General features: G+C 60.9%; 51 protein-coding genes and 1 tRNA gene (2 of these 52 running past the window's edge). 26 read left to right on the top strand and 26 right to left on the bottom strand.

The window, feature by feature from the left end; translation table 11 throughout:
- From ACYVHK_RS04155 to ACYVHK_RS04130, 6 genes are all read right to left on the bottom strand, one after another.
- Positions 1-571, bottom strand: the 5' portion of a protein-coding gene (locus tag ACYVHK_RS04155) for a transcriptional regulator (protein ID WP_460527901.1). It extends 80 nt beyond the left edge of the window; only the first 571 of its 651 coding nucleotides appear in the window; it begins with the start codon at positions 569-571; its stop codon lies off the left edge, out of view.
- A 10-nt stretch (positions 572-581) separates the two neighbouring features.
- On the bottom strand, positions 582-1943 hold the full coding sequence (locus ACYVHK_RS04150; RefSeq protein ID WP_460527899.1) for a cache domain-containing protein: 1362 nt from the start codon (positions 1941-1943) through the stop codon (positions 582-584).
- Between the two features lie 74 nt (positions 1944-2017).
- Positions 2018-2746, bottom strand: coding sequence for an ABC transporter ATP-binding protein (locus tag ACYVHK_RS04145; protein WP_460527897.1), 729 nt, complete (start codon positions 2744-2746; stop codon positions 2018-2020).
- Positions 2743-4698, bottom strand: a complete 1956-nt coding sequence (locus ACYVHK_RS04140; protein WP_460527895.1) for a branched-chain amino acid ABC transporter ATP-binding protein/permease — start codon at positions 4696-4698, stop codon at positions 2743-2745. Before ACYVHK_RS04140 ends, ACYVHK_RS04145 begins: the two co-directional genes overlap by 4 nt.
- A 2-nt stretch (positions 4699-4700) precedes the next feature.
- On the bottom strand, positions 4701-5570 hold the full coding sequence (locus ACYVHK_RS04135) for a branched-chain amino acid ABC transporter permease (RefSeq protein ID WP_460528351.1): 870 nt from the start codon (positions 5568-5570) through the stop codon (positions 4701-4703).
- A 117-nt stretch (positions 5571-5687) separates the two neighbouring features.
- Positions 5688-6920, bottom strand: coding sequence for an ABC transporter substrate-binding protein (locus ACYVHK_RS04130; RefSeq protein ID WP_460527893.1), 1233 nt, complete (start codon positions 6918-6920; stop codon positions 5688-5690).
- 713 nt (positions 6921-7633) lie between these two features.
- On the opposite strand from ACYVHK_RS04130, the gene ACYVHK_RS04125 reads away from it, so the two are divergent.
- Together ACYVHK_RS04125 and ribA are read left to right on the top strand one after the other, a co-directional pair.
- Positions 7634-8929: a metal-dependent hydrolase family protein gene (locus tag ACYVHK_RS04125; RefSeq protein WP_460527891.1), complete on the top strand. Its 1296-nt coding sequence runs from the start codon at positions 7634-7636 to the stop codon at positions 8927-8929.
- A gap of 164 nt (positions 8930-9093) precedes the next feature.
- On the top strand, positions 9094-9723 hold the full coding sequence (ribA, locus tag ACYVHK_RS04120; RefSeq protein ID WP_460527889.1) for a GTP cyclohydrolase II: 630 nt from the start codon (positions 9094-9096) through the stop codon (positions 9721-9723).
- Positions 9724-9837: 114 nt separating this feature from the next.
- On the opposite strand, the gene ACYVHK_RS04115 is transcribed toward ribA, so the two are convergent.
- Together ACYVHK_RS04115 and ACYVHK_RS04110 are read right to left on the bottom strand one after the other, a co-directional pair.
- Complete coding sequence (locus ACYVHK_RS04115; RefSeq protein WP_460527887.1) at positions 9838-10869, bottom strand: aldose epimerase family protein; 1032 nt, start codon at positions 10867-10869, stop codon at positions 9838-9840.
- 14 nt (positions 10870-10883) lie between these two features.
- A complete protein-coding gene (locus ACYVHK_RS04110) occupies positions 10884-12110 on the bottom strand; it encodes a XylR family transcriptional regulator (RefSeq protein WP_460527885.1) in 1227 nt (408 codons plus the stop codon).
- Positions 12111-12293: 183 nt separating this feature from the next.
- On the opposite strand from ACYVHK_RS04110, the gene xylA reads away from it, so the two are divergent.
- The 5 genes from xylA to ACYVHK_RS04085 all read left to right on the top strand — a co-directional run bounded on the left by xylA (position 12294) and on the right by ACYVHK_RS04085 (position 19652).
- A complete protein-coding gene (xylA, locus tag ACYVHK_RS04105; protein WP_460527883.1) occupies positions 12294-13610 on the top strand; it encodes a xylose isomerase in 1317 nt (438 codons plus the stop codon).
- Positions 13611-13886: 276 nt separating this feature from the next.
- On the top strand, positions 13887-15368 hold the full coding sequence (gene xylB, locus ACYVHK_RS04100; RefSeq protein ID WP_460527881.1) for a xylulokinase: 1482 nt from the start codon (positions 13887-13889) through the stop codon (positions 15366-15368).
- Between the two features lie 244 nt (positions 15369-15612).
- Entirely contained in the window at positions 15613-16626 is a 1014-nt protein-coding gene (gene xylF, locus ACYVHK_RS04095; protein WP_460527879.1) for a D-xylose ABC transporter substrate-binding protein, read from the top strand.
- Positions 16627-16915: 289 nt separating this feature from the next.
- Positions 16916-18466 carry a xylose ABC transporter ATP-binding protein gene (xylG, locus tag ACYVHK_RS04090; protein ID WP_460527877.1) on the top strand — a complete coding sequence of 517 codons (1551 nt, stop codon included), beginning with the start codon at positions 16916-16918 and terminating at the stop codon, positions 18464-18466.
- A gap of 43 nt (positions 18467-18509) precedes the next feature.
- Positions 18510-19652 carry a sugar ABC transporter permease gene (locus ACYVHK_RS04085; RefSeq protein WP_460527875.1) on the top strand — a complete coding sequence of 381 codons (1143 nt, stop codon included), beginning with the start codon at positions 18510-18512 and terminating at the stop codon, positions 19650-19652.
- Between the two features lie 309 nt (positions 19653-19961).
- On the opposite strand, the gene ACYVHK_RS04080 is transcribed toward ACYVHK_RS04085, so the two are convergent.
- A complete protein-coding gene (locus tag ACYVHK_RS04080; protein ID WP_460527873.1) occupies positions 19962-20828 on the bottom strand; it encodes a LysR family transcriptional regulator in 867 nt (288 codons plus the stop codon).
- A gap of 104 nt (positions 20829-20932) precedes the next feature.
- Between ACYVHK_RS04080 and ACYVHK_RS04075 the strand changes: the two genes are divergently transcribed.
- The 4 genes from ACYVHK_RS04075 to ACYVHK_RS04060 all read left to right on the top strand — a co-directional run bounded on the left by ACYVHK_RS04075 (position 20933) and on the right by ACYVHK_RS04060 (position 24152).
- Positions 20933-21664, top strand: coding sequence for a CTP synthase (locus ACYVHK_RS04075; protein ID WP_460527871.1), 732 nt, complete (start codon positions 20933-20935; stop codon positions 21662-21664).
- On the top strand, positions 21661-21999 hold the full coding sequence (locus ACYVHK_RS04070; RefSeq protein ID WP_460527869.1) for an antibiotic biosynthesis monooxygenase family protein: 339 nt from the start codon (positions 21661-21663) through the stop codon (positions 21997-21999). The genes ACYVHK_RS04075 and ACYVHK_RS04070 overlap by 4 nt, the downstream gene beginning before the upstream one ends.
- Positions 22000-22061: 62 nt before the next feature.
- Positions 22062-22844: a substrate-binding periplasmic protein gene (locus tag ACYVHK_RS04065; protein WP_460527867.1), complete on the top strand. Its 783-nt coding sequence runs from the start codon at positions 22062-22064 to the stop codon at positions 22842-22844.
- 126 nt (positions 22845-22970) lie between these two features.
- Positions 22971-24152, top strand: a complete 1182-nt coding sequence (locus tag ACYVHK_RS04060) for a patatin-like phospholipase family protein (protein WP_460527865.1) — start codon at positions 22971-22973, stop codon at positions 24150-24152.
- Between the two features lie 83 nt (positions 24153-24235).
- Here ACYVHK_RS04060 and ACYVHK_RS04055 read toward each other — a convergent pair whose 3' ends face one another.
- The gene (locus ACYVHK_RS04055) at positions 24236-24970 is read right to left on the bottom strand and encodes a substrate-binding periplasmic protein (RefSeq protein ID WP_460527863.1); all 735 of its coding nucleotides are present in this window, start codon (positions 24968-24970) and stop codon (positions 24236-24238) included.
- Between the two features lie 210 nt (positions 24971-25180).
- On the opposite strand from ACYVHK_RS04055, the gene ACYVHK_RS04050 reads away from it, so the two are divergent.
- The 6 genes from ACYVHK_RS04050 (at position 25181) to ACYVHK_RS04025 (ending at position 33043) form a co-directional block, all read left to right on the top strand.
- The gene (locus ACYVHK_RS04050) at positions 25181-26221 is read left to right on the top strand and encodes a nucleoid-associated protein (protein ID WP_460527861.1); all 1041 of its coding nucleotides are present in this window, start codon (positions 25181-25183) and stop codon (positions 26219-26221) included.
- A gap of 111 nt (positions 26222-26332) precedes the next feature.
- Positions 26333-26872, top strand: coding sequence for an HNH endonuclease (locus ACYVHK_RS04045; protein WP_460527859.1), 540 nt, complete (start codon positions 26333-26335; stop codon positions 26870-26872).
- 206 nt (positions 26873-27078) lie between these two features.
- A complete protein-coding gene (locus tag ACYVHK_RS04040; protein WP_460527857.1) occupies positions 27079-28632 on the top strand; it encodes a hypothetical protein in 1554 nt (517 codons plus the stop codon).
- Positions 28633-28894: 262 nt separating this feature from the next.
- Complete coding sequence (locus ACYVHK_RS04035; protein ID WP_460527856.1) at positions 28895-29494, top strand: hypothetical protein; 600 nt, start codon at positions 28895-28897, stop codon at positions 29492-29494.
- Between the two features lie 136 nt (positions 29495-29630).
- A complete protein-coding gene (locus ACYVHK_RS04030) occupies positions 29631-30782 on the top strand; it encodes a hypothetical protein (protein ID WP_460527854.1) in 1152 nt (383 codons plus the stop codon).
- Positions 30779-33043 (top strand): hypothetical protein, encoded by a 2265-nt coding sequence (locus ACYVHK_RS04025; protein WP_460527852.1) that lies wholly within the window; start codon positions 30779-30781, stop codon positions 33041-33043. Before ACYVHK_RS04030 ends, ACYVHK_RS04025 begins: the two co-directional genes overlap by 4 nt.
- Before the next feature lie 143 nt (positions 33044-33186).
- Here ACYVHK_RS04025 and ACYVHK_RS04020 read toward each other — a convergent pair whose 3' ends face one another.
- Positions 33187-35478 carry a diguanylate cyclase domain-containing protein gene (locus tag ACYVHK_RS04020; protein ID WP_460527849.1) on the bottom strand — a complete coding sequence of 764 codons (2292 nt, stop codon included), beginning with the start codon at positions 35476-35478 and terminating at the stop codon, positions 33187-33189.
- Positions 35479-35965: 487 nt separating this feature from the next.
- On the opposite strand from ACYVHK_RS04020, the gene ACYVHK_RS04015 reads away from it, so the two are divergent.
- Both ACYVHK_RS04015 and ACYVHK_RS04010 read left to right on the top strand, forming a co-directional pair.
- Positions 35966-37240 (top strand): hypothetical protein, encoded by a 1275-nt coding sequence (locus tag ACYVHK_RS04015; RefSeq protein WP_460527847.1) that lies wholly within the window; start codon positions 35966-35968, stop codon positions 37238-37240.
- A 161-nt stretch (positions 37241-37401) separates the two neighbouring features.
- Complete coding sequence (locus tag ACYVHK_RS04010) at positions 37402-37854, top strand: alpha-crystallin domain-containing protein (protein ID WP_460527845.1); 453 nt, start codon at positions 37402-37404, stop codon at positions 37852-37854.
- Between the two features lie 81 nt (positions 37855-37935).
- On the opposite strand, the gene ACYVHK_RS04005 is transcribed toward ACYVHK_RS04010, so the two are convergent.
- Together ACYVHK_RS04005 and ACYVHK_RS04000 are read right to left on the bottom strand one after the other, a co-directional pair.
- Entirely contained in the window at positions 37936-38259 is a 324-nt protein-coding gene (locus ACYVHK_RS04005; RefSeq protein WP_460527843.1) for a cupin domain-containing protein, read from the bottom strand.
- A gap of 3 nt (positions 38260-38262) precedes the next feature.
- Positions 38263-39288, bottom strand: a complete 1026-nt coding sequence (locus tag ACYVHK_RS04000) for an NADP-dependent oxidoreductase (protein ID WP_460527841.1) — start codon at positions 39286-39288, stop codon at positions 38263-38265.
- A 108-nt stretch (positions 39289-39396) separates the two neighbouring features.
- Between ACYVHK_RS04000 and ACYVHK_RS03995 the strand changes: the two genes are divergently transcribed.
- From ACYVHK_RS03995 to ACYVHK_RS03980, 4 genes are all read left to right on the top strand, one after another.
- Positions 39397-40308, top strand: a complete 912-nt coding sequence (locus ACYVHK_RS03995) for a LysR family transcriptional regulator (protein WP_460527839.1) — start codon at positions 39397-39399, stop codon at positions 40306-40308.
- Positions 40309-40390: 82 nt separating this feature from the next.
- A tRNA-Thr gene (locus tag ACYVHK_RS03990) sits at positions 40391-40466 on the top strand.
- Between the two features lie 434 nt (positions 40467-40900).
- Complete coding sequence (locus ACYVHK_RS03985; protein WP_460527837.1) at positions 40901-41206, top strand: hypothetical protein; 306 nt, start codon at positions 40901-40903, stop codon at positions 41204-41206.
- The gene (locus tag ACYVHK_RS03980; RefSeq protein WP_460527835.1) at positions 41203-41931 is read left to right on the top strand and encodes a hypothetical protein; all 729 of its coding nucleotides are present in this window, start codon (positions 41203-41205) and stop codon (positions 41929-41931) included. The genes ACYVHK_RS03985 and ACYVHK_RS03980 overlap by 4 nt, the downstream gene beginning before the upstream one ends.
- A gap of 607 nt (positions 41932-42538) precedes the next feature.
- On the opposite strand, the gene ACYVHK_RS03975 is transcribed toward ACYVHK_RS03980, so the two are convergent.
- On the bottom strand, positions 42539-43213 hold the full coding sequence (locus ACYVHK_RS03975) for an SOS response-associated peptidase (protein ID WP_460527833.1): 675 nt from the start codon (positions 43211-43213) through the stop codon (positions 42539-42541).
- A gap of 269 nt (positions 43214-43482) precedes the next feature.
- On the opposite strand from ACYVHK_RS03975, the gene ACYVHK_RS03970 reads away from it, so the two are divergent.
- The 3 genes from ACYVHK_RS03970 to ACYVHK_RS03960 all read left to right on the top strand — a co-directional run bounded on the left by ACYVHK_RS03970 (position 43483) and on the right by ACYVHK_RS03960 (position 47410).
- A complete protein-coding gene (locus ACYVHK_RS03970; RefSeq protein ID WP_460527831.1) occupies positions 43483-44544 on the top strand; it encodes an eCIS core domain-containing protein in 1062 nt (353 codons plus the stop codon).
- Between the two features lie 449 nt (positions 44545-44993).
- Positions 44994-46499 (top strand): carbohydrate-binding protein, encoded by a 1506-nt coding sequence (locus ACYVHK_RS03965; protein WP_460527829.1) that lies wholly within the window; start codon positions 44994-44996, stop codon positions 46497-46499.
- 77 nt (positions 46500-46576) lie between these two features.
- The gene (locus ACYVHK_RS03960) at positions 46577-47410 is read left to right on the top strand and encodes a prolyl 4-hydroxylase family protein (protein WP_460527827.1); all 834 of its coding nucleotides are present in this window, start codon (positions 46577-46579) and stop codon (positions 47408-47410) included.
- A 190-nt stretch (positions 47411-47600) separates the two neighbouring features.
- Here the strand turns inward: ACYVHK_RS03960 and ACYVHK_RS03955 are convergent, their stop codons facing one another.
- The 12 genes from ACYVHK_RS03955 to ACYVHK_RS03900 all read right to left on the bottom strand — a co-directional run.
- Positions 47601-48512, bottom strand: a complete 912-nt coding sequence (locus ACYVHK_RS03955) for a polysaccharide deacetylase family protein (protein ID WP_460527825.1) — start codon at positions 48510-48512, stop codon at positions 47601-47603.
- Between the two features lie 63 nt (positions 48513-48575).
- Positions 48576-49256 carry a 4'-phosphopantetheinyl transferase family protein gene (locus ACYVHK_RS03950; RefSeq protein WP_460527822.1) on the bottom strand — a complete coding sequence of 227 codons (681 nt, stop codon included), beginning with the start codon at positions 49254-49256 and terminating at the stop codon, positions 48576-48578.
- A 10-nt stretch (positions 49257-49266) separates the two neighbouring features.
- Positions 49267-49800: a hypothetical protein gene (locus ACYVHK_RS03945; protein ID WP_460527820.1), complete on the bottom strand. Its 534-nt coding sequence runs from the start codon at positions 49798-49800 to the stop codon at positions 49267-49269.
- A 57-nt stretch (positions 49801-49857) separates the two neighbouring features.
- The gene (locus ACYVHK_RS03940; RefSeq protein ID WP_460527818.1) at positions 49858-50295 is read right to left on the bottom strand and encodes a hypothetical protein; all 438 of its coding nucleotides are present in this window, start codon (positions 50293-50295) and stop codon (positions 49858-49860) included.
- Between the two features lie 36 nt (positions 50296-50331).
- Entirely contained in the window at positions 50332-51567 is a 1236-nt protein-coding gene (locus ACYVHK_RS03935) for a beta-ketoacyl-[acyl-carrier-protein] synthase (RefSeq protein ID WP_460527816.1), read from the bottom strand.
- Positions 51564-52295 (bottom strand): SDR family oxidoreductase, encoded by a 732-nt coding sequence (fabG, locus tag ACYVHK_RS03930; protein ID WP_460527814.1) that lies wholly within the window; start codon positions 52293-52295, stop codon positions 51564-51566. The genes ACYVHK_RS03935 and fabG overlap by 4 nt, the downstream gene beginning before the upstream one ends.
- Positions 52288-52752, bottom strand: a complete 465-nt coding sequence (locus ACYVHK_RS03925) for an ApeP family dehydratase (protein ID WP_460527812.1) — start codon at positions 52750-52752, stop codon at positions 52288-52290. The genes fabG and ACYVHK_RS03925 overlap by 8 nt, the downstream gene beginning before the upstream one ends.
- A complete protein-coding gene (locus tag ACYVHK_RS03920) occupies positions 52752-53936 on the bottom strand; it encodes a beta-ketoacyl-[acyl-carrier-protein] synthase family protein (protein ID WP_460527810.1) in 1185 nt (394 codons plus the stop codon). The genes ACYVHK_RS03925 and ACYVHK_RS03920 overlap by 1 nt, the downstream gene beginning before the upstream one ends.
- Before the next feature lie 5 nt (positions 53937-53941).
- On the bottom strand, positions 53942-54514 hold the full coding sequence (locus ACYVHK_RS03915) for a DUF3261 domain-containing protein (protein WP_460527808.1): 573 nt from the start codon (positions 54512-54514) through the stop codon (positions 53942-53944).
- A complete protein-coding gene (locus tag ACYVHK_RS03910) occupies positions 54502-55728 on the bottom strand; it encodes an NAD(P)/FAD-dependent oxidoreductase (protein WP_460527806.1) in 1227 nt (408 codons plus the stop codon). Before ACYVHK_RS03910 ends, ACYVHK_RS03915 begins: the two co-directional genes overlap by 13 nt.
- A 43-nt stretch (positions 55729-55771) precedes the next feature.
- Positions 55772-56044: a hypothetical protein gene (locus ACYVHK_RS03905; protein WP_460527805.1), complete on the bottom strand. Its 273-nt coding sequence runs from the start codon at positions 56042-56044 to the stop codon at positions 55772-55774.
- A gap of 5 nt (positions 56045-56049) precedes the next feature.
- On the bottom strand, positions 56050-57319 hold the 3' portion of the coding sequence (locus tag ACYVHK_RS03900; protein WP_460527802.1) for an MMPL family transporter. Its footprint extends 1088 nt past the window's final position; 1270 of the gene's 2358 nt are visible here — the last part of the coding sequence; the start codon falls outside the window, past its right edge; the stop codon is at positions 56050-56052.

Raw genomic sequence — 57319 nt, 5'->3', positions numbered from 1 at the left:
GGTGGGTCTCCACTGTACGGACGCCCACATCAAGCTCCTGCGCAATACGCTTGTTGCTATGCCCCTTGGCCAGCAGCACCAGCACCTCATGCTCACGCTGGGTCAGCGTCTGCTCCACGGCCGGTTCATGGATCAGCAAGCGGGCGATGGATGCACTGTAGAAGGCACCGCCTTTGGTCACGGCGTCCACCGCGGCGATAATTTCCGGCAGGCCGGCGTCCTTCAGCACATAGCCGTGGGCACCCGCGCGCATGGCGCTGATCACGTACTCGCTGTCGTCGTGCATGGTCAGGATCACGATCTTGGTGACCGGTGAAATCTCCCGCAGGCGCGCCGTCAGGCGGATGCCGCCGAACTCCTTGTCCTTGAGGCTGATATCGACCAGCGCGACGTCCGGCCGCAAGCGCTCGGCCAGCTCGGCCCCCTCCTCGCCACTGCCTGCCTCACCGATCACCTCGAAGCCGGGAACGGAACCTAAACCACCGCGCAGGCCATCGCGGACCAAGGGATGGTCGTCCACCAGGATGATGCGGATCTTCTTGCCTTGTGGGTCTGCCGTTTCTTGACTCATGGTTGCTACCTCAGGCGAGATCGTTCAAGGGTAAGCTGGCCAGCAGCACGGTATGGCCCGGCTGCGAGACGATATGCAGCGTGCCACCTTCAAGCTCGGCCCGCTCCCGCATATTGCGCAGGCCGATGCCGGCCGGCTGGCTATAGGTTTCCACGTCCGGCGCAAAGCCGCGACCGTCGTCGGTAATGGTCAGCGCCACGCTCTTGCGGTCGCTGCTGAGCAGAACCTCCACATGCCGCGCCGCTGCATGCTTGACGATATTGGTCAGCCCTTCCTGGGCGATGCGGAACAAGGTGATGGCCGGGGTATCCGGCACCTTGTGCTGGCAACGCGAGACATCCACCTTGACCTCGATGCCGGTGTGAGCTGCGACATCGTTGGCCAGTTGGCCCAGCGCTGCCGGCAGGCCCAGGTTGTCGAGCAGGGAAGAGCGCAGGTCGTGGGAGATGCGCCTTATCTCGGCTATCGTGTCGCCCAGGCCGTTCAGGCCTTTTTCCAGCGCTGCCTGGGCGGCCTGGTTGCCGGACTCGTCTGGCAACTGGAGCTGGGCCAGCTCGATCTGGTACTTGGTGGAGACGAGCTGCTGGCTGATGCCGTCGTGCAGCTCGCGTGCGACGCGTGTTCTTTCGTCTTCTTGTGAGGTCACGACGCGGCGGGCCATGGCGGTGAGTTTGGCGTCGGCCAGGCGTTGTTCGCTCAAATTCACCGCAACGCCGAATGCGACGACGATGAGGATCGCCAGGACGGCGGTGGCGGCGAGGCTGCGCATGACGCCGTGGATGCGTTTTTCGCTTTCCTGGCTGATTTTTGCTTTGGCTTCTGCCACGTCGTCGAGGTAAATCCCGGTACCCATCATCCAGCCCCAACGCTCCAGGACAATGGCATATGCCAGTTTGTCGGTCTCCTTGCCGCTGGTGGGCTTGATCCAGAGGTAGCGCTGGAAGCCGCCGCCGGCCTGGGCGGATTCGATCAGTTTCTGGATGACGGGGAAGCCGGTCGGGTCCCGCTTGTTCCACATCTGGCGGCCTTCGAGTTCGGTCTGGCGCGGGTGGACGAGGCAGAGGCCCTGGGTGTCGTAGACGAAGAAATAGCCGTCCTGGCCGAAGTTCATGGTGCGCAGGATGGCCTTGACCTGTTCCTTGGTGGCGTCGTCGTTGCGGCCGGAAGCGTAGAGCAGGTCGATGGAGGTGCGGGCGAGGGAGACGTAGTCCTTGATCTCGGCGCGCTTGGATTCGAGCAGGCTTTCTTCGAGCACGCGCGTCTGCAGCTTGGCGAGCTCTTTTTCCTGGCTGAAGATGATGAGGGCGATGGCACCGATCACGACCAGCATGGGTAGCAGGGTCAGGAGGGCCATCTTGTACTTGATGCGCATGCCGCGGTGCCTGGACGAGTTGATGGGTTGCGCATCGCTGGCCGGCCACGGCGGGCCGGCCAGACCCGGTTTGGTCAGGTGCCGAGATAGGCCGCGACGACGGCCTTGTTCTCGCGTACTTCGTCCGCCTTGCCTTCCAGCGCGATGCTGCCGCGTTCTACCACATAGGCGTAGTCTGCGAGCGACAATGCGGTCTGGGCGAACTGTTCCACCAGCACCATGGTGACGCCTTGCTGGCGCAGGGTGCGGATGGCATCCACCACCACGTCGACCATCACCGGTGCGAGGCCCATCGAGGGTTCGTCCAGCAACAGGACTGTCGGCTCGGACATCAGCGCGCGGCCGATGGCCAGCATCTGCTGCTCACCGCCGGACAGCGTGCCGGCGGTCTGCAGGCGTCGTTCCTTGAGGCGGGGGAACAGTTCGTAGATGCGGGACAGGGCGACCGCGGCCTTTTTCTTGTAGCCGAACAGACCCGGTAGCGTGCGGTAGGCCCCCAGCAGCAGGTTGTCCTCCACCGTCAGCGGGGCGAATACCCGCCGGCCTTCCGGGCAGTGCGCCAGGCCCAGGCGCACGATGCGCGGTGCCGTCTCGGCCTGGATCTCGCGGTTGGACAGCCTCACGCTGCCGGCCGTGGGCTTGATCATGCCGGAGATGGCACGCATCAGCGTGGTCTTGCCGGCGCCGTTGGCGCCGATCAGGGTGACCAGTTGGCCTTCGTTGACCTTGATGGAAATGCCGTGCAGGACCTCGGCGCGGCCATAGCCGGCCTTCACGCCATCGAGTTGCAATGCGATGCTCATGCTGCGGCCTCCGCCAGATGATTTGCCGATGTGCCGAGATAGGCCTCGATCACCTGCGGGTTGCGGCGGACCTCGGCCGCGCTGCCTGCTGCGATCTGCTTGCCACCGTCGAGCACGATGACCCGGTCCGCCAGTTCGGCGACCACGTCCAGATGGTGTTCGATCAGGATGATGCTGATGCCGCGCGCCTTGATGGCGGTGATCACGCCCTTCAGCCTTTCGACATCGGGCTTGGACATGCCGGCGGCGGGTTCGTCGAGGATCAGTACCTCGGGCTTGGCCGCCAGGGCACGCGCGATCTCCATGAAGCGCTGGTCGCTGTAGGTCAGGTCGCTGGCCAGCACCCCGGCCTTGTCCTGCAGGCCGACCAGTTGCAGCAGCGCCTGGGCGTCCTGCATGGCCTTGCGGTCTTCCTGGTTGGCCAGGCCCATGGCCACCAGCAACCAGGGCTTGCGGTAGGCGCCCTTCATGGCGATGGCGACGTTCTCGATGGCCGTCAGGTCGGCAAAGATCTGCAGGTTCTGGAAGGTGCGGCTGATGCCGTGCTGGCTGGCCGCCAGCAGACCCTTGCCGGAGATGCGTGCCGAGCGCAGCCAGACTTCACCGGCCGTGGGCCGGTACAGGCCGGAGATGACGTTGATCAGCGAGGACTTGCCGGAGCCGTTGGGGCCGATCAGTGCCAGTGCCTCACCCTGCTGCAGCGAGAGCGTGACGCCGTCCACGGCCTTCACACCACCAAAGTGCAGCTTGGCGTCCTTTACCTCGACCACCGCGCCGCTCTGGCTATGCCGTACCGGCAGGACGTCGTCCAGCGCGGTAGGCACCGCCTGCACGGAAGCGGAGAGACGCAGCAAGCGGGCCAACTGGTGGGCGATGAAACCCATCAGGCCATCCGGCAGGCCGACCACGACGGCGAACAGCATCAGCGCGAACAGGCCCTTGCGCCAGTCTTCCAGGTTGTGTGTGAACACGCCGATCGCCAGCAGCAAGGCCATGGCCGCCACCGGTGCGGTGTTCTGGAAGGTGATCTCGCGCTTCATGACCGACTGCATGAAGTGCACCAGGGCCAGCAAGGCGCCGAGGCCGGCGATGGTCAGGAAGATCGGCTTGTTGGACAGCAGGTTGGGCAGCAGCACGACCAGGATGGCGCCAACCAGAGCGCCCCAGACCGACTTGCGGCCGCCGAGCACGGTGCCCAGCAGCAGGGTGACGCTGAGGTCGTAGCCAAAGGCCTGCGGCTGCAGGAAACCCAGGTTGAAGGCATACAGGCCGCCGGCAAAGCCGCCCAGGGCGGAGCCGAAGGCGAAGGCCAGTACCTTGTGCTTGAGGGCGCCGATGCCGAGGGCGTCGGTCGCGATCGGGCTATTGCGCAGCGCGGCGATGGCACGACCCCAGCGGCCTTCCAGCAATTGCCGGGAGGCGAACCAGAGGATGGCCAGCAAGGCCAGCGTGATCCAGTAGAAGGTGGTAGCGGTCAGCTGGATACCACCGGGCAGCGGCGGACGGTTGACCGACAGGCCCTGGGCGCCGAGGGTGATGGATTCCATCTCGTTGAGGCAGAGTACCGCCAGGGAACCGAAGGAGAGCGTCGCCAGCGCGAACTGCGGTCCTTCCAGCCGCAAGGCGGGAAACGCCAGCAAGGCGCCCAAGAGCAGGCCCACCACACCCGACGCCAGCAGCGCGGGGATGATGCCTAGCCCGGTATGGGCGACGACGAGACCCGCGACATAGGCACCGACGCCGATCATGCCGGCGTGGGCCAGGTTGACCTGGCCGAGGTAACCGACGGTTGCGTCCAGCCCGATCAGGGCGATGGCGTAAATGGTCAGGAGCGTGATCAGGCCCATGCCGTAGCCTGAGTGGCCGATAAACAGCGGCAGTATCGCCAGCACCACCAGGGCGATGATCTCTGCGATACGCGCGGCCGATTGACTGGTCATCTTCGTGGCCATGATTAAACCTTCCGGATGGTGGCTTTGCCGAACAGGCCATTGGGCCGCAGGGCAAGCACAGCGATAAGGAGGACGATGCCTGGCGCTTCACGCCAGCCCGAACCCAGATAGATGCTGGACAGACTTTCCAGCGCACCCAGCACCACGCCGGCGACGATCACACCGAAGCCCGATTCCAGACCGGCCACCACGGCCACGCTGAAGGACTTGAGGATCAGGCCTGCCGCCATGGTGGGGCCGACGGTGGTGATGGGGGCGATCAGGATGCCGGCAAAGGCGGCGGTCGCGCCCGAGAGGGCATAGGCCAGCGCAACGGCACGCTGAGAATGGATGCCCATCAGCTCCGCCACGCCAGGATCGGCGGCGACGGCATCGACCGCCTTGCCCATCAGCGTCTTGCGGCGGAACAGCTCGATCACCGCCATCAGCAGCAGTGCACCGACGACGATGGTGACTTCGAACCAGGTGACCGAGATCGAACCGATCGCGATCGGATCGGTCGGGATGGGGGTAGGCAGCGGTTTGTCGTCGCGACCCCAGATGTTTTCTGCCACCGAGCTGCCGAACAGGCCCAGGATGATGGTCAGCAAAATCCAGCCTTCGTTCTTCTGCTGCAGGGCGAGGCGGACGCCGAAGCGTTCGACCCCCAGACCCAGCAAGGCACCAAAGGCCAGGGTGAGTACCAGTGCCAGGGCGTAGGGCATGCCGGTCCCGATCAGGGACAGCGCCACGAACGCCGAAATCATGACGGATTCCGCCTGGCCGAAATTGAGGCTGCGGGACGGGGCGTACGTCAGTTGGAAGCCATAGGCGATCAAGGCGTAAGCCATGCCCATAGCTGCGCCCGAGACCGACATCTGGGCGATGATCATGCTATCCACAATGAGTTCCTTAATGGATACGTTCAGGGGATACGTTCAGGCAGCAAGGCCTGTTGCACGCAACGCGACACACGCCCTCAGGCGTGCGCCGCGTCTTTCGTCAGGGAATCAACGATCGAGCTGTTCCAGGCGCTTCTTGTCTTCGGCATTGGCGAAGGTCACGCGACCATCCTTGACCACGCCGACCACCACGCGATCCTTGCGGAAGGCTTCGTGGCTTTCAGGGCGGGCCGGGTCCCAGGTGGTGTAGGGCTTGACCCACTTCGCGATGGCGCCTTCAACCGGCTTCTGCAGGTTTTCCAGCGCGTCCTTCACGGCCTTGCTGTCGGTGCTGCCGGCCTGTTCCAGCGCGGCTGCCAGCAGCTTGATGCTGTCGTAGCCCTGGGCAGCGGACACCGGCGAGGGGATACGGTCTACCTTGTAGGCGGCCTGGTAGTTCTTGATGAAGGTCTTGGCGCGCGGGGTGTAGTCTTCCTGGATGAAGGTCTGCGGCATCATGGCGCCGTTGGCAGCGGGGCCGGCGTTATCGAGGAAGTTGCCCATGGAGAGGGTCCAGGAACCGAGCATCGGCACCTTGAAGCCCAGTTTGTTCATGCCGGTAGCGATGGCGGCCAACTCAGGGCCGATACCCACCACGAACAAACCTTGTGCACCGGACATCTTGGCCTTGAGCAACTGGGCCGTCATGTCCTTGGAACCGATGGAGAACTTCTCGACCGTCACGACTTCCACGCCCGGCATGTTCTTGACGCGCGACAGCAGGTCATCGCGCCCGGACACACCGTAGTTGGTGTCGTCTGCCAGGATGGCGATTTTCTTCAGGCCACGGCGCTTGATGGCTTCTTCCAGGATGGTCTCGGACTGCACACCGTCATTGGCCGAGAAGCGGAACATATAGAGTTCGCCCTTGGGCACGACGTTACCTTCCTTGATCCACTGGCCCATGGCGGCCGTACCGGCGGCCACCGAGATGATGCGCAGCTTCTTGGCCTGCTGGTAGAACTTGTCGCCCGCCAGCACCACGCCGGTATTGGCGGTACCAACCACGGCCACCACGTCGTTCATGGACGAGATTTCCTGGGCGACCAGGGCACCGCGTTCGTTCTTGGCTTCGTCGTCACGCTCGACGATCTCGATCGTGAGCTTCTTGCCACCGATCGACACGCCACCGGCAGCGTTGATTTCCTGGATGGCGAGCTTGGCGCCATCGCGGGTGGAGACACCCATCGGGGCGGAGCCACCGCTGAACGGACCAGTGAGGGCGATCTTGATGCTGTCTGCGGCGAATGCGCTACCGCTCATGGCGATCATCGCGGCGAGCAACTTGACTTGGAATTTCACGGAATGCTCCTTCTTTGGTGGTGGTAGTGGCGGGCAATGACCGTTCGGGGAACGGTACGGAAGCCTGCTCCGGCATGCTGGCCAACTTGTGTCGGCCTGCCGGACCGGCATCGCCTTGCCTCGTTTTTATATGGCTAAGCCATTGTCGATGCGACCTAGGGAAACTCTGCAAAAGTATCGGGGCCGCGGCGGCGGCTTGACGGGATGGACTGCAAGGCACCGCTCCCGCAGGACGGACTGGCTGTCCGTCCAAGGGGCGCAACGCCGCAGGCCGCCCGTCCAGCCCCGCCCCTAGGGGTTTGGGCAAAATCGGGCGCCTGATCGTCCCACCAACCGGCGCCAAGGCGGCCAGCCTTGGCACCGGTTGGCGTGCCGACATTCATCCCGATTTTGTCCCAATCGCGGCTCCCGATACTTTTGCAGAGCATCCCCACGCATCTTTATGTTTCTACGCGCCCGTGGGTATCCCCAACAGTACGCGCTGTCTCCTACGCAATATTACTTAGAGTAAATACTCCGCGCCGCCTAGTTTGGCCCAGAAGCCACAATTTTTCATGCCTATCTTGGCCTCTGGCAGCCAGCCCGGCGCGCCATCACGAAAACCACCTATGATCCAGCAGCCGTCTCCGACCAGGCCCGGGGGGCCGCTGCATGGCCAGTCCCGCGATCGCGACGGCGCCAGACCAATATCCATAAAATCGAGGAGTCGAGGCATGAAAAAACTGATGGCCACCCTTTTGCTGGCGCTGTTTGCGACCCAGGCGTGGGCCGAGGCCGGTGTACCGAAAGCGGTGATGCTGCGCACCGGCAAGCTGCTGGATGTACGTACCGGCAAGGTATTGCAACAGGCAGCAGTGCTGATCGAGGATGGCAGGATCAAGGCGATAGGCAGCGACCTGATCGCGGGTGAAGGTACGCAGATCATTGACCTGGGCGGCATGACCCTGTTGCCGGGCTTTATCGACATGCATACCCACCTGACCTTCTCGCCGGAGGATATCGGCTACTCGGCCGTGGCGGTCTCCGTTCCGCGCGAGGCATTGAGAGGTGCACGCAATGCGCGGGTGACGCTGGAAGCCGGCTTTACCGCCGTACGCAATGTCGGCGCCAACGGTTACGCCGACGTGGCCCTGCGCGATGCGATCGACGCGGGTGACATCCCCGGCCCGCACGTGGTGGCATCCGGCCCGGCGCTTGGCATTACCGGCGGCCACTGTGACGACACCATGCATGCCCCTGAGTACAAGATCACCGGTGAGGGCGTGGCGGACGGCGTGGACGCGGTGCGGCGCAAGACCCGTGAGGTCATCAAGTACGGTGCCGATGTGATCAAGATCTGTTCGACTGGCGGCGTGCTGTCGTTCCGGGACGATCCCAAGGCATCGCAGTACCGGCTGGAGGAGATGAAGGCCATCGTCGAGGAAGCCCACCGGCTGGGCCGCAAGGTGGCCGCCCATGCGCATGGTGGCGACGGCATCAAGCTGGCCGTACTGGCGGGGGTCGACTCCATCGAGCATGGTTCCTATATCGACGACGAGGCGATGAAGCTCATGAAGGAGCACGGGACCTACCTGGTCCCTACCCTGTTCCTGGGCAACTGGTTCCTGGCCAATGCCGAGCGGCTGAAGTTCCCGCTGCCACTGGTGGCCAAGGCCAGGCTGGTGATGCCGGAGGCCCGCAAGAACGTGGCCAAGGCGTTCAAGGCCGGCGTGAAGGTGGCGCTGGGCACCGACTCGGCGGTCTATCCGCATGGCCTCAATGCCGGGGAGTTTGCGGTCTACACCGAGCTGGGCCTGAGCCCGCTGCAGTCCATCCAGTCCGGCACCATCGAAGCCGCCAAACTGCTGGGCAAGGAGGGCGAGATGGGGTCGATCGAGGTGGGCAAGTTTGCCGATCTGGTCGCCGTGGGCGGGGACCCCTTGCAGGACATCACCGAGCTGCAACGGGTGCGCTTTGTCATGAAGGGTGGCGTGGTGTACGTCAACAAACCGCTGGGCAGCCCGATCTGACCCCCTTGGCCAAGGCCGGCAACGCCGTTGGGCATCTGCCCGACCCAGGTGCCGGCCCTGGGCTATGCTGAAGCTTGAAATCCAGACCTGCGGCCATATCTAAGGGTTTCGTCGGGGATGTTCATACCTATGCAGCTCCCGATCTTCATCAGGGAAACGCACTCATGACTACGCCACAAGACGAATACACCAACCATATCGTTGAGAAGCTGGCCGTCACCAAACTCCCCACCCGCTATGGTGAATTCATTACCCACGCTTATCGCGACGAGCGCGGCGTGGAGCACCTGGCGCTGTGCATGGGCGAGGTGACCGACGCCCCGCTGCTGGTGCGCCTGCATTCGGAATGCCTGACTGGCGACGCGCTGGGCTCGCAGCGCTGCGACTGTGGCGAGCAGCTCGATACGGCGCTGTGCCGAATTGCCAAGGAAGGCCTGGGCGTATTGGTCTATCTGCGCGGGCATGAGGGCCGCGGCATAGGCCTTGGCCACAAGATCCAGGCCTATGCGCTGCAGGACAAGGGCCTCGATACCGTCGACGCCAACCTGCAACTGGGCCTGCCGGTGGATGACCGCGACTACAGCGCCGGCATTGCGATCCTCAAGGATCTGGGCGTACATGCTGTCCGTCTGATGAGCAACAACCCGCGCAAGATCGAGGCGATTGAATCGGCCGGCATCGTCGTCACCCAACGTGAGTCGCATCTGCCGGCGGTGCACGCCAACAACACCCGCTACCTGCAGACCAAGCGTGACCGTATGGGTCACCTGATGCCACGGAACCCTAAGGACTGAGCACGCGTTCAACGGGCATCGCAGCGCGCGGCTACTCCCCGCAAGGGGGAGGCCGAAGTGACAAGCCACCAGAAGGTAGTAACGACTTCGTTCAGGCACCCTCCCCCGATTCGGCTAGGTTCTGACGCCCAGGCGGTAGGAGGTGGTCTGGCGGTAGACCTGGCCGGGTCGCAGGATGGCGGCTTCGGCGTCCGGGGTGTTGACCTGATTCGGGTAACGTTGCGCCTCCAGGCAGAAGCCGTCGTGGGCGCGATAGTCGCGGCGGCCCTGGGTGCCGTCCAGAAAATTTCCGCTATAGAACTGCAGGCCGGGCTCGGTCGTGCTGACGGTCAGCTCGCGGCCCGAGGTAGGATCGTAGACCCTGGCCACCGGGCGTAGGGGCTGGGTACCGCCGTTCAGGCAATAGCAGTGATCGAAGCCGCCGGCGATGGCCAACTGTCCATCTGGCCAAGCCAGCCGGGCGCCGATGGGGGCTGGTTGGCGAAAATCGAAGGCGCTGCCGGCGACCGCGCTGCTGGCAACCGGGATCAGCGTGTCGTCGACCTGCAGGTAGTGGTCGGCATCGATCTGCAGCAGATGGTCGCCGATGTCTGCCTCGCCGCCGTTGAGGTTGAAATAGGGATGGGCGGTCAGGCTGACGGGCGTCGGAGCGTCGCTGACGGCCTGATAGTCCATCTGCAAGGTGCCATCGTCCTGCAGGCGATAGCGTAGCTCCACCCGCAAGGTGCCGGGAAAGCCGGCCTCGCCCTCGTGTGAAACCAGCGTGAATTTGAGCGTGTCATCCTCGACCGTAGCCTGCCACAGCTGCTGGTGAAAACCGGCATGGCCGCCGTGCAGATGGTGTTGCCCGCCCTGGTTGCGATCGACCTGGTAGGGCACGCCGTCGAGCTCGAACCGGCCGTCACGGATGCGGTTGGCCCAGCGGCCGACCTGGGAGCCGAAGTAAGGGCCGTTGGCCTCGTAGCCCGCCGGATCGGCATGGCCGAGCAAGATGTCGGTCAGCCGGCCGGAGCGGTCCGGTGCGTACCAGGACACCAGGGTGGCGCCGAGGTCGCTGACCAGCACCCGCATATCCTGTGCGTTGCGTAGCTGGTAGAGGTGACTGTCCTGGCCCCAGGCCTGGGCGGTGATGGGATAGCTGATCATAAACTCGCGGTTCCTTAGGCTGCCGGTGCAGCCGGGGTGGTGCGCAGTGCCTGCCGGCCGGACTCGGCCTGCAGGCGCTCATGGTATTCACGCGGGGTGCAGCCGAGTTCGCGCTTGAACACGGCATGCATGTACTGCGGCGAGGTAAAGCCGCAGCGGATGGCGATTTCGGCACTGCTGAGCGTATGGTCGGCCAGCAGCGCACGGGCGTTGTCGAGCTTGAAACGCAGGATTTCCTGGTGGACGGTGCAGTGCAGCTCACGGCGGAAATAGCCTTCCAGCGAGGAGCGGGAGACGCCGACGTAGTCCGCCACCTGTTCGGTCTTGATGCCCTGGCAGGCGTACTGGCGGATGTAGTGCCGCGCCCGCATGACATAGGGGCTGTTAAGCGCCTGGTGCTTGCTGGAGGCCAGCACATTGATGCCGACCGGTGGCACCAGGATGCGGGTGGCCGGCAGGCGCACGCCGCCAAGCATCTGGTGCAGCAGGTGGGCGGCGGTGCGGCCCATTTCTTCAGCCCCCTGGATCACCGAACTCAGCGGGATGCGGGTCAGGGTACGGGCCAGCGGATCGTTGTCGATGCCGATCAGGGCGACCTCCTGCGGGACCGAGATACCGGCCATCAGGCAGGCCTGCATCAATTGGCGGGCGCGGGCATCGGTCACCGCGATGATGCCGACCGGCTTGGGCAGGCTTTGCAGCCAGGCAGTGAGTTGCTCGACGGTGCTGTTCCAGCCCGGTGCACTGGTGGCGAGGCCCTGGTAGATCTCGACCGGGAAACCGTCGCGCGCCAGCAGGCGGCGGAAGGCCTTCTCACGCTCCTGCGCCCAGCGGTTGCCTTGCGATTCGGGCAGGCTGTAGAGCGCAAAGCGTTGCAGGCCGGCTTCGATCAGGTGATCGTAAGCGAGGCGGACCAGCTTGAAGTTGTCGGTCGCGACATAGGGCAGGCCCTGCGGGTAATCCCGCTCGCTCTCGTAGGAGCCGCCGACGGCCACCACCGGTAGCGGGCTGCGCCGCAGGCTTTCGCTGACGGCCGGGTCGTCGAAATCGGCAATGATGCCGTCGCCCTGCCAGTGCTCGATGCCGTCGAGCCGGCAGAGGAAGTCTTCTTCCAGGAACAGGTCCCACGCCACCCGCGTGCTGCTCAGGTAGGCGCCGATGCCGGTGATGATCTCGCGGTCGTAGATCTTGTTGGCATTGAACAGCAGGGCGATGCGGTGCGTGGTCGGTGCGCGGCTCATGAAACTTGTCTCCAACCGGTCTGCTGCCGGGATGACCGCATTCTATGCCCAGGCAGTCCATGTGCGACTGCAACAACAAGAATCAGTAGTGCGGCTGGCGGATTTCGTAATTGTTCACCGCCCTGCCCTGGCGGCACGATGCAGGTCAAGTTCACCCACTGCATACCGCCAAGGAAGCACCCCATGTCTTACTTCGATGCCATCCCCGCCATCCGCTACGAAGGACCGGAAAGCCAATCCGCCCTGGCGTTCCGCCACTACAACCCGGAGAAGGTGGTGTTGGGCAAGACCATGCAGGAACACCTGCGCTTTGCCGCCTGCTACTGGCACACCTTTGTCTGGCCGGGGTCGGACGTGTTCGGTGCCGGTACCTTCCAGCGCCCCTGGCACGCGCCGGCCGAGCCGATGGTGCAGGCCCGCGCCAAGGCCGATGCCGCCTTCGATTTCTTCAGCCGCCTCGGCGCGCCCTTCTATACCTTCCACGATACCGACGTGGCGCCCGAGGGCAGCAACCTGGCCGAGTACCGCAACAACTTCGCCGCCATGGTCGAAGTGCTGGCCCAGAAGCAGGAAGCAACCGGCATCCGCCTGCTGTGGGGCACGGCCAATTGCTTCAGCAACCCGCGCTACGCCGCCGGGGCCGCCAGCAACCCCAACCCCGAGGTTTTTGCCTACGCCGCCACCCAGGTGTTCAGCGCGCTGAATGCCACCCATCAGCTCGGTGGGGCCAACTACGTGTTGTGGGGCGGCCGGGAGGGCTACGACACCCTGCTCAATACCGACCTGAAGCGCGAGCGCGAGCAACTGGGCCGCTTCATGCAGATGGTGGTGGAGCACAAGCACAAGATCGGCTTCAAGGGCACGATCCTGATCGAACCCAAGCCGCAGGAACCGACCAAGCACCAGTACGACTACGACAGCGCCACGGTGTTTGGCTTTCTGCAGCAGTTCGGGCTGGAGAAGGAGATCAAGGTCAATATCGAGGCCAACCACGCGACGCTTGCCGGGCATAGTTTCCAGCATGAGATCGCCACGGCGGCATCGCTCGGGATACTCGGCAGCATCGATGCCAACCGGGGTGATGCGCAGAACGGCTGGGATACCGACCAGTTCCCCAACAGCGTGGAAGAGCTGACCCTGGCCTTGTATGAAATCCTCAAGGCGGGTGGCCTGGGCAACGGCGGCTTCAACTTCGACGCCAAAGTCCGCCGCCAGAGCCTGGATGCGGAGGACCTGTTCCATGGCCATGTCGGTGCCATGGATGCGCTGGCCCTGTCGCTGGAGCGCGCCGCCCGCATGGTGGAGCACGACCAGCTGGCGCAATTCAAGACACAACGCTACGCCGGTTGGGACGCCGACCTCGGCAAGCAGATCCTGGCGGGCCAGTTGTCGCTGCAGGATATCGCCCAGCTTGCCATCCAGCGCGACCTGCAGCCGCAGGCCGTCAGCGGCCGGCAGGAGCGACTCGAGAACATCGTCAACCGCGCGATCTACGGCTGATCGTCGCCCCCGGCCCCCATGGGCTGTGCCCGGGTGCCGGATTGACGCCAAAGCGCAGGTGCACTTCGTTCCGTCAGCCTCGCTGACAACTACAACGCCCGGCTTAAGGGACCTCCTTAGCGCCGGGCGCTTTTTAAGCACGAGATACGGAAGACTTTGCTGCACTGCACAGCCAAAAAACATGAGCGAGTCCGGTGGTTTACCGCCTTGCGAGCTGGACGGCCGCGCTGGAAGCTAGGCAGCAAGCCCAACTGAATACTGACAGACAGACACAGCATGTATATCGGCATCGACCTCGGTACTTCCGGCCTCAAGGCCATCCTGCTCGACCGCACTGGCCAGGTGGTGGCCAGCGCCACGGCGCCGCTTACCGTGAGCCGGCCTCACGCCTTGTGGAGCGAGCAGGACCCGGCCGACTGGTGGCAGGCTTGCGACGTGGCAATGGAGAACCTGATCCGTCAGGCGCGGACCTCGGGGCTGGACCCGGCGGCAATCGAGGCGATCGGCCTGACTGGGCAGATGCATGGCGCGACGGTGCTGGATGCCGCAGGCTTGGTACTGCGCCCGGCCATACTGTGGAACGACGGCCGCGCCCATGCGGAGTGTGCCGAGCTGGAAGCACGGGTACCGGCTGCGCGGCAAATTACCGGCAACCTGATGATGCCCGGCTTCACCGCCCCCAAGCTCCTGTGGCTGGCGCGGCATGAGCCCGATGTGTTCCGGCGCATCGCCAAGGTGCTGCTGCCCAAGGACTACCTGCGCTACCGCCTGAGTGGCGACTATGCCAGCGATATGTCCGACGCCGCAGGCACGCTGTGGCTGGATGTGGCCCGGCGCGACTGGAGCGATGCGCTGCTGGACGCGACCGGTCTATCCCGCAGCCAGATGCCACGGCTGTACGAAGGCACGGCCATCACCGGCAGCCTCCTGCCCGAACTGGCCCAACGCTGGGGACTGGGCACCATCCCGCTCGTTGCCGGTGCCAGCGACAACGCCGCCGGTGCGATCGGCGTGGGGATCGTCAACGCCGGGCAGGCCATGCTCTCGCTCGGGACATCGGGCGTGTACTTTGCCGCCGCCGATGGCTATCGCAGCAATCCGGCCGGCGCCGTGCACAGTTTCTGCCATGCCCTGCCGGAGACCTGGCACCTGATGTCGGTGATGCTGTCGGCCGCGACCTGCCTGGACTTTACCGCCGGCCTTACCGGCTACCCGGATGTCGCTGCCCTGCTGGCCGATGCCGAGCAGGCGGTCGTCTCCGACAGTACGCCTTTCTTTCTGCCCTACCTCAGTGGCGAGCGCACGCCCCATAACAACCCCAAAGCCAGCGGTGGCTTCTTTGGCCTGACCGCCACGACCGGCAGGGCGGAACTTGCCCGTGCCACGCTGGAAGGCGTGGGCCTTGGCCTGCTGGATGGGATGGACGCGCTGGAGGCCAGCGGCCTGACGCCGCAGACCATCACCGTGATCGGCGGTGGCTCGCGCAGCGCCTACTGGGTGCAGATGCTGGCCGATATCAGCGGCCGTACCCTGATACGACGCACCGGTGGCGAGGTCGGCCCCGCACTGGGTGCAGCCCGCCTGGCCCGGCTGGCCATGGGCGGCGGCACCATCACCGAGGTCTGCCCGGTGCCTGAGGCGTTGGCGGTACACACCCCGGACGCAGCGCGACACACCTACTACCAGACCCGGCGGCGCCCGGTTTTCCAGGCCTTGTACCGGCAATTGCAACCCTTGTACGAGGGGATGGCAGCTTGATATCCAAGCCCAGATGAATTCGGTGCCGCTCTAACGCGGCATGGTTAAGGGTATTTCCAGAAACCACACTTTCGTTGTGATGCTGCGTTGCTCGTGAAAAATTTCTCCTTACATATCAACTATATGCTGCGTAGAAATTTTCCACTCGCGCCTTGCCTCACTTAGAAACTGAGGCTTCTGGAAGCACCCTTCAGACGGCTACGGCCGTGTAGCAAAGCGTGGTTCCACTCATAAGGAGAGACAAATGAAAAAGCAGTTGAAGACCGTTTTGTTCAGCGCCCTTGCGGCGAGCTTTGCCCTGATCACCGCCCCGGCCATGGCCGATGCGGCCAACCCCAAGATCGGCTTCTCGATCGACGACCTGCGTGTCGAGCGCTGGGCGCGTGACCGTGACTTCTTTGTCGGTGCGGCCGAGAAACTTGGTGCCAAGGTGTTCGTGCAATCGGCCGACGCCAGCGAACAGCGCCAGATCGCCCAGATCGAGAACCTGATCTCGCGCGGCGTGGATGTGATCGTGATCGTGCCGTTCAACGCCACCGTGCTCGGCAATACCATCAAGGAAGCCAAGAAGGCCGGCATCAAGGTCGTGTCCTACGACCGGCTGATCCTGAACGCCGACGTGGACGCCTATATCTCCTTCGACAACGAGAAGGTCGGCGAGATGCAGGCCGAGGGCGTGGTCAAGGCCAGGTCCAAGGGCAATTTCTACCTGCTCGGTGGCTCGCCCACCGACAACAACGCCAAGATGCTGCGTGAAGGCCAGTTGAAGGTGCTGAAGCCCTATGTGGACCGTGGCGACATCAAGATTGTCGGCCAGCAATGGGTCAAGGACTGGAACCCGACCGAGGCGCTGAGCATTGTTGAAAACGCCCTGACGGCCAATGGCAACAAGATCGATGCCATTGTCGCCTCGAACGACGGTACGGCCGGTGGTGCGATCCAGGCGCTGGCTGCGCAGAAACTGGCCGGCAAGGTGCCGGTATCGGGCCAGGATGCCGACCTCGCCGCCGTGAAGCGGGTGATTGCCGGCACGCAGGCGATGACGGTGTACAAGCCCTTGAAGCTGATTGCCTCCGAAGCGGCCAAGCTCTCGGTACAACTGGCCCGCAGCGAGAAGCCGGGGTACAACTCGGAGTACGACAACGGCCTGAAGAAGGTGCCGACCGTGCTGCTCAAGCCGACACCGCTGACCCGTGAAAACGTGGACCTGCTGGTCAAGGATGGCTTCTATACCCAGGCTCAAATAGCCGCGAAGTAATAAGACGTTCGGTGGAGAACTGTTACGGCAGTTCTCCGACCGGCACAGCCGGTCGCTTCAGTGCAACGGAAAATCACCGTGTTATCTGCTGATTAAGTCCACTCCCCCCGAGCTCTGCACGCACAGGTTCTAGGCTCGCGGTGCTCGCCAAGAACTCTGGCAGCCTCGCCGGCGCGAGGGAGCCTCGCTGACGCGAGTGGTGGGCTTTATCGGCGGTTTCCTAGCGCGCTGATCGCGCCACGGGGCCGGCCGCTGGTCGGCCCCGTGGTTGCCAAGACAAGGTCACAGCATGTCCGAATACCTGCTTGAAATGCGCGGCATCGCCAAATCGTTTGGCGGTGTGAAGGCGCTCGACGGCATCGATCTCAAGGTCAAGCCGGGCGAGTGCGTCGGCCTCTGCGGCGAGAACGGGGCCGGCAAGTCCACCCTCATGAAGGTGTTGTCCGGGGTCTACCCGCATGGCGAATGGGAGGGGGAAATCCTGCTGGATGGCAAGCCGCTCAAGGCGCAGTCGATCCGCGATACCGAGGCCGCCGGGATCATCATCATCCACCAGGAGCTGATGCTGGTACCGCAGTTGTCGGTGGCCGAGAACATTTTCATGGGCAACGAGATCACGCTGCCCGGCGGCCGCATGAACTACGCCGCCATGTACCAGCGCGCCGAGGAACTGGTGCGCAGCCTCAAGATGCCCGACATGAATGTCGCGCTGCCGATCAGTTGCTACGGTGGCGGCCACCAGCAACTGGTGGAGATTGCCAAGGCGCTGAACAAGCGCGCCCGCTTGCTGATACTCGACGAGCCTTCGTCCTCGCTCACCAGTGCCGAGATCGCGGTGCTGCTCGACATCATCCGCGACCTGAAACGACAGGGCGTGGCCTGCGTGTATATCTCGCACAAGCTCGACGAGGTAGCGGCGGTATGCGACACCATCAGCGTAATCCGCGATGGCAAGCATGTCGCGACCGAACCCATGGCCGAGCTGGACGTGAACCGTATCGTCACCCGCATGGTGGGACGCGAGATCACCAACCTGTATCCGCGCGTACCGCACCCCATCGGCGAGGTGCTGTTCGAGGCGCGCCATATCACCTGCTACGACCCGGAGAACCCGCAGCGGCGCAAGGTGGACGATATTTCGTTTCAGCTTCGTGCCGGCGAGATACTGGGCATCGCCGGCCTGGTGGGTGCTGGCCGTACCGAGCTGGTCTCCGCCCTGTTCGGTGCTTATCCCGGCCGATGGGAAGGCGAGATCTGGCTCGATGGCAAGCGCATTGACGCCAGTACGCCGATCAAGGCGATCCGCGCCGGCATCTGCATGGTGCCGGAGGACCGCAAGCAGCATGGCATCGTGCCCGACCTGGGCGTGGGCCAGAACATCAGCCTCTCGGTGCTGGACCAGTTCACCCGGCTGGGGCGTATCGACGCCGAGGCGGAACTGCACGCCGTGCAGGGCCAGATCGGCCGGCTCAAGCTCAAGACGGCCAGCCCATTCCTACCCATTACCGGACTATCGGGCGGCAACCAGCAGAAGGCGGTGCTCGCCAAGATGCTGCAGCCCAAGCCCCGGGTGTTGATCCTCGACGAACCGACGCGGGGCGTGGACGTTGGCGCCAAGTACGAGATCTACAAGCTCATGTTCGAACTGGCGCAGGAAGGCGTGGCCATCATCATGGTGTCGTCCGAACTCGCCGAGGTGCTGGGCGTGAGCGACCGGGTACTGGTGGTGGGCGAAGGCCAGTTGCGCGGTGATTTTGTGAATGAGGGATTGAGCCAGGAGATGGTCATGACGGCGGCGATCCAGGCCAAGAAACCGATTCCGGGGGTGACCCATGCTTGAAAACACAGTGGCCCAGCCCACGCAGACAAAACAAGGATTTGCCATGGATAGCGCGCGGCTCAAGCAGTGGCTGAGCCAGTACAAGATGCTGGCACTCTTGATTGCCATCGCCCTGATCTGGGCCTTCTTTGCATGGAAGACCGAAGGGGGCTTTGTCACCCCGCGCAATCTCTCCAACCTGCTGCGGCAGATGTCGATCACCGGCATCCTCGCCTGCGGGATGGTGTTCGTGATCATCTCGGGCGAGATCGACCTCTCGGTCGGCTCCTTGCTCGGTCTGCTTGGCGGCGTCGCGGCGGTGCTGGACGTGGTCTACAAGGTGCCGCTGCCGCTGAACCTAGCGATCGTCCTGGGCCTGGGTGTGGTGATCGGCCTGTTCAACGGCTACTGGACCGCCTACCTGCGGGTACCGTCCTTTATCGTCGGCCTGGGCGGTATGCTGGCCTTCCGCGGGATACTGCTGGGGGTGACCGGTGGCCTGACCATTGCGCCGGTTTCCGAGGGATTGGTCTTTATCGGCCAGGGTTATCTGCCACTACTGTTCGGCAACCTGCTGGCCGTGGCGGTGTTCCTGATCCTGGCCTTCCTGACCGTGCGACAACGGCAGAACCGCCGCCGCTATGGCCTGCCGCTGGTTCCCGCCTGGCGGGATGTGGCGCGGGTGGCCATTGGCGGCCTCGTGCTGCTGGTCTTTATCCGTACCCTCAATGGCTACGACGGCATTCCGGTGCCGGTGCTGATCCTGCTGGTGCTGCTGGGCGTATTCAGCTACATCGCCAGCCAGACGGTGTTTGGCCGGCGCATCTATGCCGTGGGCAGCAATATGGAAGCCACGCGACTCTCCGGCGTGAACGTGCAGAAGGTGAAGCTCGCAATCTTTGCGCTGATGGGCCTGATGTGCGCGCTGGCCGGCGTAGTGAACACCGCCCGGCTGGCGGCCGGCTCGCCGTCTGCCGGCAATATGAGCGAGCTGGATGCGATTGCCGCCTGCTTTATCGGCGGGACGTCGATGCGTGGTGGCTCGGGCACGGTGTACGGCGCCTTGATCGGTGCCTTGGTCATGGCCAGCCTGGACAATGGCATGTCCATGCTGGACGTGGATACCTATTGGCAGATGATCGTGAAGGGCAGCATCCTGGTGTTGGCGGTGTGGGTCGATGTGGTGTCGCGTAGTACGCGGCGTTGAGGGTTGGGGTGGGGTTTGTGTCCGAGGACACGCCCTATCAAGCCGCGTGGCCGGCCTGTATGCAGCGAGGATGGTTGCTGTGAGCAATGCGGCGTAATGCCCTTCGGGGATTACGCCCTACGGGATGCCTCAAGTGTTGTTTTGCGGCTTGGTGGTTGAGGTGGGGTCCGCGCGGGTCTGAAGACCCGCCCTACGGGGCTGTGTGGCTTGCCGGTGTGCAGCGTGGATGGTTGCTGCGAGCAATACGGCGTAATGCCCTTCGGGGATTACGCCCTACGGGGGCGGCGGACCGAATGTCCTGGGTGCGGGTCAGGCCAGTTTGATGTGGTGGGCCAACTCGTCGAACAGGGTGGAGACGGACTTCAGGGCGCGGCAGTCGGGGCGGGTGAGGAGCCAGAGTTCGGTGGAGCAGCCGTCCAGCGGACCGGCCAGGGCTTGCAGGCCGGGCCGGTGGGGTAGCAGGAAATTGGGCAGTGCCGCGATGCCCAGGCCGGCCTCGACCAGTTCTGCCGCGGCCAGCATGGTGCTGCAGCGGTAGCGCGGCACGACCGCTGGCCAGTGACGCTCGCGCCAGAGCACGGTCACATGATCCGGCAGTGTTTCGTCGAGGCTGATCCAGGCCTTGTCCGCCTGCTCGGGCTGCGTGACACCCGCCGCGCCGGCCTGGGCGCACAGGTGGTAGGACACCGTGCCCAGGCTACGCCCGACCAGATGTTCCGGCGGGCTGTTGGTCAGCCGCAGGGCGATGTCTGCGTCGTGCCGGCTCAGGTTGGCGAAGTGGTTGGAGGTACTGAGTTCCAGCCGAAGACCCGGATAGCCGGGCATGAACTGCGACAAGGCCGGCAGCAACAGGCCATGCAGCACGCTATCGGTACAGGTCAGCCTGACCGTGCCGCTGACCACTGATCTATCCTGTTCCAATGAGAGCTGTGCCGCCAGCAGGGCCTGCTCGGCGCGTTCCGCCTGCTCGGCCAGCAGCCTGGCCGTGTCGCTGGCCTGGTAGCCGCTGCGGTTCTTCTCGAACAAGGGCGTGCCGAACGATTGCTCCAGCCGCCGCACCGAACGGAACACGGTCGAGACATCCACCTGCAGCAGTTCGGCCGCCCGGGCCAGCGTGCCGCCGCGTACCAGGGCCAGGACCAGCGAGAGATCGGCGTGGCTGAGTCGATATTGCACCGGTGCATTCATGGTTTGCAGTGATGCCAATTTTCATTGCAGGAACGCCAATATAGAGTCACGGCCTTCGTGCTGGCAACAGCGTGCTCACCCGGGAGACTTCCATGCATACCGAACGGCCATTGCGCATTGCCCTGGTTGGCGACTACAACCCCAGTGTTACCGCCCACCAAGCCATCCCCACCGCCCTGGCCGATGCCAGCCGCGCGCTGGCGGTGGATGTGCAGCCGCGCTGGTTGCCGACCGAGGCGATCCGCAGCCGGCAGTCGCTCGCCGGGTTCGACGGCATCTGGTGCGTACCGGCCAGCCCTTACCGCAATATGGACGGCGCATTGCTGGCGATCCGGCATGCGCGTGAGGCAGGCATCCCGTTCCTGGGGACCTGCGGTGGTTTTCAGCATGCGGTGATTGAGTACGCCCGGCATGTGCTCGGCTGGGCCGATGCCGACCATGCCGAGACGATGCCCGATGCAACCCGCGCGGTGATCAGCCCGCTGAGTTGCTCGCTGGTGGAAGAGAGCGAGGTGGTGCAATTGTTGCCCGGCAGCGGCATTGCACTGGCCTACGGGGCCGAGTACGCCAAGGAGACCTACCATTGCCGCTATGGCATCAACCCGCTGTTCCGGGAGCGACTGAGCCGAGGCCCGCTGCGGGTGACCGCCACGGATGCCAGCGGCGCGGTACGCGCCATGGAGCTCGACGGCCATGTGTTCTTCATGACCACCTTGTTCCAGCCGGAACGTGCCGCGCTGGTCGGCAAGATCTCGCCCGTGGTGGCGGCCTTTGTCCGCGCCGTGGCTACCCACATCCAGCTTGAGCGCGAGGCCACCGCATGATTGCCAACACGCCTACCCCACCCTACTACGCGGTGATCTTTACCTCGCTGCGGACCGATATGGACACCGGCTACGCCGAGGCGGCCGAGCGCATGCTGGCACGGGCGGCCCAGCAGCCGGGCTACCTGGGGGTGGAATCCGCCCGGGGTGCGGACGGGCTGGGGATTACCGTCTCCTACTGGGAGAGCGAGGCGGCGATCCTGGCCTGGAAGCGGAACGCCGAGCATGCGCTGGTGCGGGCCCAAGGCCGCAGTGACTGGTATGCGGCGTTTGCGACCCGGGTCTGCAAGGTTGAGCGGGCCTATGACTTTGAGCGGCCTGCCGACCACCATTGACTAGCGGTACGCCGTACGCGGTTTATAGTGCATACACCATAACGCCCCGGTGAAAGCACGTGATGGCGACTGTGAGGTGGAGGACACGATGGGCGGGCGGCTTGCTGGCGGGCCTGTTGGCGACGCTGACGCAAGCCGAGACACTGACGCTCGCCACTGGCGAGTGGCCTCCGTATACCTCCGTCAAGCTCAAGCACGATGGTTTTACCAGCCGGATCGTGCGAGAGGCGTTCGAGATCGAAGGGGTGAAGGTCAAGCTGGTCTACTACCCCTGGGCACGGGCCATTGCACTGGCAGGCCAGCGCAACAGCGGCATCGATGCCGTCTACCCCATCTCGCAATCGCCCGAGCGCAGCCAGCGCTTTTATTTCAGCCGGCCGGTGGCCGTGGGTTCCAATGTGTTCTTCCATCTGCGCAGCCAACCGTTCGAGTGGCAGACGCTGGCCGACCTGAGCAACAAGCGCATCGGCGCCAATGTGGGTTACAACTACGGCGAGGATTTCAAGACGGCGGAGGAACAAGGCCGGCTCAAGGTAGAGCGTGTGACCGATGCCGCGACCAATTTCCGCAAGCTGTTTGCCAAGCGCCTGGACGTGGTGCTGATGAACATGGATGAAGCGAAATACGCGCTCGCCATTCAGTTCCCCGCCGATGTCGACGAGATCGAATTCCATCGCCAGCCGGTGGCCGAGCAGGACGACTACCTGGCGGTGAACCGCCACCACCCACGAGCCCGCTGGATGATCGAAACCTTCAACCGCGGCCTGACCCGGTTGCAGCAGCAGGGCAAGACCGAACGCTATCTGCAGGAATCCCGCCGCGGCGACTACCTGCCTGGCCGCTGAACCAGACCGCACCTTGCGGAACTGTCATCTCCCGCCGTGGCCACATGGCCTACACTGCAGTGCAGTCGACCAGCAACCCCCAGAGATATCGACCCGGCCCAGACAGCCGTATAGCGAGGATCAGGCGTGGCGAAGAAAGCGGTAGAAGAACAACGCAAATTGCAGAGCATCGTGCTCGTGCTGCAAGGGGGCGGTGCCCTCGGGGCCTACCAGGCTGGCGTGTATGCGGAATTGTCCGGCAGCGAATACTGCCCGGACTGGATTGCCGGGGTATCGATCGGTGCGATCAACGCGGCGTTGATCGCCGGCAACCCGCCCGAGCGGCGGGTGGAGCGACTGCGGGAGTTCTGGGAGCGGGTATCGGCCGGCCTATTGCTGCCAGCGCCGAGCGAATTGCCATGGCGCACGGGCTTCAACTGGTTCAGCTCGCGCTTGTCGGTGTTCAACGGCATTGAGGGTTTCTACACCCCACGTCCCTCGATTGATTTCTTTGGTCTGCCGGGCCAGGACACCGCGCTGAGCTTTTACGACACCACGCCGCTGCGCAAGACGCTGCTGGAGCTGGTGGATTTTGACCTGATCAACCGCCGGCCGGTGCGATTGAGCGTGGGCGCGGTGGATGTGCGTACCGGGAACTCGGTGTATTTCGACAATACCCGCCAGCCTATCCGCCCCGAGCACATCATGGCCAGCGGTGCTCTACCGCCGGCGTTCCCACCGGTCGAGATCGACGGGGCTGCCTACTGGGATGGCGGCATCGTCTCCAACACACCGCTGCACTATGTGCTGGACAACCGCGAGGAAAAGGACCGCATGATCCTGCAGGTGGACCTGTTCAGTTCACGCGGCGACATGCCGACCGACCTGCTCAGTGCCATGGCCCGCCACAAGAACATCATGTATTCCAGCCGCACGCGCTACGGCAGCAGCATGCTGACGCGCCTGCAGAGCCTCAAGCGTGCCATCGACAATGTGGTGAAGCACCTGCCGCCGGACATGCATGACCACCCGGCGGTACTGGAGCTGATGAAGCATGCCTCGCCCCAGCAGATTGACCTGGTGCAGCTGATCTACCGCCCTGCCGTGCGGGCGCTGCCCTCGGCCGACTATGAGTTCTCGCGCGCGTCGGTTCTGGAGCGCTGGAGTGCGGGGGCGGCGGATATCCGCTTCTGCCTGGAGAACCCGGACTGGTTGTATAAATCCGAGAGTGATGCGGAAGCCGGGGTGAACGTCTATGACTTGCGCAACCCGGACCCGAACCGCAAGCACACGACGGTAGAGGGCTCGACCGAGGTCAAGAAAGCCTGAGACCGCCTGCCATCCCTGTACGAACCCGACAGCCCGCCCAGCCGCGGGCTGTTTACATGGTGCCACCACACCGAGCGCTTACCTCAGCGCCCGCGAGCCTCGCCGGGCGTGGCGAGGCCAGACAGTGGCCGCCAGTACTTGGCCTCCAGGCTCTTGAGCGTGCCATCGGCCTTGAGCTTGCGCAGGGCAGCCTCGATCTGCGTGGCGGTCGCCAGCGGGAACTGCGGTGAGGCGGCGATCCATTGGTCCCAGGCATCGCCGATCGGCAGCACGCGCAGATCGGCGATGTTGTAGCCGGCTTCTTCATAGGTGGCGGGGCCGGTCCAGATATTGACCGCCCAGCCGGTGATACGGCCGGCCTGCAGCTTGCGGGCATTGGATTCGCCGCTCAGGCCGGTGGCGAGGTTCTTGTAGCCGGCCGCTTGCAGCACCCCCAGCACATCCGAGCCATGCAAGTAGCCGATGGGCTGTTGTTCATCCAGCGCGGGCGCGCTGCGCAGGCTGAAGATGCCGTAACGGCCCCAGCCCATGGGGCTGACCCAGCGGAATTTGGCTTCCCGCTCCGGGTTACGGGTGAGGTTGACGATCAGGCCATTTGCATCGGTCTGGGCGGAGAGCTGGGCACGGGTCCAGGGCTGGAACACCCATTTGAAATGATGGCCGGTCTCCTGCTCCACCCGCTGCATGATCTCCACATACAGGCCCTTGGCGCCTTCACCATCCGGCACGACCAGGCGGGAGAAGCTGGCGGTGTAGAGCAGGAAATCCGACGCCGACGCGGCGACGGACGCCACGGCAAAGAGCAGCGGGAGCAGCATGGATGCGCCATGCCGGGCGGTTTGCCGGGTGATGTGGCCTTGCAACGTTGCCTCCCCATAAGCTGAATGGGCGCCGTGCCTGCCGCCCCTGGCACCGGTGTGGACCCGGCTGACCAGCGTCTTCCCCTTTATTGTAGATACTATATTGTTGCCTGCCCGGCAGGCTGGGCCGCGATGCTTTCGACCCCAAGCCCGGCCATGCATGGGACAATGGCGACCATTCCCCAGCCTTTGTCCCCCGCCATGCAAGCGTTCGAACACACCATCTCCGACCTGACCGTCCACAAGCTGATCAAGGACCAGCATGGCCCCGCGAGCATTGAGCTGCGCGCCGGCACCATGCCGATTACCCCGTCCGCCCAGCGGCTGGTGGACCATCTGTGCACCTACTACGGTGAGCGGCTGGGCAAGGGTTATGGCCGGTTCGAGGAGGACGAGGACAACTTCCCCATGCCGCGCTTTATTCGCCAGCATGTGATGGAACAGAGCATCGACTTCCCTACCCTCACGCAGTTGATGATGCAGCACCTGCAGATGCGCGCCGAACAGGAACAGCTCGCCAGCGGCGGCTACCTCCTGATCGCCCGCGTACATAACGGCGCGGCGGATAGCCTGGTGGTGGCGCTGATCACCGAGACTATCGGCTCGGCCATTACCAGCAATCTTGATATCGTCGACAACCCGCACCTGGACATGAGCAACCTGCGCGTGGCCGGCCGGATCGACCTGACGGCCTGGCAGCGCGGTGCGGAGCGCTATATCAGCTTCCTCAAGGGCCGGGGCGATGTGGCCCAGTACTTCAAGCTGTTCCTCGGCTGCAACGACGTGGTGATTGCGCTGAAGGAAACCCAGAAGCTGGTCCTGGGCCTGAACCAGTTTGCCAGTGCCCAGCAACTGGACACCGGCAAGCGCGACGAACTGATGGAACGCGCCCACGGCTACCTGAACGCGCTGGGCGAGGACAGCACCCCGCTGAACCTCGATACCGTCGCCGAACAGATCTGGCCCGACGCCCCCACCACGCTGCGCAGCGCGCTGGCCGATGAATCCCTGGAGCTATCAAGCGGCTTTGTGCCCGACCGCCGTGCGATCAAGCCCCTGGTGCGTTTCAAGGCCAATTCCCTGCAATGGAAGCTGGAGTTCGACCGCAACAGCCTGCGATCTGGCGCGGTGATCTACGACAAGCACCAGGACACACTGGTGCTCTCGAATGTGCCGGAGCATATCAAGCGGGCGTTGCTGGACGATTGAGGTGGCGCCAGGCGGTATGGCTTGTCATTGCCTACCCTAAGCTGAGCCTACTCGGCGGGCCAGTGGTGCCGTCGACCCCAACGCACCTGCATTACCAAGCAGGAGGTCCGCATGAAGACCACGCACCGAGAGATCGTCGATTACTGGGTGACCCAGGAAGACGAATGTGGACTGTCTGTAGATTGGGCCGAAGCGGGCACCCGCTGTTGGCGCTGCGCTACCGAAACAAGGCTTGATCGCTGCCATATCGTTCCCTGCTCCCAAGGAGGATCAGAGCACCCGTCTAACCTCGTACTGCTCTGCCTTAAATGCCATCGCGAAGCACCCAATGTGACCGACCCAAGGTTCATGTGGAAATGGTTGCGCGCACACGCCGTGCCTTACTACGACACCTACTGGTTCAAACGGGCGGAGGCGGAATTTACGCTGATCTACGGGCGGAAGCCGATGTCGGACGTTGGTGAGAACGCAATCAATCGTGAAATCCTTTACACCGCCATCCAGCAGAAGCTCAGTGAGACCAGCATACATTTTGGAGAGGGCCGGCTGAACCCCTCTACCTTGGCCTGGTTGCTGTTCCAGGCCGAGCAGGCGCTGCTCGTTGCCGGTGAGACCGCAGAAGCCGTTGCACCGGACGACCCCACTAAGTAACGGATACCCGCGCAGTGAGGCATCAGAACCCGGAAAACTGCCCGAAGATCAAAAATATCAATGAGAAACAGTGACTTATCCTCCAGATGGAGGATGCGCCAAGTCAATAAATATATTACTAATCACCCTATAAGCGCGCTTGATCCGGCTCCCAGTGGAATTGTCGCCGGCGTGACGCGTTAGCAACCCCGCTCCGTCAGAATGCTATGGAACAGCGAGATCCTGCCAAGCTAGCTGAAAAGTTGCTGGAAAGTGCCGCTACGCAGACCTTGAGCAGTTGGAAGGTCTTTGCCTCGGCAGTGATTGCCATTGTGCTGCTGTGGAATACCTCGATCGATCCGCTAATCCCGAAGTTGAACGGGCTGTGGACAGCCATGGTAACGACGCATGAAAAATTCAAAAAACTGCGTGCGTATGAGACCGAGACAGCCAAAGGCAATAACTCCGGAAAAAAACTAGAGCGATTTCAGGAAAGTGCCCAACAATCGGCAAAGAATCGCAAGAAAGAAGCCTCCAAAGCTGCCATTGCATTTGCTATTCCGGGTGTTCCTGCGCTTAGCATTCCTACGCGTTATGCCGCGACACTCTGGTGCTTATTGATCTCCATTCTTCTGGGATATCTTTATCTTGCCCGGCTGTCGATCCTTTCGCAGCTGGCAAAGAGTGCTCGAATCTTTCATGATCTGGAACCCAATAAATTTCCCTATCGACCAGCATCGACCTACAGTATCCGGTGGTGGCTATTTCCCCTACCAGGAAAGGCGGGCGTTGTTCTCAGCCCCGAAAAATTTCGAATTTTCTTACATGCACCAGCACAGAACTGGCGTGAGGTAATTTTTGTAGTCTTACTATTTTTCACGCTGTTTCTATTGCAAATCCGGGTTGCCATGATTGCAACTGCAAGTATTGCCAGCCTTGGGGACGGCAATCGTTTTTCCTCACATGACGTAACCTTGATGGCTGTGACTTTTCTGTCATTGGCACTGACCGCGGCACTACTGGGATTGTGGCTAAGGCAGATTCAGGTACCTGATCGCCTCCCCCCTGCCGTTACCGCTTTTCACTCAGGTCGGCGCCTTGTGATATCAACCCTGGCCATGATCGCCGCAGCCAGCCTTGCAACTGGCGTGGGGATATGGGCGGGACCCAAAGCACTGGTACAGTGGATCAGAACACCACGATTTCGCCAACGCAGTCGGCCATCCTATGTTGCCGTTGCGCTTGCTTCCAATTTGTATCTCAATATCAGATCCAACAAGCTTCATTATGTTGCGGTCTCGAAAAGAGATATCAAGCATTCTGCAGTAAAGCGAGGGGACAGCTACTTATGGGGTATACGGACAATAAAGGGACGTTCACCGAAACCCAAGAATTTTACCGCCCAAGGAAGCAGCCTGGCACATAGCTCGGCACTTGACTGGCTTATTGCGCTGCCAGAAAAACGCCGAAAAGCCTTGACAGAAAAGGTGGCTGAGGATCTGTTTGCTTCAAACAATAGCAATAAGGCATTTGAAGTACTCTTGAATACAGTAAAAGCTGATCTAAAATCATTGGAAATGCAGGAGCAACCGTTCCTAGATTTTCGTCCTTACTATCAACTTGCCAAACATGCACTGATTAAGGAGCAACCAGAACCACTTTCTGACATGATTGCTGCAATAGAAGCGTCGCCGCTGAGAAAAGAATTTTCCACCTGCATACATAGCTGGACTATTCCGACCAGCCGGTGGCGCAAGCGACTGGCCTATATCAAGCGTTGACTCAACGAGTTGATCTTCTAATGCAAGATATCCGTAATCTGTGCGGAAGATGCGCGTTCGAATCGCGCTCAACTCTCCCTACATCGCCCCGGTTTGCTGCCTTGCCTGATGGCTAACGCCACATCAGGTGTTGCAAAACGGATGCAACGCGTAAGCCCCAGACATAAAAATCCGGGGCTTTCATCCATTTGGGGGATGCGAGCAGATGGACGATTGTCCTAGATTAGGGTCTATCGATACTGCGGCCTAGCCACACAGCCCCATGCGCCGCCTCCTGTACCCGCTGGGTATCACGGCCTTCTTCGCCAGCCTGATCCTTGTCGCCCGACAAGTCGCCTCCCTCATGCACTGGGACGGCCAGCTCGTTACCCTTGGTGTCTTCCTCATCATCGCCGCCCTGATATGGGCTGCTCACGCCTGGATACGGCACAAGCTGCGGCAAAAGCTCGCCACGCTGTCTGAGGCCGAGCGGCAGGTGTTGGCCGAGCAATACGAGACGGTGAAGTACGCCTTCCCCGGCCCGAACGCGAAATCCATACGGGTGACGGTGACGACCGGCGTGCTGCTGGTCAACGTCCCCACCCTGCCCCTGATGATCGCCCCGCTCGCGATCCTGCAATACGGCTTCCACCCTACCCCGCCCTTACCCCATATCGGCGCGCTGCTTGTCGGCTTTGTACTGGCCTGGCTGTGGTGGTCCATCGCCGTATCGAAATGGCGGCGCTGGGCGGTTCGCCGGGGGATGACAGCGGATGAGGCGCAATACTATGGGGAGCAGGCTTCGATGCTTTGGCCGAGGGGGCATTTCTTGGAGCGGACGGAGTGGGATAGGTTTGTTGGGGATGCAAAATACAAGACCTGACCCTGACGCTATTATTTATTGTAGGCACAAATTATAAGACTTGAACCAAATTTGCATATATATTTCAAGTCAATAATATTGCAAATCAGTTCAATTGGGAGCGGAATTGACACCTTTAACCATCGACGAAATCGACATGAGCCTAGCGAGGGAAAATGCGATACCCCTCGAAAATGAGCCTATCTCCATCAAAGAAATATCTGCCATACCATTTACCACATCTCCATTTTTAGAGGCTTCTATTGCCCAATGGGCATTAACCAACTGGGTAATAACTAAGCATATAGAAATATTGCCCGACGATTATTTTACAGGGCCTTTTTCACTTGACACATGGAGCAAATCATTCCCCACCGCAATATTAGGGTTACTACCACATGGGAAATTTGGGCAAATTTCCAGAAAACAAACAGCCGATTTTCGATCAAGATTATTAGACAGTCAGAAATCTTGGCCCGATCTTAATTTGCATGCAATGGCGGCAATTTTCTGTGTAGATAGCGACAAAGATCGGCTACCTACCCAACTGTATGGGAGCGACCTAGACGATGGGGAGAAATTCCCTTCTTCGCGCTTCGAAGAACTAGTTATTTCCTTAGCAAAAGCAGTAGCAGACAATGAAACAATTTTGGGAAGAATAACGAATCGAAAAGTTGCTCTAGGTTATATAATATCTGAATTATTCAAAAATACTCACGAGCACGCAAGAAACAATTATAACGGTGCAAGATTAAACCATTCCATTAGATCTGTTTACTCACGATATTTTTCAGCCAAAACATTAGCCACCGCCCTATCAAATAAGTCGGGGCGCGACTTCAATGCGGTTGAAGGATTCATTGCTAGGCAGTTACGCATCAACTCCAACAATAAGTCACCTTCAGATATTATCGGCTTCTTGGAAATATCCGTTTTAGATTCTGGGCCAGGACTTGCTCAACACTGGACCAAAAAATCATCAAGTGACCTTTCTATTCAAGAAGAATTTACCGCAGCTTTGTCTTGTCTTTCCAAAGGCCGCTCCACATCTCAAGGGATTGGAAAAGGCTTTGGGCTTCATAATGTAATACGCACGATGACAGACCTAGGAGGATTTGTACGCTTACGCACAAACAGAATTCATGCTTTTAGAGCAATGGATGACACTATTGGCCTTAGAAAAGATGCAGAGGGGAGCTTACTGCAAACGCTTTATGACTGGAAACGACAGTACACCGAAAGATCATCCGAATACGCGTACACTGAAGGTTGTTTAATATCATTGCTAATACCACTGGAGAAAGAATGAGAGCATTGTCATTTGTAACTTACAATCTCTCAGGCAACGAAGATCATCGCGCTGCTCATGTACTATCTTGCTTTATTCAAACACATGGGATTTCCAGTTCAGATTTTGACAGCGAGCTTTCTAGCGCATTTACCAATGCATCAAATTTTGATTATGTTGTATTCTCAGGACTTCAAGAAGCAATTGAAAAAATAAAGTCATATATATGCGCGAATAATGGAGTCAAAGGACGGCTTGAAGATGGCTTAAAAAACATTCAAGATGATATTTATTTCATAACTTTTGACCCAAATCTACGCACCCACACAATAACAAAACTTTGCGTACATCACGGCATCCCATCCCACATCATTAAGGATGATCAGCACTTCGGGCTACAATGTCGTTTCATAAGTAAAAATGGGGTCCAAGAACTCCCTAAAGGGCTTCATTTTGGAAAGCCATCTACTAAGCACTCACAAAAATTTCTTCGTGTATCCAATCCATTAGAGGATGGATCACTAGCGCGGTATTTGTCATTCTGGTTGCTTCCGTATATAACACCGAGTACAAAACTTATCTCTATAGATACCACCGGAATCTCAGACGTCGCGACTTGCTTGGCAATGCAAGCCTATGCCTTAAAATTGACGAGCGCGCCTCCTCTGGTAGCGTCGCATCAATCGTATGGAGGGCTTGATAAATTTCGAGTAGAAAGCCCCTCCGGAACTATCATACTAGTGTCCGCTTCTACCTCCGGCGGTTTGGCGAAAAAGCTAATACAAGAAAAGAATGCTGCCCCGGAATCCGTTATAACATTATTCTTTTGTGGAGATAGGGCTGCCACGCATGGAAAAATTCTTTGTGACATTACCCAAACCGATTACAACACGGGCGGGCACCCTCCCATTGTCAGTTACTCGGAAGAAAACTGTATTCTCTGCAAAAAAAGATCTGTAGCATTGGATATTTACGGAGATCAATTTGCTCTTCAACCACCTCCAGTTGACACCGTACTGATAAACATCCACGATTTACCTGATGGGTTATTAAAGAGCATTGATCGCATTGCAGGTCTTGAGGTATTCAAGGCTCATCATCAATTGGGCGAAAAATCTGCCGAACTATTCTTTTGCGTTAAACCATTTCTTACCAACAGTTTTAATGACGAGCATCTCTCTCAAAAGCTCAAAGCCTCTGTTCGTCGCGGCCTCTCTTCAAATTTAAGACGCATTGTTTTTGACAACTATCCCGGATCGGAAAGCCTAGCAATTTTTTCCGCAGAAATATATGAGAAAGAAACAAATACCAAACTCATTCCTATTTCGCTGGATCAATTAGCAGAATTATCCCCGGAAGAAGGGACTGCCTCTCTCGTCGTATCAGCGTGCGCTATTGATCCATCGGGCCTGTACAAGGCAAATCGTCTTTTGAGGAGAGTACAGCCCAATGGCAATACGACTTTTATATCTCTCATCAGCCCTGCCGAAAACACCGAAGCAAGATCGCGTATCAAATCCAATCTCACGTTCGGATCACGCGGACCAGACACATTTAGCTTTTTTTCCGTGCACGAAATAAGTATTCCACGCAGTGGTGAAAAAAGTTCTTGGTCTGTAGAAATAGATGAATTGAATAGAATTATTCACTGGGCGGATATCAACTCACTGAATATTCCAGATAGAATACAAGAAAGACTTGATGAATTAAATAAGGGACTCGCAACGGGTTTAACAAATAACCTGTTTTGGCCATCTTGCAATAACGAACCATTAAAAATTCAACCAGACTTCACATTACTAGACACAAAAGGTGGCAGTAGAATCCCAACTCAAGCCGACATTTATGTCGCGTTTTCTAGCGTTCTGAATCACATACGCCAGGGCAAACAAAAACATGCTCGATTGGAGTTCACCCCATATTATCGCTCCGTTCTAGGCTCGGGAAATTTCACTGATAGATTTACAGACCCCATTGTTCAAGCAGCAATTCTTAGGGCATCCAAAGATCGCGAGCTTGCTTTCGGACTTTGCGACAACTCGAACGAAAGCGAAATGACTCGCAATTACATAACACAACATGTTTTAAATGAAGCACTAGCATCGCGCGCTGAAGCTTTGGCCGAATTTTTAATTGCTATTTTATGTCGTAAATTAATCTTATCGATGGACGATGAGCGAAACATTTTAGACCGTGTTGCTTCCAATCAGAAGCTCCCTGACTACATTACGCTTATGTGCAAATACTTACTGAATCGGCTAGATTTGGAAAATCCAAATTAGTTTGGGCAGGTGATCCCAGAAGCCTCAATTTCGTCGTCAGGCAAGGCGCGAAGTGAAAAATATCGACGACGCCTATACCTCATAGGCGAGGAGATATTTTTTGCGAGTAACGCAGCATCACGGCGAAAGGGAGGCTTCTGGCGTTACATGCCCTTGGCCCGCCAGCACCCCCGCCCTGCCGCCTTCGCCTCATACAGCGCTTCATCCGCCTTCTCCAGCAACGCCGCCGCACTGAACGACCCACTCGTGGCGGTATAGACCACGCCGATGCTGGTGGAGATTTTGTGGCGGGTCTTGGCGAGCTGGGCTGGTTCTGCCATGGCAGCGATGATGTGTTCCGCCACGTTCTCGGCTTGGAGCAGGGAGCGGACGGTGGGGAGCAGGACGACGAATTCATCCCCGCCCATACGGGCGACCAGATCGGTCGCGCGGACGGCGGCGCGGGTGCGGCGACCGAATTCGCGGATCAGGTCGTCGCCGGCGGCGTGGCCGTAGGTGTCGTTGACGGGCTTGAAGTGGTCGATGTCCAGGAACAGGATGGCGATACCGTCGTCCTGGATCCGGACACGCATGAGTTCTTCCCCCAGCCGTTCCAGGAAGGCGGCGCGGTTGGGCAGGCCGGTAAGGGTGTCGTGGGTGGCGCGGTTGCGCAGGGTCATCTCGCGCTGGCGCAGCTCGGACACGTCCCAGCCCATGACGTAGAAGCCATCCACCTTGCCGTCCAGATCAATCTGCGGCAGGTAGTGCATTTCAAATTGCTTGGGCTGGCCGTTACGTAGCCGCATATGGTCGAACTGGACCGGCTTGCCACTCAATGCGGTGGCGATATGGGCTTGCAGGCCGCGGTAGACATGATCACCCAGGAAGCCGGCGATGGTCTTGCCAAGGACCAGTTCGTCGGTCGCGTCGAATGACTCCAGGTAGGCGCGGTTGCAGTAGCGGTAACGTTGTTCCTGGTCAATAAAGGCGACGATGACGGGGATGGAGTCGGTCACCTGGCGCAGCAGGGCTTCCTGCAGGCGCAGGTTGTCTTCCGCCCGCTTGCGCTCGGTGATGTTGCGGGAGCTGATGCTGATGCCGTCGCCGATCTTGACGACCTCGTGGTAGATCCAGACGGCCTGGACGTAGTCGACATCGAGGCTGAATTCCTCGGCCACCGGGATGCCGGTGTTGACGATCTGGACGTATTTCTCGAAGAAGCCGCTGGTACGGTTGATGGGCAGCAGTTCGCACAACAATTGGCCAATGACCTGCTCACGCGGCAGGCCGAGCATGGTCTCGGCCACCTTGTTGATGTAGTCAAAGCGGAAGTCGGTGATCTCGCCCGCGTCGTTGCGGACGCTCTTGAGGATAAAGTAACCATCGAGATGGGATTCGGCCGCCGAGATGAAGTGCTCGGCGTTTCGTCGCGCTTCCTCATGGGCGATCTGCAGTTGGGCGACGGTGTCGTGCAGGGTACGGTTGCGCTCCTGCACGCGGGCTTCGAGATCGGCACGCAGGTTGGCGAGTTCCTGTTCGGCGCGCTTACGGGCGTCGATATCGTTGATAACGGCGATGAAATTGAGCGGTGCGCCGAGCTGGTCCCGCATTAGCGAGACGGTGAGTTTGACCCAGATGGATTCCCCGCCTGAGCGGATATAGCGTTTTTCCAGGGTATAGGTGCTGATCTCGCCAGCCAGCAGTTTCCTGACCTGGGCGAGGTCGGTCTCGAGGTCGTCCGGGTGGGTAATGTCCTGAAAGGTCTTGGTCAGTAGTTCCTGTTCGGTGTAGCCGACGATATCGCACAAGCATTTGTTGACGCGCAGCCAGTTGCCATCGAAGGAGACCAGGGCCATGCCGACGGCGACCTGGGAAAAGGTGTTGCTCAGCATGGCTTCGGAGCGATTGAGGCGGAGCTGGGTGGTGGCCGCGAGGACCGCGACTTCGAGGCCGTGAAAGTATTGTTCGGCCAACACCACGAAATCAGCCAGGGCTTCCCGGTCTGCCTTGCTGAAGATGCGCGGCTTGCGATCGATCAGGCAGAGGGTGCCGAGGGCCATGCTATGGGTGGTGCGGATGGGGTGGCCGGCATAGAAGCGGATATGGGGCTCACCGACGACCAGCGGGTTGCCGGCAAAGCGGGAGTCGAGCTGGGCGTTCTCGACCACCAGCGCGGAGGTGGAGAGGATGGCGTGGCCGCAGAAGGAGATGTCGCGGCCGGTCTGCGGGGCATCGAGCCCGACCTTGGACATGAACCATTGCCGATCACTGTCGATCAGTGAGACGAGGGCGATGGGGACGTCGAAATAGTGGGCTGCCAGGCGGGTGATGCGATCCAGCTCGGGTGTGGAGGGGGTATCGAGCACGTTGAGGGCACAGAGCACCCGCACGCGTTCGGATTCATTCTCTGGGAATTCCGGGGCGGTCCAGGGCAGGTCCTGGGTGGTTTGATCCATGGATTAGACCTCCTCAGCGTATGAGATAGAACCTTGTTATGTAGGGTCGGTTCCTGGGGCGATCACCGGGTTGCAGATCGGAGACGCTCCCCTGATTTCTACACCATAGTTGCTCGGACGAAAAAACCCAGTCGTAGCCGCAGGTGGCCTGGCCTAGCCGTTCGTCAGCTCCTTGGGCCTGGGGGTGGCAAACGGCTGACTGGGTGAGGCCTGGCCGATGATTCCGGCCTTGTTGGCGGAACTTTGCGACGAAAGGTCATTGGTATTGCCAATCAACCCTAAGTGGGCCCCAAGCCTTGCTGGCTGGGCGATGGCGGGTGATCGGGAGGTGAGAACGGGGTGAACTGGGATGGTGCGGCGGGCCGAAATGGCTGGGGCCGGGGAATTTTTTACGCAAATGGGGACCCATCAAGGTACAGGCCTGCGTACAGAGGCCGCAGCGCGTTATGGGCACGCCACATATCGCTTCCCTTTGAGGGGGACGGTCATGGATTTTCCGGTTCCGCAAATCAGTAGCACCTCGACGGTCAACCCTACCCTGCCGCTGAGTAGCAGCGCGGCGGTGACGGTGCAGACCGGCTTGGCGGGGCTCGACAGCGTCGCGAGCCCGAGCAGCATTGTGTCGCTCGGGGAGACTGACCTGGCGACCCTGGTCTATGGATCGACAGGGGTGGCGGCGCCGCTTTCCTTGCTGGGGCCGGCGGCCCTGCGCGATCAGGGTGCGAGCGAGAGTCTGGCCTTGCAAGGCGGGGCTGAGGCGCTGGCGCAGACTAGCCAAGCGACGGATACGGCCATAGAAGACGCAAGCGGGCTCAATACCTTCCTGGCGGGCTTGGCACAGGCGCGGGCCGGTTTGCCGGATGTGAGCGGTGCGCCTGACCCGGCACGTGCGGGCAGTACGTCTACCCGTACCCAGGCGGCCGTGCAGGGTGTTGGCCCCACCGCGGCCCGGACTGCGCCGATTGAGGACCTGCTCCCGACGGAGACGGACACGACGCCGGCGACGGCAGTGCCGGACACCCGGTTACTGAGCAATACGGCGACGCAAGGTACGCTGGCACCGGCCGAAGTGACGGGCAGTAGCAGCACGGCCAGCGTGCCGGCGGTTAATGCCGCTGCAACCGTGGCGATCAATAGCCCGGCTACGCCTGATCTATCGGCCACGCCGGTCGCGACAGCGGTAAGCAATACGACGGTGACGGCGCCTGCTGTGCCGATTGCGGCCCGATCTTCCACTACAGGCGAGCAGCCGGTGAGTGAGGCTGTTGCGCCAAGGGAGCCTGTGGGCACCAGCAGCAGCGCAGATAGCAACCGGGCGACCTTGGCAGCGGCCCAGACGACTACGACCAATGCAGTTCCGATACCGAGCAATACCGATGGGGTGAATGCGACGATGCCGTCGATTGCAGTACCCAGTGCGACGACCCTGGCGCTGAGAACGATCGTCAACCCCGCCACCGATGCACCTACGCTGGCAGAAAGGGTGGCAAGCCGGCTGGTGGCGACACAGGCCCAGGCGGCGGCGCAGCCTGGACCGCAGATCACGAGTGATCCGGCTTATGCGGGTGTGGCATCGGCCTTTTATGTGGGGGCCTTGATGTCGTGGTTGCAGGCCAGCCGGTTAGTGCCGCAGCCGACCGATGGCGGGATATCGGTCAAGCCGGTCGGGATGGTGCGCGAGGTGGGGCCGGTGAAAGCGATATCGTCCGGCATGGAAGCCGGCGCCGGCCGGCAGCAGACGTTTGGCGGGATGCGGCGTTGATAGAGTAGGCAGGCGGGTTTGACGGTGGTGCGGTGGGCAAGACGAGACGATTGAAAAAAAGGGCTTGAAATCTGTTTGGGGTGTTCACATCTAGGGAATGTGGGTGCTCCACGGAGGCTCACATCAACCCGATATCGCTTGTCTTTGAAAGGATATGAACCATGAACCGTTACGACTTTACCCCCCTGTACCGCTCCGCCATCGGCTACGACCATCTGGCCCAGATGTTTGATGAGGCACTGCGTGCCGATGCCCAGCCGAGCTACCCTCCTTACAATATCGAGCTGCTGGCTGAAGACCAGTACCGCATCTCGATGGCCGTTGCCGGTTTTGACCGCGCCGAGCTGGATATCGAGATTGAGCACGATACCCTCAAGATCACCGGCCGCAAGCAGCGCGGCGAGGCCAAGCCGACCTTCCTGCACCGTGGCATTGCCACCCGTGACTTCGAGCATACCTTCCGCCTGGCGGACCATGTGAAGGTGGTGAGTGCATCGCTCGACAACGGCTTGCTGAACATCGAACTCAAGCGCGAAGTGCCTGAGGCGCTGAAGCCGCGCAAGATCTCGATCGGCGACGAGAATGTGCATATGCTGGAACGCAAGCAGGCTTAATGCAGGCTTGAGCTTGTTGTCGCCAGTAGCCGAGAAACGGCCGGGATATCCCGGCCGTTTTTTATTGTGCCTGGCGCGATGCTAGCCGACGGCTTTCTGGACCAGGGTGACGATGACGGCGTCGCTCTCGCTGGCGAAGCGGTGCTTGAGGCCGGGCGGGATTTCCAGCATTTCGCCCGTGTTCATTTCACCCCGCTGACCGCCCTCGCCTTCCAGTACCAGGCGGCCTTGCACGCAGAGCAGGTATTCGGTGTTGCGGTGGACTTCGAACGGGTAGTCGCCCGGCGGGATGTGGATGAGCAGGAGTGCGCCAGCGTTGGTCTGGGCGAGCGGGTGATCCTGATCTGCCGGGAGGGTGCGACCGAGCGTGGCCAGTGGGTGGTGGATGAAGTCGAGCTGGTGCATGGCTCAGACCTTGACCAGCAGTTTGCCGCGATGCTCGCCGGTGAATAGCTGGTTGAGGGCGGCGGGCAGTTGCTCGAAGCCTTCGACCAGGGTTTCTTCGAACACGATTTCGCCGGCCTGGACCCAGGGGGCAACGATGCGGGTCATCTCGTCCATGCGGTGGACGTAGTCGCGGGCGAGCATGCCCTGGATGGTGGCGCGCTGGTAGAGCATGTGGTGCAGGAGGCGTGGGCCGAGGTCTGGGGTATCGAGCCCGCCGGAATACTGGCTGATCTGGCCACAGATGACGATGCGGGCGCGGCGGTTGATCAGCGGGATGACGGCATCGGTGACCATGCCGCCGACGTTGTCGAAGTAGACATCGACGCCGCCGGTAAGGGCCTGGATGGCGGCGGAGAGGGTATCGGCATCCTGGTGGGATTTGTAGTCGATGGCCCAATCGGCGCCGAGAACATCGCGCAGCCAGGCGCATTTGGCGGCACCGCCAGCGATGCCGAGTACCTTGCAGCCGTGGCGCTTGGCGTATTGCACGACGAGGGAGCCGACGGCACCGGCGGCGCCAGAGACGACGACGACTTCACCGGCGTGTGGCTTGCCGGATTCTGTGAGGCCGAACCAGGCGGTGCGGCCGGGCATGCCGAGTACGCCAAGGGCGGTGGTGACCGGGGCGATGGTGGGATCGAGCTTTTGCAGGGCGCTGGCGTGGGCCTTGGTGTGGGTCTGCCAGCCCAGCATGCCGAATACCCAGTCGCCTTCGACCAGGCCAGCGGCGTTGCTGGCCAGGACCTGGCCGACGACGCCGGCGGATTGCACGGCATCGAGTGGGTGTGGGTCCGGATTGTAGGTGGGCTTGGCGGACTGGTTGATGCGCATGTAGGGATCGACGCTGATATAGCGGGCGGCGATGAGGACTTCGTCCTGCGCGAGGGTGGCATCCAGCGGCTGGCTGACGAGCTGGTAGTGATCGGCACTCACGAGGCCGGTGGGGTGTTGGCGGTATAGCCATTGCCGGTTCTGAAGGGTGGACATGGTGCGGCGCTCGATGGATGGGTAGGCTGGCATCATCGCGCATGATTTGATTCCACAAAAGCAACAAATAATCAATAATTGTTGCCTGTTGAGTATCGAATTCATGCCATGGAATTATCCGATCTGCGCCTGTTTGTGATTACCACCCGGCATGCCAGCCTGCAGGCGGCTGCCGAGGAGGCGTGCGTCACGCCCTCTGCCTTATCGCGCGTGATACGGCGGCTGGAGGAGGACTTGCATACGCCGCTGTATGACCGGGTGGGAAAGTCCTTGCTGTTAAATGCCGCGGGCGAACGCTTGCGGCTGCGGGCGCTGGCCTTGCTGCAATTGGCGGATGAGACGCGATCGGAATTCGCCGGGGCGGATGCGAAGTTGCATTGCCGGGTTGCGGCGCCGCCCATGCTGCAATGGCGCTACGGGCCGGATCTGATTGCCCGGCTGGGTGCGCGACATGCGGAGAGCACGGTCTCCTTCCGGGCCTTGTACGAGGAGGAGGCCTTGCAGGCGCTGCAGCGTGGCGAGGTGGGCTTTGCGCTGGTGACCGGCTTTGTGGTGCACGGCATGACGGGGACGCCGCTGGCGCGGGATATCGAGGCGATTCCGATTGGGGAGATCACGATGCAGTTGGCGGCGGGGCCGGGGCACCCGCTGTTGCGCGAGGCGCGGGATGGCCGGGTCAGCACCGCGCAGGTGCTGGCGCAGGACTTTGCTTGCCCCAGCCATTCGCTGCTCTGTGGGATCAACCGGGGGAGTCGATCAGACGGGTGGCGGGACGACCAGTTGCCGCGCCGTATCCGCTACTGGGTGGATGACTTGCAGGTGCTGTTGACGCTGGTGCGTAATGGTACGGCACTGGCGTATCTGCCGGACTTTGCTTTGCAGGCGCCGGACCTGGTGCGGCTGCAGGTGACGGATTGCCCGTATGACTGTAGCGAGTCGACCTTTTTGCTGTGGCGGCCGAGCGTGGCGAGTGGCTGGCAGCGGCAACTGGTAGCGGGATTGGCGACGTCCGGTTGCTGATGAACCGGTGGTGGTTCACAAACCGGGAAGTCATCGCTATACTAACGGGCTGTATCTGATCGCAAGGTCAGGCACATTGTGTGCCGATGTAGCTCAGTTGGTAGAGCAGCGCATTCGTAATGCGAAGGTCGTCAGTTCGATTCCGATCATCGGCACCAATCCGTTTGTTGAGAAAGGCCCCTCCTGCGAGGGGCCTTTTTCTTTTGGTCTGACGGAAGTTTGACAAGATTCAACCGAGCCCGATCAGCATGGCTAGCGTCCATACGAATCCGGAAGTATGGCGCGCTGGGGTAGGATTGGTACTGACTTGCCTGTACCACTAAACCACGAACGCCAGTTTGGTTTGTGCCATCGCTAGAGTGTATGGGGAAGGGGGGGCCATCGTCATGTCGATTCGGCGCCACGCGGGTGCGAGTTGCTCGAAGCAGCCGTAGACATACTAGCGCGAATGACAGCGTTGATTTTCATGGCGGTATGGTGCGGTGCTCCCGGGCCTGAGGTGTTGGGTCGGCGCGACCTTGATGGGGTGTGAGTTAATCACGACATACCCCATATGGTGGATGTGCTAAGACCCTAACCTCAAGTAGGATCCTTGCCTGCTTTCAAACTCAAAAAAGCAGTGAGCCCAATGTTGAATCAATATGAAAATAAATATCAAGGCCCCATTCAGGGAGATCAACAAATCACCGCCGCCCCAGGTAGTTATAAAGGGCATCAACCCGCATCGGGTTTGATTAATTCCAGGCAAAAACAATTTGGGGAAATGCAAGCACTTGCCGATAGATACTCCAACTCAATTCACCCTATACAACTAGCTAGGAAAAAACCGAAAAATCAGCAGAAACGCCTGCTGAATTCTTTAATGAAACAGAAGCAGACCTTCTATCAAAATCCATGACGGAGGTGAATTCTTTTTTCGAACTTGACGCAAGTGATCACATTGGTAAATTAAAAGATGACGGGGATCGTAAGCAAATGGAAGAAGCATGCCTATTGATTAATTCCCTTCTCGCCAAAAAGAGTTCTGCAGCAACAATTGAAGGACTAATCCCAAATTCACGTCTAACCAGCTGTGGCGACACGGCAGATATTATCTTAGAAGTACTTTCCGGCCCAAAATCAGTGGACCGTGTGTATAAAGAAAATAACGAAGGCATACTCCATCGCTATGATGCATCAATCCCTTTGAATCGCGGGATTTACCGTTTCACTTCGATTCACAACCGAGGCAACACAGGAGATCATGCCTTTATACTAGTGGCTAGAGGTGAGGAAGACAATAAAAAATTTGACCTGTATGAATCGAACGCATACGGGCGTAAAAATGAATCCTCACAAGAAATGGAAGCGACAAGCATTTCCTTCTTGCCAATCAGTAATTTATTTAATAAGGACCCTATGAAAAAAGACGAAGCAAAAAAAAAGCAGCTCAGCCACACCAGAACAAATTTGAACGAAGAAGAAGCAAAAAATTTAATCAAGAAGATGCAAGATAAAAATACACTTATTTTAGGTTGGAACTATTTTTACGTCCCACCCAAGCCAGAAATTGTAGATCAAGAAAATGCAGATCAAGAAAATGCAGATCAAGAAAATGCAGATCAATGCTGCACTATTCAATGATGAGCTTCCTGATGAATAATCATAGCGTATTTAGTCATCTTAACAGTCACGTCGCAGCTCCCTTGATAGTAGAGTGAGCGGCTTAGGGTAGATCGGACAGCACCCTTTGGTCGCGAAACGAGGTTGTTGTCGAAATACTCCTCCTCACCTATCAAATATCTATCGCATGGAATTCCTCACTCGTGCCTTGTATGCGAAGTTGTTGGTGCCATCGGCACCTTGCAACGTCCGCGTGAGTCTTGGGGGTGTCGCTAAGACAATGACGTATCCATCAAGCGCCAGCTAGTTCTCGCCCACTCCCTTTGATCCCCCATCGGGAAACCCTGATGGGCCTCCCTGCGCTTCAAAACCCAGAAAACGCATACGACGGCCACCTAGGTGCCTAAGCTGCGGCTCGTAGAGGTCAGGCCACACCCAGGCAGCGAGGAGCCATCGATCTGAAAGGTCAGTTGGCGCGTGGTTTCGACAATGCTGAAGGTTATCGAGCCAATGAACAGCGACTTCTGCCAGCTTCGATCGGCAATCCGAGCACCATCACGGCGGAGTTAGTAGAGGGCGATTAGCATGGCAGTATGCTAGCGCAAAGGGAACGAACGTTCACCATTCGCTAATCGGCGGGGATAGTCTCGACGGGTCCGACCGCGAGCATATCCTTGGGATTGTTCACAGGAATCACCAGCAACTCATGACGTAGCACCGGCAGCAACAGGTGCGCGAAGGCTTCTATCTGTTTGAAGTTGGGATCTAACCACATGTCGAAGTCGGCAGGCTCCAGCATCAGCGGTAAGCTTTTGTCATGGATGTGGGTAACTCTGGGGTGTGGAGGTAGCGTGATGATCGAATAGGCTGGCACCAGATCCTCGCCAAACTGGTACAGCTGGTAAAGCCCGCCGAAAGCGATGGCTCGATCGCCCAATTCGAGCTGATAGCACTGCTTCTTGCCGTCCTCACCGTCCTTCCACTCATGCCAACCCGTCGCCGGGACAATGGCCCGCTTGGAACTGTAGAGCTTCCGCCAAAGCGGGCTGGCCGTCAGGCGATCGGATCTGGCGTTAAAAGTCTTAAACTTGGGGTTGGGCCGATACCCACCCGCTGCCTTGGGCTCAATCAGTGCGGACCAGTAGCCCGTTGTGAGTTTTAGCTCGCCATCGAGCTCCGCAACAAAGTCGCCCTGACCGCCAGGGGAGATATTCAGACGAGTTGTAGGGTATAGCTTGACGCCAAGTAGCTCGCAAAGCAGCTGAACTTGGGGACTATCGGAAATGTTGTATCGCCCGCACATAGGTGCAGCCTAGCAAATCGCAGGCTCGCCACAACGATAATACTTTAATCAGTAGCTGCTTATGCAGCATACCCCGCCCCACCCGCGAGCACATGGGCAAATCCCCTATCTGGAGGATGCGGCGCTTCGAGCAGGGGGCTACTATCTCTCTTCTAATGCTCCGTCCTGGTTGCTTGGCTAATGACAAGAAAACAGGCGCGATGACCACCGCCATTACATGCGTATTGTTTCAGGCCGTTACCGATTGCAGTCAACGCCGGGAGAACACAATGTATGAACGCAGCAAGAAATCGAACGCTCCGCCATCCAGTAGCCTGCAACGTCAGAACCGCAGTGCCTCCCCGCTGGCCGATCTCGCATCCGTATCGCAGTTGAGCAGTCTTGCCAGCCAGCATCCTCATAGTGCCCGGTTACAAGGCATCCAGTTGCTGGCGAATGACCGCATGGCGGCGGGGCGTTTGGGCGCCTTGCAGAGAAAGGCGGATGCTGCCGCGAAAAACAATTCTGGACTCCCTGCCCAGCTCAAGACGGGCATAGAGTCGCTTTCGGGCATGAACATGGACCATGTGAATGTCCATTACAACTCCGCTAAGCCCGCGCAACTGAATGCGCATGCCTACGCGCAAGGGAGTGATATTCACCTTGCTCCGGGGCAGGAACAGCATCTACCCCATGAGGCCTGGCACGTTGTGCAGCAAGCCCAAGGCAGGGTGAAGCCCACGGTGCAGATGAAAGGCGGGGTGCCTATCAACGACGACGCAGGTCTGGAGCATGAGGCTGACGTCATGGGTGCCAAGGCCCTGGCAAGCCAACCTGCCGCTGGCGGTGGGGTGCCGCAATTGCAAAGCCGTACCGGTACTGCAGACACCTTGCAGCTTTATAGAATAGAGGCGGCCACGGGCATCCAAGGTGGGAATTATGTGCGCGGTAGCGCTTCCATTCATTTGCACATTGATATCGGTAAGAAATCCCACCTGAAAATCGAGGGTGACAGCATCAATATTGCAACTTCGGGCGGCCTACTCTCCAAAGTTAAAATGACTGAGGCTATCGTCAAATTGCTGGAGTTCAAAGAGTCAATAAAGACGGATCTGTCTAAAGCAGGCCGTTCTGCCGTGCCCATCCAGGACTGCATAGACTGGCTGGTTGAACAGGGTGCCACGATGCCCGAGCCTACCGCGGCCTCATCCGAGGAGGAGGTTGCCGTGATCGAGGAAGCGACGGTCCTTTCGACGCCTGGCAACGCCGATGACCCTTATGGGATGGGCAGTGCTGCCAAAACGAGCAATTCGGAAAACAAGGGCAAGACAGACGAAGATTTCTGGTTATAGGCGTTTGTTGTTGTGGCGGCGCAGTGGCATTGGTCCTCATGTTTGACCTGCACTGCGCCGCCTTTCATTGCATGCTGGTATTAGCAGCACCCTCTCTTCCATACCCAGGCTCCAACCTGCTATCGGTTAACGCCAGGCTGAGTACGTCCCATATTCGAACATGCTAATGTCATTTTTGGCATGCTTTCTGCTTGGCAAAATCTCCGCAAAAACAGACCTTTTGATAATACCGGTATCTATCCTGTCATGCTTTTTTCTTCTTTAAAATTATTGCCTTATGTTTTTTAAATTACATTGGCATAAATATTTTCCGAATCACTTGAATACATATTTAATACGTATTACACATTGGTATTGTAGTCACCTTAACCTGCGAACAAGTGGCATGCATGACCGGGTGACTGCTCATCGAATGAGTGCCCCCTGTCATCAACTAGGAGATGGATAAGATGTCTGTTACCAAGTTTGCGCGTGGTCCCAGCAAGATTGCATTGGCGGTGATTCCGGCCCTGTTGGCCGCTAGCGTGTTCGCTGCCAATTACCCGGCCTGGAAGCCGGATACCTACTATGCCGCAGGTACGATTGTTTATTATCAGGGCCGGGATTACCGCGCCCTTGTGAACCAGACCGACTACAGCAGTGCAGGCTGGAACCCGACCAATGCCAGCCTGTGGACGGACCTGGGGCCGGACGGCACAGCACCGACACCGACACCGACACCGACGCCCTCCCCTACTCCCACACCGACGCCGACACCTACCCCCACGCCGACACCGAGCCCGGGTAGCGGCTGCTATCTGGCCTGGGACAGTGCCAAGGCCTATAACGGCGGCGACAAGGTGACCTACAACGGGGTCAACTACACCGCGAACTGGTGGACGCAGGGCCAAAACCCGGCGACCAGCAGCGGGCCGGCCGGCAGCGGCCAGCCCTGGACCAATAACGGCAACTGCAGCGGTACCCCAACGCCGACACCCACGCCAACCCCGACACCTACTCCCACGCCGACGCCAACCCCGACGCCCTCGCCGACGGGTCTGGTGTTTGGGCCGTACAAGGACATTACGGTCAACATGAACTGGAATACCACGGTGATCTCGACCGCGGTGACCGGTACGGCGCAGCCGGTGTTGAATGTGCTGCCGGCCAAGGCCAAGGTGATGACTTGGTCGTTTGCGACCGGCGAGTGCGGGACCGAGACCTGGGGTGGCCTGACGCCGACCGCGGTGGCGAGCGCCAATGTGCAGAATTTTGTGAATGCCGGGAAGTTCTACATCCTGTCTACCGGTGGTGCGGCAGGGTCGTTCAGTTGCGGGACAGACGCGGGCTTCAACAAGTTCATCAATACCTATAACTCGGCCAACCTGCTGGGCGTGGACTTTGATATCGAGGCCGGCCAGAGCCAGGATACGATCAACAACCTGGTCAAGCGGGTGATCACGGCGCAGCGTACCTATCCTAAACTTCGCTATAGCTTTACCCTGGCGACGCTGGGTGGGAGCTCGCCGCAGAGCCTGGGCAATGCGGGTGTGATGACCATGCAGGCGATCAAGTCCTATGGCCTGAGCAACTACATCATCAACCTGATGGTGATGGACTATGGCAGCACGACGCCGACCAACTGCGTGATTGGCAGCAATGGCAAGTGCGACATGGGCCGTTCGGCGATCCAGGCTGCGATCAACCTGCACAACTACCACGGCGTGCCGTACAGCCAGATCGAGCTGACGCCGATGATCGGCGGCAACGATACGATAGATGAGACCTTTACGCTGGCGGATGTCGCGACACTATCGACCTTTGCCAAGCAGAATGGTCTGGCTGGTGTGCATTACTGGTCGCTCGATCGGGACAATGATTGCGCGCCGGGCTATGCATCGCCGACCTGTAACAGTTATGGTCAGGCCGGACGACTGGGTTTCTTGAACAGCTTCATTTCCAACCTGGGCCTGTAAGGACGGGTAGCATCCAGTGGGGTCGGCCCATGAGGGCCGGCCCTGCCGGTGACGGTTATTCAGACAGGGAGGCAGGCATGCCCATCTTCGACGACGCCTGGCGCATCTGGCTGGCAGACAATATTGCGCGGGGATGCAGCCCGGCATCCATGCAAGCGGCCATGGAGGGCGCGGGCTTTGACCGCGCTACGGCACAGGGTGCGATACAGGCGGCGTTGAGTCCGGCCAAGGTCGTATCGGCACCCAGGGGCTACCAGTACGATGCCATGCCGATTGCTGCGGGCAACCGGATCGACGTGGGTGACCGCGAGGTCCAGGTGGTGATGCGTTGCGAGCAGCCGCAGGTGGTGGTGTTTGCGGATTTCCTGTCGCATGAGGAGTGTGATGAGGTGATCGCCCGCTCACGGCAGAAGCTGGCGCGGTCGACCACGGTCAACCCGCTGACCGGCGAGGAGGATGTGATCGAGCGGCGGACCAGCCAGGGGACGTTCTTTGGTCGTTGCGAGGATGAGTTCATCACTCGGCTGGACCGTCGGGTCAGCCGGTTGATGCAATGGCCGCTGGAGCATGGCGAGGGCTTGCAGATACTGCACTACGAGCTGGGCGGCGAGTACCGGCCGCATTTTGACTACTTCCCGCCCGAGCAGGCTGGCAGCGCCTTGCATCTGGCACAGGGCGGGCAGCGGGTGGCGACCCTGATTGTTTATCTCAATGATGTCGCCGGTGGCGGCGAGACGATCTTCCCCGAGGCGAAGCTGGCGGTATCACCACGCAAGGGGGCTGCGGTGTATTTCCGCTATTGCAACGGCCAGGGCCAGTTGGACCCGCTGACGCTGCACGGTGGTGAGCCGGTCGCGTCCGGCGAGAAGTGGATCATGACCAAGTGGATGCGGCAGCAGCGTTACGGTTAAGAAGATCTGGAGAGCATCCCAGCCTGGAAACTCATCTCACCGCCCGGCACAGCCGGGCGCTAGTCTGCATCCGGACATTGAGGATTCCTTGCTGATTTCAACCCTACACCCCCCGCCCTCGCCGCCGCGAGGGAGCCTCGCCCAGGCTCGCGACCAAATTTCTCATCGATTGCTCGGCAAAGTCTCGGGTTCAGTAGCACCCCTTGCGTAGATCGGCATCCTTGCCGAACCAGCGATCACTGATGCCGATGCTGCGGGATACTTCGTCACAGACGTAGCGATGGTCGGCGGCACGTCGTTCTGCGGCACGTTGCATGGCGTCCGTGTCCTTGTAGAAGGGTTCGGCCGCTACCGGCAGGCCGGCCGCCTTGGCTTCCTCCACCAGGATCTGCAGGTACTCGGTCATATGTGATGCGGTGTAGGGATTGGTGTCGTGGAAGGTGGCGATCACTGGTACGACGCCGTCTACCTCGGGCAGCTCACCGCGGGCGTAGACCTTGGCGGTGTTTTCCAGCTGCATGTGGAGGTGTGCCCGGCGGCGCATGCTGACTATCCAGCCGTAGATCTTGCCATCGTTGGCGCTAAGGTCGGTCAGCAGCATGCCCAGCCCCATGGACTGGTAGATGGACTGGGTGGCGTCGGTGTAGCTCCAGTCTGGCGGGCGGACCAACGTGGCGGGGCGGGCACAGGTGGCGTCAATGGCGAGACGGGCGCTGATCAGCGTTGTCGTCAAGGTCGGGGCATCGAACTGGGTATGCGGGATATGGCCGCGCGTGCTGCCGGAGTGGACTTCCAGCAGGTGCCCTGCGGCACAGGTATCGCGCATCAGTTGCTTGCCGGCCTCGCTACCGCCATGGGCATAGTGAGCGGTCTGCAGGAAGAACATTGCCTTGATGCCGGGCATGACCGGATTGCGTTCCAGCTGCGCCAGCACCTGCTGGGTTGGTTCGCTGTGCCAGACACTGGGGCCGTCGTCGAACGTCAGCAGGAAGCGGATGGGTGCGGTGGGGGCCGCCAGTGCCGATGTTGCCAGCAGGAGGCTGGCAACACAGGCCAGCGGGCGGTGTGTGTGACGCACGACGGAAAGGAACGGAGTGAACATGGGCAACATCGGCTAGGCGGCGTGTCCTGGGGCGGTGGTCTGTCCAGGGCCTACAGCGGGAATCTATCGAATATGAAAACGGTGCCAATCGGTGGCTACCGTGGGCCAGTCTCCTGGCCAGTGTGTGACGAGTTCGTCCCACCGCCGGGTGGCGAGCGAGACGGCCAGGCCTTGCCCGGCAAAGCACCAACTGGCGACATCGGCCTGCGATGCCGGCGCTGGTTCGCTGCCTATATGGCACAGGTTGGAGAGGTCGAACGGTGCGCCTTCTCGCTTGAGCCAGGCTTCCTTGCGGGTCCATAGCGCGACAAAGTGCATCGCCCGTTCGCTCTCGGGCAGGGCCTGCAGTGTCGCATACTCGCGGGCATCGCAGACCAGCTCGGCCATGGAGAGCGTGTCGCGCTGCGCTTGTACACGCTCCACATCCAGCCCCAGCGGGCTATCGCCGATGGCGCAGGCGATCCACCCGCCAGTGTGCGAGAGCGACAGGTGCAAATCAGGATAGCCGACGATATGCGGTTTTACCCCGGCATCGGCACTGATCTGCCAATCGGCCGCCTGCCCTCCCAGCGCCTGGTGAAGCAGATGCCTGGCCAGCCAGCGGCCGGCCAGGAATTGCTCGCGCCGCGCCGGGCGGGAAATCTGTGCAAGCCGCGCCGATTCGGCATCCTGCAAAGGCAAGGCGCCCACCTCAGCTTGTTCGCGGTTGAGGCCAGCAAGCGAGGCGAGCGCCAGGTGGAGCATGATCTGCGGCTTACTCGGGCTTGGCTTCGGCGATCTTCTCGGTCGGAGCGGGGATTTCCTCCAGCTTGAAGGAAGGATCGACCACCCACTTGCTCAGATCGGCACCCAATGCCTTGGAGCAACGATCAAGAATCGAGCAGGTGCCCTTGAAACCACCCCACATTCCACCGGTGGACCAGCGATTCACCCGGCCAGAGCGGGTGACCTTGCCGTTCTCGACCAATTCGGCATAAACGGTGATGGCCTTGGGGCCACTCCAGGCACCGCCACCTACACCCAGTACGTGGGAGATCTGCAAGCGCAGCACGGCGGCGTCGCCCGCTTCTGCGGCCGAGGCCACGGTGCCGTTCCCGCCCTTGTTGACCTTTACCAACGCAGCGCCGACGTCACGCGTCAGCATTTCCTCGATCTTGCATTCAGTCTTGACCGAATCCACGACGCTAGCGTTCGCGTGGTAGGTCACCGGTGCTTCCAGCAGTACTTTGTCCGCGGCCAGAGCGCTCGCAGCGTGGGCCAGTACGGCCAGCAATAGCAGTTTCTTCATGATGGTTTCCAGAATGCCCACGTACCGAATCAGGGTAGCGTGATTGTCGGTAATGACTTAGTTGTTGATCTTGGCGTAGGTGCCCTTGAGCGCAACACCGATCACGAAGGTGCCGGCGTGGCATTCGAAGGTGGTGTCGCTACGGGTTTCGTTCTTCTTGTAGTAGCTGACCATGTCGACCACCGCATTGGCGCCTTCGCGCTTGGCGGAGTTCTGGAAGTTGATCAGTGCCGACAGCGCAGCCCACTTGCAGCCGAACTCGTCATCCTTGCCCAAGCCGTTGGTCTTCGGGTTGGAGACGTCATCACCCAGGGTCTTGATGACCTTGGGGGTTTTCTGGCCAGCCAGGTAGAACTTGACCGAACCGTCGAGCTTTTCCTTGGCTTCCGGCATGGCCAGCACGTCGGCCAGGGGGATGTTCAGTACGGTGTCGCGCGCCATGGCGGGTGCGGCCAGCGCCGCTGCGGTCAGGGCAATTGCCAGGGTCTTCTTCATTACTTTCCTCCTGTTGCAGTTGAAATAAACAATGGGTCAGTCAGGCCAGCGGCGGAAGATCAACGAGGTGTTAATGCCGCCGAAGGCGAAGTTGTTGCTCATCACGATATCGGTGTCGAGCTCACGCCCTTCGCCGACGATGTAGTCGAGCGTGCCACAGCGCGGGTCGACATGGTCGAGGTTGAGCGTGGGTGCGAACCAGCCGGTGCGCATCATCTCGATCGTCATCCAGGCTTCGAGCGCGCCACAGGCGCCGAGCGTATGGCCCATGAAGCTCTTGAGCGAGGAGATGGCGACCCGCTCGCCAAAGACAGTGTGCGTGGCCTGGGTCTCGGCCACGTCGCCGTGGTCGGTCGCCGTACCGTGCGCGTTGACGTAAGTGATGTCGCTGGGTGCGAGCCGGGCGTCGTTCAGGGCCAGTTGCATGGCGATGCCCATGGTCTCGGCATTGGGCTGGGTCACGTGCCGACCATCGCTATTGGTGCCGTAGCCGAGGATCTCGGCGTAGATGGTCGCGCCACGGGCCTGGGCGTGTTCCAGTTCTTCCAGCACCAGCGTGCAGGCGCCTTCGCCCAGTACCAGGCCGTCGCGCGCGGCATCGAACGGTCGCGGGGTCAGGTGGGGGGTTTCGTTGTGCTTCACGCTGGTGGCAAACAGGGTGTCGAATACCGCCGCCTCGGTGGCGTCCAGCTCCTCTGCGCCACCCGCCAGCATGGCGATCTGCTTGCCGGACTGGATGGCCTCGAAGGCGTAGCCAATGCCCTGGCTGCCCGAGGTGCAGGCGCTGGAGGTGGTGACGATACGACCGGTGATGCCGAAGAACACGCCGATGTTGACCGCCGCCGTGTGCGACATCATCTTGATATAGGTGGTGGCGTTGATGCCTTCGGTGGTCTTGTCGCAGATCATGCGGCCGAAGTCGCCGATGGACGCCGGGGTGCCCGAGGACGAGCCGTAGGCGATGCCCATCTGGCCGCTCTTGACCAGCGGGTCGTCGAACAGGCCGGCATCCAGCAGGGCCAGCTCGCTGGCGCGCGTGGCCATGACGGCGACGCGACCCATGCTTCGCAGGCTCTTGCGGTTGTAGCGCTCGTGCGGCAGCTCAAACGGTGCGGCAGGCACGCCGACCTGGGTGTTCAGCCCTTCATAGCCGGCCCACTCGCCCATGACCTGGACGGCATTGCGGCCAGACCTCAATCTTGCTTCTACCGTTGCCCAATCATGCCCCAGCGGGCTGATGGCGCCAAAACCGGTTACGACGACGCGCTTCATCCCACCATACCTCCGTTGACCGAAATGACCTGCCGCGTGATGTACGCCGCATCTTCACTCATGAGAAAGGCCACCGTGGCGGCGACTTCCTCGGGCTTGCCCATGCGCTTGGCGGGGATGATCTTCATCGCCTCCTCCTGCACGTGCGCCTCGATCATCTCGGTATCGATCAGGCCGGGCGCTACACAGTTGACCGTGATGCCACGGCTGGCGAGTTCGACCGCCAGGGCCTTGGTCGCACCGATGATGCCGGCCTTGGCGGCGCTGTAGTTCACCTGGCCACGGTTGCCCATGATGCCGGAAACGGATGCCAGCGTAACGATACGGCCTGGCTTGCGACGACGTACCAAGGGCATGGTGAGCGGGTGCAAGACGTTGTAGAAACTGTCCAGATTGGTGTGGATGACGGCGTCCCATTCCTCCGCCGGCATGGCAGGGAAGGCATTGTCGCGGGCGATGCCGGCATTGCAGACCACGCCGTAGTAGCAGCCATGCGTTTCGACATCGGCCAGCAGGACCTCGGCGGCGCTGGCACGATCGGCTACATCGAACTGCAGCACGCGGACCTCGCGGCCCATGGCGCGGATCTCGCCAGCGACCTGCTCGGCTTCATCCAGCCGGCTGCGGCAATGCAGTACCAGATCGTAGCCCTCACGCGCGAGGCGCAAGGCAATGGCCCGGCCTATGCCACGGCTGGAGCCGGTGACCAGCACGGTTTTGTCATTCATTACTGCTTCCCTTCAAGAATTCATCGGCATTGGCCGGTTCAAACACGGTCAAGGCCGCCGTCGCTACAGCGACACCTTCTACCTCGATACGGCAACTGAACTGCCCCAGGCCGTTATAGGCCAGGAATTCACGCTGCACGTGGACATGCAATACCTCGCCGAGCTGAAACTGCGGACGGGTACTTTCATAACGGCGGCTGCCCAGCAGGAAGCCCACCTTGGGCGAACCTCCCTGCAGGCGAGCCTGCCAACCCGCCCAGGCAGCCACTGCCTGGGCCATGTATTCGATGCCAACCCAGGCACCGACGCCGGTCCCGTCGAAGAACAGGCTATCGGTACGGATGGTGACCTCGGCCAGCAGGCCGTCGCCGTCGCCTTCCACGGCGCGGTCCAGCAGGCGCATTTGACCTGCGTGCGGCACGATCTCGGCAATGGGGTGATGAATGGCTACCCGCATCATGCCCTCCCCAGTATCACGCTGGCATTGCTGCCTCCAAAAGCAAAGGAATTGCTGAGGGCGTAATCCAGCGGGCGACCCAGCGCTTCGCCGGCGCGCACCACGTGCAAGGCCGGCAAGGCCGGGTCCACGACGCCATCCCACCAATGTGGCGGCAGCAGGCCTTCGGGATTGTCGGTCAGTGTCAGCCAGCACAGGGCGGCTTCCAGCGCACCGGCACCGCCCAGGGTGTGGCCGGTCAGCGGCTTGGTGGAGCTTAGGGGCAGTTCGCTGCCGAACAGCTCGGCCACGGCCAGGCTTTCCATCGCGTCGTTCTGCGGCGTCGCCGTGCCGTGCAGGTTCAGGTAATCGATGTCCGACGCTTGCAGCCCGGCGCGGGCCAATGCCTGCCGCATGGCGGCAAGCGCACCACGGCCATCGGGGGCCGGGGCGGAAATATGGTGTGCATCGGAAGATTCTCCCCAGCCGGCCAGCCGGACCGGGCCGGGCTCGCGCGTCGCCAGGAACAGCGCGCCACCCTCACCGATATTGATGCCGTTGCGATTGAGGCTCAGCGGATTGCAACGTGCGTCGCTGACCGACTCCAGCGAGGCGAAACCTGCCACCGTGAAGCGACACAGCGCATCCATGCCGCCGGTGATCACGGCATCGGCCATGCCGGCCTGCAGCAGGCGCGCGGCACTCGCCAGCGCCTTGGCACTCGACGAACAGGCGGTGGAGATCACCAGTGCGGGACCGGTCACGCCCAGCCAGGTACTCAGCGCCATGGCCGGCGAACCCATCTCCTGCTGGCCGATATGGAAGTCCGGCGTCAGCACACCGTGGGCCATGTGGTGGGCGATTGCCGCCTCCCCTTCGCCGATACCCGAGGTACTGGTACCCAGCACCACCGCGACCCGATGCGCGCCATAGCGGGCCACGGCGGCGTCGATGGCCGGGCGTATCTGCAGGGCGGCGGTCAGCAGCAAGGCATTGTTACGGCTGCGCAGGCTGGATGGCAGCACCGAGATGTCGGCCAACGGCGTGGTGACCGCGCCGACGCAGAGGTGACGCCCGGGCAACATGGCGTCCGTCGTGGTCACCCCGGCGGGCTCGGCGGCGAACAAGCCGCGGCGCACCGCCGCCTTGTCCGCACCCAGCGCGCAGATCACACCCAGTTCATTGAGATAAACAGCTGCCGACATCTTGCTTACGATCCTGCTTGCGGCGTGGAATCTATCGTCAGCCGATAGCCTTCCAGCCTGTTGTCGATTTCCGTCTTGCCAGCCCAGCGGGGCTCGCCCTGGTAGTACACCCGGACCTGGACCTTGCCGCCGTAGCTCAGCAGGCGCTGGGGGCCACTGTCCTCCACCGTCCAGCCGGCCGGCAAGGCCGCCACGATGGCCGGCAGCGGCCAATAGACCAGTTGCACGTCACGCAGCACATGGGCGGCATCCACCTCCGGAGGCAGGAAGGGATGACGGTCTTCCTTCAGGTGGCTGCCGTCCCACACCATGGTCAGCACCCGCTGCTCGAAGGCGATGCCGGCCAGCTGCACGACGGTCGAATCAATCTCGAGCAGTGCCTGCAGGGTACGTGGCGTGTTGAACCGGTTGACCTGGGCGTTGATGTCCACCCGCTCCAGCGTCAGGCGCTGGACCAGGCTGACACTGCGGCCGAATGCTGACGGGGCGAGACGCAGCTCCGGCAGCGTCAGGCGCTCTTTCGGCGCCGTGGCACAGGCCGTCAGCAACAAGGCAAGGAGGACGATCAGCTGACGCACAGTTGCTCCAGCGTCTTCAGGCGGCGCGGCTCGGCCACATAGGGGTTCTGCTTGTCCCAGGCGTAGCCGGCGAGGATGGCGGCGATCATGCGACGGATATCCGCCGATTGATCTTCGTGGAAGATCACGTCCTGGAATCCGCCTTCATACCAACTCTCGACGAAGGCACGGAAGGCATCCACACCCCCCTTGAGCGGGTCGGCATAGTCGGCCTGCCAATCGACGGTCTCGCCGGCGAATTCGCGGGCAATCGCTTCCGTGGCAAGGCTGGCGGACTTCACCGCGATGGTGACGCCACTGGAGAACACCGGGTCGAGGAACTCGCCGGCATTGCCCAGCAGGGCGTAGCCCTTGCCCCACAGCGATTTGACGTTGGCAGCGTAGCCGGTCAGCTTGCGCGCCGGGGTATCCCAGACCGCATCCTTGAGCAGGCCGGCCAGGGTCGGCGTCTCGGCGATGATGGCGCGCAGGCGTTCGGTCTCGGTCCCGCTGTAGCGTTCGAGGAACTCGGTACGCGCCACCACGCCTTGCGAGCAGCGGCCGTTGGAGAACGGGATGGTCCAGAACCAGACGTCGACGTGCTCAGGGTGGACGCTCACCAGGATCTTGTTGCGATCGAAGCTGCCGACCGGGATATGGTCTTCGACATGGGTGAAGTAGGCGCCGCGGACCGGGAAGGCGGACGGTGTTTCGAGGTCCAGCAGGCGCGGCAGGATGCGGCCAAAGCCGCTGGCATCCAGCAGGAAGCGCGCGCTGACCTGGTAGGTCTCGCCCTCGGGCGACAGCACGTTGACCGTGGGACGCTCACCGGAAACGTCGACCGAGACCACCTGGTGCCGGTAGCGGATGGTCGCACCGGCCTTCTCGGCGCCCTTGGCCAGCACATGGTCGAAATCGGCGCGCTGGACCTGATAGGTCGTACCCCAGCCCTTGGAGAACTTGTCGCGGAAGTCGAAGGCGGTCTTCTTGTCGCCGCGCTGGAAGGCCGCGCCGTTCTTGTACTGGAAGCCGGCCTCGACCACGTCCTGCAGGAAACCCGCCGCCTCGATGTATTGCATCGATTGCGGCAACAGGCTCTCCCCGATGGAGAAGCGTGGGAACTGCTCTTTCTCGATCACCAGTACCTCACGGCCCTGGCGACGCAGCATGCCGGCGGCCACCGAACCGGCGGGGCCGGCACCAATGATCAGGATTTCGGTCTGTTCTACACGCATCTCTAACGTCCTCGTTGTCTTTATTGGTCTTGGTGCAATGGGCTTACTGAATGATATGGCCGGCACGCAGGATGCCGACAATACCCACCAGTATCCAGAAGGTATTGAGCGTGGTGTAGGCCGCGTCACGACGCAGGCGGGAACACCAGGCCAGCATGATTGCGTCGATGGTGTTGAAGACCCAGACGAACATGAACGGGCTCGCTGGCCCCAGCCAGCTCACCAGGCTAAAGCTGAAGATGCGCATCAGCACACCGATCATCTCGATCGTACGGATGTGACGCAGGACAAACTGGTTGGCAATGGCGACAGGCATGGTTTTCAGTGGTCAGTTTCAGGATGGGTGGGCATGAATAGCGGCGTGAACAGCCAGGCCAGGCCAATGCCGAACAGCATGGTCAGGCCAAACGCGCGCAAGGCAGGGGTTGCAGACAAAGCCAGCAGGCCAAAGGCCAGCAGGGTGCTGGCAGCGGCCAGCGTCACCGACAGGAAGGGGCGCAAGGCGGATCGTCCGGGCTGTTCCAGCAGGAAGATGCCGTAGTCCACGCCCATGCCGAGTATGAGCAGCAGGGCCAGCACATTGAAAAGCTGCAAGGGCTGGCCGAACAGGGCAAGCAGGGCCAGCGTCAGGCCGCTGGCCAAGGCGGTCGGCACCAGTGCACGCCAGGCGCTGCGGCCAAAGCGACGGCTCAGCGCGGCGAATACCAGCAGGTAGCTGGCCAACACGACCCAGCCCATCAGGTAACGGTAGCGTGCCATCACGCTGGAGACTTCTGCCACCTTGTCCACCCAGCGCACGCCCGGCACGGCGGAGGCCAGTGCGGCCAGGCGCGGCAGGCGCGCCGGCTTGTCGATGCCACGCAGCAGCAACACGCTGGCGTAGCCCTGCTCGAAACGCCCCAGCCATTGATGGCGCAGCGGCTCGGAAACCGGTGCGGCAAGCCAGTCGTCCACGCGCAAGGTGCGCGGGGTAATCGCCGCGGACAACGGCGTCAGGTCTTCATCCAGCTGTTTGGCAGCCAGCGCCAGGACGCCCTGCTCGCCGTATACCACGCGCTGCACCAGCGCGGCATCTGCCGCCTGACGGGCCGCCGAGGGCACCCAGTCGGAGACCGCCTGGTAGCCACTGATCCAGTGCTCGCCCACCAGCGCGTCCAGCCGGGCCTTGAGGGCTTCTTCACGCTGCAGTACGACCTCTACCGTCTCGCCCTGCACCAGATAGAACTGGGCCGGGCCGGGCAGATCAAGCAGCTTGCCGACGGCGAGCTGCTGTTCGATCAGGGTCGCGGGCGAGCTTTGCAGCAGGCGGATATCGTCATTGGCCTTCAACTGCCACCCGCCCACCAGCAGCAACATCGCCGAGACGGCGACGAAACCGGCAGTAAAACGATTGCGGCCCAGGCTGGGCCACAAGGCCCGGCGGCTGCCGAGCCAGGCCGAGAACCGCGTGTAGTCCATGCGGCCACGATCCAGGAAGGGGAACCACCACATGACGGTCACGAAGGCCGCGAGCAGGCCCACGACCGAGAACATGGCCATCTGCCGCAAGCCGGGGAATGGCGTCAGCGCCAGCAGGCCGTAGCCGATGGCG

Source organism: Chitinimonas naiadis, assembly GCF_054780835.1.
This window is presented reverse-complemented; position numbering and strand designations above follow the sequence as displayed.

Coding starts and splice junctions, on each gene's coding strand:
- ACYVHK_RS04150 (WP_460527899.1), bottom strand. CDS start 1,943: ATGCGCATCAAGTACAAGATGGCCCTCCTGACCCTGCTACCCATGCTG.
- ACYVHK_RS04145 (WP_460527897.1), bottom strand. CDS start 2,746: ATGAGCATCGCATTGCAACTCGATGGCGTGAAGGCCGGCTATGGCCGC.
- ACYVHK_RS04140 (WP_460527895.1), bottom strand. CDS start 4,698: ATGGCCACGAAGATGACCAGTCAATCGGCCGCGCGTATCGCAGAGATC.
- ACYVHK_RS04135 (WP_460528351.1), bottom strand. CDS start 5,570: ATGATCATCGCCCAGATGTCGGTCTCGGGCGCAGCTATGGGCATGGCT.
- ACYVHK_RS04125 (WP_460527891.1), top strand. CDS start 7,634: ATGAAAAAACTGATGGCCACCCTTTTGCTGGCGCTGTTTGCGACCCAG.
- ribA (WP_460527889.1), top strand. CDS start 9,094: ATGACTACGCCACAAGACGAATACACCAACCATATCGTTGAGAAGCTG.
- ACYVHK_RS04115 (WP_460527887.1), bottom strand. CDS start 10,869: ATGATCAGCTATCCCATCACCGCCCAGGCCTGGGGCCAGGACAGTCAC.
- ACYVHK_RS04110 (WP_460527885.1), bottom strand. CDS start 12,110: ATGAGCCGCGCACCGACCACGCACCGCATCGCCCTGCTGTTCAATGCC.
- xylA (WP_460527883.1), top strand. CDS start 12,294: ATGTCTTACTTCGATGCCATCCCCGCCATCCGCTACGAAGGACCGGAA.
- xylB (WP_460527881.1), top strand. CDS start 13,887: ATGTATATCGGCATCGACCTCGGTACTTCCGGCCTCAAGGCCATCCTG.
- xylF (WP_460527879.1), top strand. CDS start 15,613: ATGAAAAAGCAGTTGAAGACCGTTTTGTTCAGCGCCCTTGCGGCGAGC.
- xylG (WP_460527877.1), top strand. CDS start 16,916: ATGTCCGAATACCTGCTTGAAATGCGCGGCATCGCCAAATCGTTTGGC.
- ACYVHK_RS04085 (WP_460527875.1), top strand. CDS start 18,510: ATGGATAGCGCGCGGCTCAAGCAGTGGCTGAGCCAGTACAAGATGCTG.
- ACYVHK_RS04075 (WP_460527871.1), top strand. CDS start 20,933: ATGCATACCGAACGGCCATTGCGCATTGCCCTGGTTGGCGACTACAAC.
- ACYVHK_RS04070 (WP_460527869.1), top strand. CDS start 21,661: ATGATTGCCAACACGCCTACCCCACCCTACTACGCGGTGATCTTTACC.
- ACYVHK_RS04065 (WP_460527867.1), top strand. CDS start 22,062: ATGGCGACTGTGAGGTGGAGGACACGATGGGCGGGCGGCTTGCTGGCG.
- ACYVHK_RS04055 (WP_460527863.1), bottom strand. CDS start 24,970: ATGCTGCTCCCGCTGCTCTTTGCCGTGGCGTCCGTCGCCGCGTCGGCG.
- ACYVHK_RS04050 (WP_460527861.1), top strand. CDS start 25,181: ATGGCGACCATTCCCCAGCCTTTGTCCCCCGCCATGCAAGCGTTCGAA.
- ACYVHK_RS04045 (WP_460527859.1), top strand. CDS start 26,333: ATGAAGACCACGCACCGAGAGATCGTCGATTACTGGGTGACCCAGGAA.
- ACYVHK_RS04040 (WP_460527857.1), top strand. CDS start 27,079: ATGGAACAGCGAGATCCTGCCAAGCTAGCTGAAAAGTTGCTGGAAAGT.
- ACYVHK_RS04035 (WP_460527856.1), top strand. CDS start 28,895: ATGCGCCGCCTCCTGTACCCGCTGGGTATCACGGCCTTCTTCGCCAGC.
- ACYVHK_RS04030 (WP_460527854.1), top strand. CDS start 29,631: ATGAGCCTAGCGAGGGAAAATGCGATACCCCTCGAAAATGAGCCTATC.
- ACYVHK_RS04025 (WP_460527852.1), top strand. CDS start 30,779: ATGAGAGCATTGTCATTTGTAACTTACAATCTCTCAGGCAACGAAGAT.
- ACYVHK_RS04020 (WP_460527849.1), bottom strand. CDS start 35,478: ATGGATCAAACCACCCAGGACCTGCCCTGGACCGCCCCGGAATTCCCA.
- ACYVHK_RS04015 (WP_460527847.1), top strand. CDS start 35,966: ATGGATTTTCCGGTTCCGCAAATCAGTAGCACCTCGACGGTCAACCCT.
- ACYVHK_RS04010 (WP_460527845.1), top strand. CDS start 37,402: ATGAACCGTTACGACTTTACCCCCCTGTACCGCTCCGCCATCGGCTAC.
- ACYVHK_RS04005 (WP_460527843.1), bottom strand. CDS start 38,259: ATGCACCAGCTCGACTTCATCCACCACCCACTGGCCACGCTCGGTCGC.
- ACYVHK_RS04000 (WP_460527841.1), bottom strand. CDS start 39,288: ATGTCCACCCTTCAGAACCGGCAATGGCTATACCGCCAACACCCCACC.
- ACYVHK_RS03995 (WP_460527839.1), top strand. CDS start 39,397: ATGGAATTATCCGATCTGCGCCTGTTTGTGATTACCACCCGGCATGCC.
- ACYVHK_RS03980 (WP_460527835.1), top strand. CDS start 41,203: ATGACGGAGGTGAATTCTTTTTTCGAACTTGACGCAAGTGATCACATT.
- ACYVHK_RS03975 (WP_460527833.1), bottom strand. CDS start 43,213: ATGTGCGGGCGATACAACATTTCCGATAGTCCCCAAGTTCAGCTGCTT.
- ACYVHK_RS03970 (WP_460527831.1), top strand. CDS start 43,483: ATGTATGAACGCAGCAAGAAATCGAACGCTCCGCCATCCAGTAGCCTG.
- ACYVHK_RS03965 (WP_460527829.1), top strand. CDS start 44,994: ATGTCTGTTACCAAGTTTGCGCGTGGTCCCAGCAAGATTGCATTGGCG.
- ACYVHK_RS03960 (WP_460527827.1), top strand. CDS start 46,577: ATGCCCATCTTCGACGACGCCTGGCGCATCTGGCTGGCAGACAATATT.
- ACYVHK_RS03955 (WP_460527825.1), bottom strand. CDS start 48,512: ATGTTCACTCCGTTCCTTTCCGTCGTGCGTCACACACACCGCCCGCTG.
- ACYVHK_RS03950 (WP_460527822.1), bottom strand. CDS start 49,256: ATGCTCCACCTGGCGCTCGCCTCGCTTGCTGGCCTCAACCGCGAACAA.
- ACYVHK_RS03945 (WP_460527820.1), bottom strand. CDS start 49,800: ATGAAGAAACTGCTATTGCTGGCCGTACTGGCCCACGCTGCGAGCGCT.
- ACYVHK_RS03940 (WP_460527818.1), bottom strand. CDS start 50,295: ATGAAGAAGACCCTGGCAATTGCCCTGACCGCAGCGGCGCTGGCCGCA.
- ACYVHK_RS03935 (WP_460527816.1), bottom strand. CDS start 51,567: ATGAAGCGCGTCGTCGTAACCGGTTTTGGCGCCATCAGCCCGCTGGGG.
- fabG (WP_460527814.1), bottom strand. CDS start 52,295: ATGAATGACAAAACCGTGCTGGTCACCGGCTCCAGCCGTGGCATAGGC.
- ACYVHK_RS03925 (WP_460527812.1), bottom strand. CDS start 52,752: ATGCGGGTAGCCATTCATCACCCCATTGCCGAGATCGTGCCGCACGCA.
- ACYVHK_RS03920 (WP_460527810.1), bottom strand. CDS start 53,936: ATGTCGGCAGCTGTTTATCTCAATGAACTGGGTGTGATCTGCGCGCTG.
- ACYVHK_RS03910 (WP_460527806.1), bottom strand. CDS start 55,728: ATGCGTGTAGAACAGACCGAAATCCTGATCATTGGTGCCGGCCCCGCC.
- ACYVHK_RS03905 (WP_460527805.1), bottom strand. CDS start 56,044: ATGCCTGTCGCCATTGCCAACCAGTTTGTCCTGCGTCACATCCGTACG.